Origin of the sequence: Pseudoalteromonas sp. Angola-7 (assembly GCF_028599255.1) — a bacterium.
Lineage (GTDB): Bacteria > Pseudomonadota > Gammaproteobacteria > Enterobacterales > Alteromonadaceae > Pseudoalteromonas > Pseudoalteromonas atlantica.
The window spans coordinates 1-57,671 of record NZ_JAQREL010000004.1 but is presented as its reverse complement, the minus strand read 5'-3'; the positions used below and the strand labels follow the sequence as shown (position 1 = coordinate 57,671).

Annotated in this window: 47 protein-coding genes, 10 tRNA genes and 1 rRNA gene (1 of these 58 running past the window's edge); 7 read left to right on the top strand and 51 right to left on the bottom strand. The window is 40.6% G+C overall.

Annotated features, from left to right (window positions below; translation table 11 throughout):
- The 32 genes from PSH50_RS07375 to PSH50_RS07220 all read right to left on the bottom strand — a co-directional run.
- A protein-coding gene (locus PSH50_RS07375) for an amino acid adenylation (protein WP_273586444.1) crosses the window boundary here: on the bottom strand, positions 1–481 show its 5' portion. The gene continues 215 nt to the left of window position 1, outside the view; only the first 481 of its 696 coding nucleotides appear in the window; its start codon is at positions 479–481; its stop codon lies off the left edge, out of view.
- A complete protein-coding gene (locus PSH50_RS07370; protein WP_248519517.1) occupies positions 444–1,352 on the bottom strand; it encodes a hypothetical protein in 909 nt (302 codons plus the stop codon). Before PSH50_RS07370 ends, PSH50_RS07375 begins: the two co-directional genes overlap by 38 nt.
- On the bottom strand, positions 1,352–3,025 hold the full coding sequence (locus PSH50_RS07365) for an AAA family ATPase (protein ID WP_273586443.1): 1,674 nt from the start codon (positions 3,023–3,025) through the stop codon (positions 1,352–1,354). The genes PSH50_RS07370 and PSH50_RS07365 overlap by 1 nt, the downstream gene beginning before the upstream one ends.
- A 24-nt stretch (positions 3,026–3,049) precedes the next feature.
- The gene (locus PSH50_RS07360) at positions 3,050–4,369 is read right to left on the bottom strand and encodes a hypothetical protein (RefSeq protein WP_273586442.1); all 1,320 of its coding nucleotides are present in this window, start codon (positions 4,367–4,369) and stop codon (positions 3,050–3,052) included.
- Between the two features lie 32 nt (positions 4,370–4,401).
- Positions 4,402–5,613 carry a restriction endonuclease subunit S gene (locus PSH50_RS07355; protein ID WP_273586441.1) on the bottom strand — a complete coding sequence of 404 codons (1,212 nt, stop codon included), beginning with the start codon at positions 5,611–5,613 and terminating at the stop codon, positions 4,402–4,404.
- Positions 5,610–7,190, bottom strand: coding sequence for a class I SAM-dependent DNA methyltransferase (locus tag PSH50_RS07350; RefSeq protein WP_273586440.1), 1,581 nt, complete (start codon positions 7,188–7,190; stop codon positions 5,610–5,612). Before PSH50_RS07350 ends, PSH50_RS07355 begins: the two co-directional genes overlap by 4 nt.
- A 125-nt stretch (positions 7,191–7,315) precedes the next feature.
- A complete protein-coding gene (locus tag PSH50_RS07345) occupies positions 7,316–7,540 on the bottom strand; it encodes a Fic family protein (RefSeq protein ID WP_273586439.1) in 225 nt (74 codons plus the stop codon).
- Positions 7,541–7,552: 12 nt separating this feature from the next.
- Complete coding sequence (gene rhuM / locus PSH50_RS07340; protein WP_273586438.1) at positions 7,553–8,308, bottom strand: RhuM family protein; 756 nt, start codon at positions 8,306–8,308, stop codon at positions 7,553–7,555.
- On the bottom strand, positions 8,309–11,752 hold the full coding sequence (locus tag PSH50_RS07335; RefSeq protein ID WP_273586437.1) for a DEAD/DEAH box helicase family protein: 3,444 nt from the start codon (positions 11,750–11,752) through the stop codon (positions 8,309–8,311). It abuts the gene before it with no gap.
- A gap of 70 nt (positions 11,753–11,822) precedes the next feature.
- Positions 11,823–12,959, bottom strand: a complete 1,137-nt coding sequence (gene csm6 / locus PSH50_RS07330) for a CRISPR-associated ring nuclease Csm6 (RefSeq protein WP_273586436.1) — start codon at positions 12,957–12,959, stop codon at positions 11,823–11,825.
- Positions 12,960–13,087: 128 nt separating this feature from the next.
- Positions 13,088–13,753 (bottom strand): hypothetical protein, encoded by a 666-nt coding sequence (locus PSH50_RS07325; RefSeq protein ID WP_273586435.1) that lies wholly within the window; start codon positions 13,751–13,753, stop codon positions 13,088–13,090.
- Between the two features lie 475 nt (positions 13,754–14,228).
- A tRNA-Ser gene (locus PSH50_RS07320) sits at positions 14,229–14,318 on the bottom strand.
- Positions 14,319–14,484: 166 nt separating this feature from the next.
- Positions 14,485–15,525, bottom strand: a complete 1,041-nt coding sequence (gene nadA, locus PSH50_RS07315; protein WP_004589501.1) for a quinolinate synthase NadA — start codon at positions 15,523–15,525, stop codon at positions 14,485–14,487.
- Positions 15,526–15,675: 150 nt separating this feature from the next.
- Positions 15,676–15,751 (bottom strand) — tRNA-Lys (locus tag PSH50_RS07310).
- Positions 15,752–15,824: 73 nt separating this feature from the next.
- Positions 15,825–15,900 (bottom strand) — tRNA-Lys (locus tag PSH50_RS07305).
- Positions 15,901–15,973: 73 nt separating this feature from the next.
- Positions 15,974–16,049: transfer RNA gene (locus PSH50_RS07300), tRNA-Lys, on the bottom strand.
- Positions 16,050–16,120: 71 nt separating this feature from the next.
- A tRNA-Lys gene (locus PSH50_RS07295) sits at positions 16,121–16,196 on the bottom strand.
- Between the two features lie 71 nt (positions 16,197–16,267).
- A tRNA-Lys gene (locus PSH50_RS07290) sits at positions 16,268–16,343 on the bottom strand.
- 73 nt (positions 16,344–16,416) lie between these two features.
- A tRNA-Lys gene (locus PSH50_RS07285) sits at positions 16,417–16,492 on the bottom strand.
- A 72-nt stretch (positions 16,493–16,564) separates the two neighbouring features.
- Positions 16,565–16,640 (bottom strand) — tRNA-Lys (locus PSH50_RS07280).
- A 71-nt stretch (positions 16,641–16,711) separates the two neighbouring features.
- Positions 16,712–16,787, bottom strand: a tRNA-Lys gene (locus PSH50_RS07275).
- 219 nt (positions 16,788–17,006) lie between these two features.
- Positions 17,007–17,756, bottom strand: coding sequence for a tol-pal system protein YbgF (gene ybgF / locus PSH50_RS07270; RefSeq protein WP_004587278.1), 750 nt, complete (start codon positions 17,754–17,756; stop codon positions 17,007–17,009).
- A gap of 13 nt (positions 17,757–17,769) precedes the next feature.
- The gene (gene pal / locus PSH50_RS07265) at positions 17,770–18,312 is read right to left on the bottom strand and encodes a peptidoglycan-associated lipoprotein Pal (protein WP_004587277.1); all 543 of its coding nucleotides are present in this window, start codon (positions 18,310–18,312) and stop codon (positions 17,770–17,772) included.
- Positions 18,313–18,348: 36 nt separating this feature from the next.
- Complete coding sequence (gene tolB / locus PSH50_RS07260) at positions 18,349–19,707, bottom strand: Tol-Pal system beta propeller repeat protein TolB (RefSeq protein ID WP_248461289.1); 1,359 nt, start codon at positions 19,705–19,707, stop codon at positions 18,349–18,351.
- Positions 19,708–19,716: 9 nt separating this feature from the next.
- A complete protein-coding gene (gene tolA / locus PSH50_RS07255; RefSeq protein WP_024032176.1) occupies positions 19,717–20,643 on the bottom strand; it encodes a cell envelope integrity protein TolA in 927 nt (308 codons plus the stop codon).
- A gap of 4 nt (positions 20,644–20,647) precedes the next feature.
- Positions 20,648–21,079, bottom strand: coding sequence for a protein TolR (tolR, locus tag PSH50_RS07250; RefSeq protein WP_004587274.1), 432 nt, complete (start codon positions 21,077–21,079; stop codon positions 20,648–20,650).
- Positions 21,066–21,770 (bottom strand): protein TolQ, encoded by a 705-nt coding sequence (tolQ, locus tag PSH50_RS07245; protein WP_004587273.1) that lies wholly within the window; start codon positions 21,768–21,770, stop codon positions 21,066–21,068. The genes tolR and tolQ overlap by 14 nt, the downstream gene beginning before the upstream one ends.
- A gap of 1,279 nt (positions 21,771–23,049) precedes the next feature.
- A complete protein-coding gene (gene ruvB / locus PSH50_RS07240) occupies positions 23,050–24,057 on the bottom strand; it encodes a Holliday junction branch migration DNA helicase RuvB (RefSeq protein WP_004587272.1) in 1,008 nt (335 codons plus the stop codon).
- Between the two features lie 7 nt (positions 24,058–24,064).
- Positions 24,065–24,682 carry a Holliday junction branch migration protein RuvA gene (gene ruvA, locus PSH50_RS07235; protein WP_089347320.1) on the bottom strand — a complete coding sequence of 206 codons (618 nt, stop codon included), beginning with the start codon at positions 24,680–24,682 and terminating at the stop codon, positions 24,065–24,067.
- A gap of 2 nt (positions 24,683–24,684) precedes the next feature.
- Positions 24,685–25,209 carry a crossover junction endodeoxyribonuclease RuvC gene (gene ruvC / locus PSH50_RS07230; RefSeq protein ID WP_004587270.1) on the bottom strand — a complete coding sequence of 175 codons (525 nt, stop codon included), beginning with the start codon at positions 25,207–25,209 and terminating at the stop codon, positions 24,685–24,687.
- Between the two features lie 128 nt (positions 25,210–25,337).
- Positions 25,338–27,839 (bottom strand): ABC transporter permease, encoded by a 2,502-nt coding sequence (locus PSH50_RS07225; protein ID WP_096041932.1) that lies wholly within the window; start codon positions 27,837–27,839, stop codon positions 25,338–25,340.
- Positions 27,829–28,542, bottom strand: coding sequence for an ABC transporter ATP-binding protein (locus PSH50_RS07220; RefSeq protein WP_004587268.1), 714 nt, complete (start codon positions 28,540–28,542; stop codon positions 27,829–27,831). Before PSH50_RS07220 ends, PSH50_RS07225 begins: the two co-directional genes overlap by 11 nt.
- On the opposite strand from PSH50_RS07220, the gene PSH50_RS07215 reads away from it, so the two are divergent.
- The 3 genes from PSH50_RS07215 to PSH50_RS07205 all read left to right on the top strand — a co-directional run bounded on the left by PSH50_RS07215 (position 28,543) and on the right by PSH50_RS07205 (position 29,821).
- Positions 28,543–29,166, top strand: a complete 624-nt coding sequence (locus PSH50_RS07215; protein ID WP_273588075.1) for an arylesterase — start codon at positions 28,543–28,545, stop codon at positions 29,164–29,166.
- A gap of 164 nt (positions 29,167–29,330) precedes the next feature.
- Positions 29,331–29,407, top strand: a tRNA-Pro gene (locus tag PSH50_RS07210).
- Between the two features lie 90 nt (positions 29,408–29,497).
- On the top strand, positions 29,498–29,821 hold the full coding sequence (locus PSH50_RS07205) for a hypothetical protein (RefSeq protein ID WP_273588074.1): 324 nt from the start codon (positions 29,498–29,500) through the stop codon (positions 29,819–29,821).
- 58 nt (positions 29,822–29,879) lie between these two features.
- Here the strand turns inward: PSH50_RS07205 and PSH50_RS07200 are convergent, their stop codons facing one another.
- From PSH50_RS07200 to PSH50_RS07190, 3 genes are all read right to left on the bottom strand, one after another.
- Complete coding sequence (locus PSH50_RS07200; protein WP_004587250.1) at positions 29,880–30,128, bottom strand: hypothetical protein; 249 nt, start codon at positions 30,126–30,128, stop codon at positions 29,880–29,882.
- 165 nt (positions 30,129–30,293) lie between these two features.
- Positions 30,294–31,862: a cyanophycinase gene (locus PSH50_RS07195; RefSeq protein ID WP_273588073.1), complete on the bottom strand. Its 1,569-nt coding sequence runs from the start codon at positions 31,860–31,862 to the stop codon at positions 30,294–30,296.
- A 185-nt stretch (positions 31,863–32,047) separates the two neighbouring features.
- Complete coding sequence (locus tag PSH50_RS07190; protein WP_273609448.1) at positions 32,048–34,555, bottom strand: UvrD-helicase domain-containing protein; 2,508 nt, start codon at positions 34,553–34,555, stop codon at positions 32,048–32,050.
- 297 nt (positions 34,556–34,852) lie between these two features.
- Here PSH50_RS07190 and PSH50_RS07185 point away from each other — a divergent pair, with 297 nt between their 5' ends.
- From PSH50_RS07185 to PSH50_RS07175, 3 genes are all read left to right on the top strand, one after another.
- Complete coding sequence (locus tag PSH50_RS07185; RefSeq protein ID WP_096041935.1) at positions 34,853–35,437, top strand: hypothetical protein; 585 nt, start codon at positions 34,853–34,855, stop codon at positions 35,435–35,437.
- Positions 35,438–35,501: 64 nt separating this feature from the next.
- A complete protein-coding gene (locus tag PSH50_RS07180) occupies positions 35,502–36,416 on the top strand; it encodes a M14 family metallocarboxypeptidase (RefSeq protein ID WP_273609447.1) in 915 nt (304 codons plus the stop codon).
- 252 nt (positions 36,417–36,668) lie between these two features.
- Complete coding sequence (locus PSH50_RS07175) at positions 36,669–37,079, top strand: hypothetical protein (RefSeq protein WP_029773379.1); 411 nt, start codon at positions 36,669–36,671, stop codon at positions 37,077–37,079.
- A gap of 18 nt (positions 37,080–37,097) precedes the next feature.
- On the opposite strand, the gene ccoG is transcribed toward PSH50_RS07175, so the two are convergent.
- The 10 genes from ccoG to PSH50_RS07125 form a co-directional block, all read right to left on the bottom strand.
- Positions 37,098–38,480 (bottom strand): cytochrome c oxidase accessory protein CcoG, encoded by a 1,383-nt coding sequence (ccoG, locus tag PSH50_RS07170; protein ID WP_273609446.1) that lies wholly within the window; start codon positions 38,478–38,480, stop codon positions 37,098–37,100.
- 144 nt (positions 38,481–38,624) lie between these two features.
- Complete coding sequence (locus PSH50_RS07165; protein ID WP_024032193.1) at positions 38,625–40,043, bottom strand: sigma-54-dependent Fis family transcriptional regulator; 1,419 nt, start codon at positions 40,041–40,043, stop codon at positions 38,625–38,627.
- A gap of 57 nt (positions 40,044–40,100) precedes the next feature.
- A complete protein-coding gene (locus PSH50_RS07160) occupies positions 40,101–41,420 on the bottom strand; it encodes an AarF/ABC1/UbiB kinase family protein (RefSeq protein WP_273609445.1) in 1,320 nt (439 codons plus the stop codon).
- Between the two features lie 115 nt (positions 41,421–41,535).
- Entirely contained in the window at positions 41,536–42,093 is a 558-nt protein-coding gene (locus tag PSH50_RS07155) for a DUF1439 domain-containing protein (RefSeq protein ID WP_004587241.1), read from the bottom strand.
- Between the two features lie 93 nt (positions 42,094–42,186).
- The gene (locus tag PSH50_RS07150) at positions 42,187–44,868 is read right to left on the bottom strand and encodes a DUF349 domain-containing protein (protein ID WP_273609444.1); all 2,682 of its coding nucleotides are present in this window, start codon (positions 44,866–44,868) and stop codon (positions 42,187–42,189) included.
- The gene (locus PSH50_RS07145) at positions 44,858–45,139 is read right to left on the bottom strand and encodes a YeaC family protein (RefSeq protein ID WP_004587239.1); all 282 of its coding nucleotides are present in this window, start codon (positions 45,137–45,139) and stop codon (positions 44,858–44,860) included. The genes PSH50_RS07150 and PSH50_RS07145 overlap by 11 nt, the downstream gene beginning before the upstream one ends.
- Position 45,140: 1 nt before the next feature.
- Positions 45,141–45,467, bottom strand: a complete 327-nt coding sequence (locus PSH50_RS07140) for a hypothetical protein (protein ID WP_004587238.1) — start codon at positions 45,465–45,467, stop codon at positions 45,141–45,143.
- A 59-nt stretch (positions 45,468–45,526) separates the two neighbouring features.
- A complete protein-coding gene (locus tag PSH50_RS07135) occupies positions 45,527–47,194 on the bottom strand; it encodes a sodium:alanine symporter family protein (RefSeq protein ID WP_004587237.1) in 1,668 nt (555 codons plus the stop codon).
- 158 nt (positions 47,195–47,352) lie between these two features.
- Positions 47,353–48,480, bottom strand: coding sequence for a M14-type cytosolic carboxypeptidase (locus PSH50_RS07130; protein ID WP_273609443.1), 1,128 nt, complete (start codon positions 48,478–48,480; stop codon positions 47,353–47,355).
- 317 nt (positions 48,481–48,797) lie between these two features.
- Positions 48,798–50,240 carry a glyceraldehyde-3-phosphate dehydrogenase gene (locus PSH50_RS07125; RefSeq protein WP_004587235.1) on the bottom strand — a complete coding sequence of 481 codons (1,443 nt, stop codon included), beginning with the start codon at positions 50,238–50,240 and terminating at the stop codon, positions 48,798–48,800.
- Positions 50,241–50,414: 174 nt separating this feature from the next.
- On the opposite strand from PSH50_RS07125, the gene PSH50_RS07120 reads away from it, so the two are divergent.
- A complete protein-coding gene (locus PSH50_RS07120; RefSeq protein ID WP_273588064.1) occupies positions 50,415–51,215 on the top strand; it encodes a DUF2989 domain-containing protein in 801 nt (266 codons plus the stop codon).
- Between the two features lie 89 nt (positions 51,216–51,304).
- Here the strand turns inward: PSH50_RS07120 and ihfA are convergent, their stop codons facing one another.
- From ihfA to rrf, 6 genes are all read right to left on the bottom strand, one after another.
- Positions 51,305–51,604, bottom strand: coding sequence for an integration host factor subunit alpha (gene ihfA, locus PSH50_RS07115; protein WP_002960690.1), 300 nt, complete (start codon positions 51,602–51,604; stop codon positions 51,305–51,307).
- 2 nt (positions 51,605–51,606) lie between these two features.
- Complete coding sequence (gene pheT / locus PSH50_RS07110) at positions 51,607–53,994, bottom strand: phenylalanine--tRNA ligase subunit beta (RefSeq protein WP_273609442.1); 2,388 nt, start codon at positions 53,992–53,994, stop codon at positions 51,607–51,609.
- A gap of 15 nt (positions 53,995–54,009) precedes the next feature.
- Positions 54,010–54,990 (bottom strand): phenylalanine--tRNA ligase subunit alpha, encoded by a 981-nt coding sequence (pheS, locus tag PSH50_RS07105; protein WP_054983635.1) that lies wholly within the window; start codon positions 54,988–54,990, stop codon positions 54,010–54,012.
- 82 nt (positions 54,991–55,072) lie between these two features.
- A complete protein-coding gene (hda, locus tag PSH50_RS07100; RefSeq protein ID WP_273588063.1) occupies positions 55,073–55,783 on the bottom strand; it encodes a DnaA regulatory inactivator Hda in 711 nt (236 codons plus the stop codon).
- Complete coding sequence (locus PSH50_RS07095) at positions 55,783–56,838, bottom strand: DUF2066 domain-containing protein (protein WP_024032198.1); 1,056 nt, start codon at positions 56,836–56,838, stop codon at positions 55,783–55,785. The genes hda and PSH50_RS07095 overlap by 1 nt, the downstream gene beginning before the upstream one ends.
- 713 nt (positions 56,839–57,551) lie before the next feature.
- Positions 57,552–57,666 (bottom strand): 5S ribosomal RNA (gene rrf, locus PSH50_RS07090).
- Positions 57,667–57,671 lie beyond the last annotated feature (5 nt).

Here is a 57,671-nt window from a genome sequence, read left to right as displayed (position 1 = left end):
TAGGTAAATCATAAAGCCCCTCTTCTTGTAGTGTTTGAGTAACCCAAAGTGCGGCATCGCTAATATGGCCGCTTATACTTAAATCGGTATTTTTAACCCAGTGCGGGGGAAACTCTATTTTAGATAGCTCACTTAACAGCACCGCTATATTGCTGCGTGGTATTAGCTGATACACCTCAAGCGTTTGTGCCATCATTAATTGCCACTCATATTCTAAGAGTTGAGTTAACTCCTGTTGCGATAGCTTTAAACTAACCGGTATAAAAAACGTAAAACGGCTATTCGCCTCACAAACAATGATTGTTTTTTCACGAGATTTATAGCTGTTATCAATAATCTGTAATTGCCAGTTAAAATTATCGCCGTCACTGATTAGGGTATTTACCCCCGCTTGTTTACCGAGTTCATGTGGCAAGCGAGGTAAATCAGCTTTTAGGTATTTATTAAGTGCGTTTGAAGCGCAAAGTTGGAGTTTCATCATTTAATATGCAATATTTCGCTTTCCCACTTTTCACAACTTTATCAATCCAATCCAAAACTTCTTTAGCTTCACTCTCACCACATAAACTTATGCTTAATTTATCAGCTTGTGCACCTTGAGTTATAGCTTCAGAAAAACCATGCCCCCCTTTAATAGCCCCAAAAGAAGTAATAATATAACGGTCATGAAAAAACCTTTCAGGCACTATAACTAATTCAAAACAGGGTAAATTTGTGTATTTATCTCGATATTGTGCAGCAAAACTATGCTCGGGATTCGCAGTCTGAATACTCGTAACCAACTTTATAGATGATATGCAAGAGGAACTGTTCGCTTCACCTAAAATTTCATCTAGTACTCTATTCTCTGCGAGACGGAAATACTGATCAACAATTGTTATAATGCCACCTAACTTCATCAGTGGTTTTATTATTGAAGTAATAGCTACTACATTTTTATCAACTGTGATAGTTGGACTTATCAACCAGCTCTCATTACTTTCTAAAATGTCATTATAATTAATAGCACCCTGAAAGTTTTCAGAAATTATATTTTGAAACGGTGCTAAGGCTATTTGTTTCTCACACCAACTATTCCAGCAAGGGTCAATAGAATCTTTGCGGTACTTCGGTAATAAAATAAAGCGATTGATTTTTTCCCTCTGAAGCTTATTCAAGTAATTTGTTATAGATTTCCTTTGTACAGGTTTAAGCTGTACCGAATTTTTTGCAGCTTTAAATGCTTCTTTAGCCCAAGGCTTAACAGGGGCAACTATATAACGACCCTTCTCAAAGCCAAACTCAGTTTTTAATAGTCCGTAATAATGGAACTCCTCTAGACAGCGAGGATCGAAGGCTACTTCTTGATACATCAGAATAACTCCTCATCTCGTTCATCAAAAAAGCCACCAGGCCAATCTTTTTCAAAGTCACCATCAGAGGTTATATCAAGCTTTTTGACTATGGCTCCTTCTTCTGACTTAGACAAAGAAATCACACTAATATCATTGGGTAAAACCGGTACTTGACCAACCGGTAATTTGCCTTCCGAGCTTTCTCTAACTCTTCGTAATAACCTTAATATTAAATGTTCACTGTGTGTTTCTATTAAAAAGCTCGCTTTTGAGCTTTTCTGAATAAGTAAATCGCCTAATTGAACTTGCAATCTAGGATGAATATGAAGTTCAGGCTGCTCTATTGCAATTATGCCTCGCTTAACATAGTGTGCTGCGACTAAAAGTGGAGTCAACTGTGATATACCAACCCCTACTTCGGTAGGCCAAACTGGTATTCGTGAATTTATATCCCATAAAAAAGGGGTAACTGCTTTAGAGTGATATTTTTGCTTAATGCTAGATTGCTCTAAGTCAGCAGTTAATGGATCGGACTCCAACATCAATCCCACACCGGTACTTAATTTATTATTACTTTTTAACCAGTCATCTACCTGCTTGTTTAGCTTTGCATCATTTCTAGCCAATAAATCCCATGCAGCTCTTCCATCATACCAATGCTTTTGCTCTGTATTTGAGTAAATATTAAAGTTTTGATCTGGAACTACCCGCAGTGGTCCGATATTAACACTCTCAGATAACAACCCGCACAACATATCTAAAGGAGCTATAAATAATTCGGTTAAGCATGCCGAGAGCTGTTGATTATGAAAGTAATCACCGTTTATGCCTATTTCAGGCTCAGTAATAGCGAGCTCTAGTTTTTGACCTAAAGGAGGAATACCAAGTTTGCTATGCCCTAAATAAATTGGCTTTATAGCCGCATCATCATTTGAATAAAACTCCATTTCTAAAAGGCCAGGTGTTTTATGCAATAGATAGTGATGCAGAGCCGAGACAAAGCCATCTTCAGAAATTCTCTCCTGCTCTATATCATTGTTATATATATTATTTAATAAATGAGGATGGATCAGGTCAAATTCACTAATTAGATTATCAATATAAAGAGATTGATCTGAGGGCTGTAAAGCTACATGTTTTAAATTAAGCTTTGAGATCGTCGTCTTAAAATCTTTTGATTCTGTACTCATTTCACCTAAAAGCTCACCGTCACCAAAAACTGTATAAGACTTTAGATATGCATTTTGCTTTTGATGAGACCAACTTATAACAAACTCTAATTCCAATTTTTCAACTTGTTCTTGAACCGAAGCTAATACAAATAGCGGATCGGCATCACTTATATTGCCTTTATCAATAAGAGATTCAACCATTTGGGTTGTTTCGGTTAAATACTCAACACCAATAGCACCTTGCTTATCTAATTCAACATTAATTGTGATGTCTTTTTCTAAGTCTTTACCATTTACTAAAGCAAAAAAACCATCAATGTACTTACCTTTAATAGCACTTATCTGATTTGGATTAGTAATTTTTTTAGTTAATAGTTGATGTAAATAAAATAAAGCCATTAAAACAGAGCTTTTACCTACACTATTGGGACCAAATAATAAAGTAACAGGCGCGAACTCTATTGTTTGCTTTTCTTTAAATGAACGAAAGTTAGTTAATGATAATTTACTTATTCTCATGGCTTTTCCTTAACCCAATAATAATTATTTCAGTAATACTGATTTTTCAATATTGCCTTCATTATTAAACTTGATGCTCATTCTCATTTCATCCTGTTTGAATATTTCAAGATGCTGCTCAATTGCTTCTTTTTGTTGAGCCATTAAGTTTAAATCACTAAGTAATGAGTGTGAGATTAAAGTAGCTGTATTATTTATATTTTCAGATCGCGTCTCCAGAGTTTCTGAAGAATTAAATAGCGACCCTTTATCTTGAAAATATTGAATAGATTTATTTCGGCATGCAACTACATACTTTTCAACTAATACTTTCCAATCGGCTTCTTTAATATCCATCCTTGTATATTCAGTATTTTGGGGATCTAAATAACCAAGAATAGCGATAGACATATTGTTAAATTTCATTAATAAATCGTAATCTCTACCAATAGATTCGACTTGTTTTACTCTTTTTTTAAAATCTGCATAAGTCGAACTTGTACCAAAATTATCGGCGTCATCCAGACCTTCAATTTGGCTTATTAAATATTTAAATTTATCAAATACCGATGAAACCCATACATGAGAGTCTTTAATGTTAGCTTCTATGTTAACTTTAATTGAACTGCCTAAACTGTCAGGGTTATTGTTCTTTTCGATAAGTGCTGCAACTTGTTCATAATATGAAATAGCGCCTTTGATTTTACCTGTATCTAATACCTCTAAATGTTTACTAATATCACCCAATGAAGAGTTAATAGCTTTTAAATTTTTGCTAATATCAGCTAAATGAGATTGTGCAACTGCAATGCTCGCTATATGAAAAGCGCCTGCTGCAAATTGTTTTACTCTTCCCCCCTCAACAATACGACCTTTGCCCACTATTTTTTTTGTATTAACATCAATTACATCAGCTAGTCTCTCGTTGGTCTTTGTGGTCATAATTGTATATTTACCAGCATCTAAACCTTTTTGTATATCCGCTTTAAACGCCAATTCAATTGTCCTATTAGGTATAGACATACCTGCTTTTGTTGCATCAGTTAAAAAGTGAGTTGCCCAACCATTCATCGCGCTGTCATTAGTAATATCAACAGAGTTTGTAGGAAGTTTATATATTTCGTGAGCAGTAATTATATTATTTCCTGATGAGTCCATTACTTTAAAATTAGAAGCAATACTTTCATCTTGCCCCTGTTTAAAATTATCTACATCATCCGAAGCTAATTTCAGGGCACTTTCTCTTTTCGCTTCTTCTTTATCGGATTTATAAGACTTAAGTTTTTTATTTTCAGTGATTAAATAAATCATTAAAAACAAAGAAACTATCGAAATAGCCACAATAACAATTACATAAATATTCATAAAAATCCTTTAGTGTATAAATGAATCAAACTCTACAGTTCGCCTGCAAAGGCTTTTTGGCTTAGTGAGTTAAATAATGAATTTCCACTCTCTTTATGTTCTGATAACTCCTTACTCAATCCATTCAATCGCCTAGCCATAGAATCGTATTTAACTTGCAGATTCAAAGGGACTAAGGGAACTGGGATACCTTTTACAATTCCCATATTTAATCCAGCCATAATTGCACCTTTTGTATTAGTTGCTAAATATTTCTGACAGTCTGGATGATATAAAAAATATGAATGTAGGAAACTAGATAAGCATTTATCTTTATCTAAAGTGATACAGCATATGTGTTTAGTATTAATTGAAGTAGGTATATCTTCAGGTACAACTGCACATCGGCCACAAGTGCCCATAATAGTTATAATTACATCATCAGGTTTGACTGTATATCGCTTTAACTGCTGATACTTTTCTTCTGTGATGAACCGCTGTTTTCCCCACTTAAACTTATTTTCAACTGCGTTATCAATACCTAATACTGCAATACCTTTTTCAACAAACTCACTATGCAATAACTGGCTACCGAATGGCCCTGTTCTCATACTCCCTTTTGTACTTTCAGCTACTTTTTCAACAGTAGTAATTTCCCAACCTTTCGTCTCAGGATCGCCGAACATATCAAGGAAGACGCTGCGTAGGAAGTCGTCGGCGAGTTGGATGGCTTGTTGGCGTTTGCGGCGGATGGCGTCCGCTTTATCTAAGATCGCGGCTATGTGCTCTTGCTCATCAAGTGGTGGCAGTGGGATTTCTAGCTCTTTAATTTGTCCCAAACTTAAGTTTGAAATAGTTGCCGTAACTTTCTTACCACTTATTTGCTGAAGTGCATCATTTGTTGTTAACCAATGTAACAAGTACCTCGGAAATAACTTACTCTTGTCAAACCTTAAGATTGCAACGGCTTGGTTGCAGTTTGCTTCTGGAAAGTCATCTGGAACAATGGCTACTCGACCAATAGTACCAGCAATAGTTATTAAAAAATCTCCGGCCATTATCTTTGAGCGATTTAGGGCATTATGAGTGTCCTCGCTGATATACAAAATATCTTTCAAGTGCACACTTGAACCAAATAGGTTCTGTATCCTCAAAAAAGGAACTCCTTCATCTTCAAATGCCATCCCAAGCGAAGTAGGTGTTGTCCCTTTAGTCACAACGCTACATAGTTCCCCCAACTTCCTTCTAGTTAGTAGTTTGCTCACAGCATTTTCTCCAATGCTTTTAAGTCGTCAAGAATTTCATTTTCTAAGCTCACTAATTTACCTAAAATCTCTTTTGGCGGATCGTAGCTTTCTTCCTCGTACACCACTTCTTTATAGCGGTTGATTGACAGGTCGTATTTATTGCTGGCTATGTCATCTTTACTTACCCAAAAGGCTTTCTGGGTTTTATCATTTTTATCACTTGTCGCTATGGCTTTATCGCGAGCTTTAAATTCGCTGATTAAGCTTGGTAAATCGTTTGCTTTTATTGGCGTGCGTTTGTCATCCAAGCTAAAACCGTCGGCTTGCACGTCGTAAAACCATACATGATCAGTGCTGCCGCCTTTGGTGAATATAAGTATGGCGGTTGATACACCAGCGTAGGGCTTAAACACCCCACTTGGTAGCGAAATTACGGCTTCTAGCTGGTTATTATCTACCAGTAATTTACGCAATTGTTGGTGCGCATTAGACGAGCCGAATAATACGCCGTCAGGTACGATAGTCGCTGAGCGACCACCAACACGTAACATACGCTCGATTAACGCAACAAACAGCAACTCGGTCTTTTTGGTTTTTACTTTTCGTAAAATTTCTGGACAAACGTCTTCTTCGTCTAGGCTGCCTTTAAATGGCGGGTTGGCGAGTATTATGTCAAAGCCTTCTTTTGCTTTTTGCGGGTAGTGCTCTTTAAAGTTTTGGCTTAGGGTATCTTGATAATGAATGCCCGGTTGTTTAATGCCGTGCATTACTAGGTTCATGGCGGCTACGCGAAGCATGGTGGCGTCAAAGTCAAAGCCGTTGAACATGTGCGCATCTATGTGGCTGCGCTGCTCTGGGGTTATTAAATCGCCTGAGTAGAGCAAGTTTTCGAGCGGTTTACCGCTGTCATCACATTGCACGTTGCCATTTATGTCAAGCACTGGTTCGCGCTCTATACCCTCGGCTGATGTGTATTTTTGTAATAGGTATTCGTAACTTACCGACAAAAAGCCACCAGTGCCGGTTGATGGGTCACATATTTGGCTGGTTACATCTGGGTCCATCATTTCGACCATGGCGCGTATAATATGGCGCGGCGTTCTAAATTGGCCGTTAATGCCTGCTGTAGTGAGTTTGCTAAGCAAGTATTCGTACAAATCGCCTTTGGTGTCTGAGTTTTCAAGCGGTAAGTCGTTTACCATTTCAACCGCTTTTACCAATAGGCTTTGCTTTTGAATCATTAATTGCGCGTCTTTCATAAACTCGTTAAATATCGCGCCTTCTGGCGATACATCGCCTGAGGTTTTTGAAAAGTACGGAAACAGCTCATCTTTAACCAGTTTGTATAACTCTTCTGCGCCTAAATGGCGCAGGTTTTGCCAACGAATGTGTTGCTCATCGTCGTTAAAGCGGCGGTTAAACGGCTGCTTAGTACGTGCGCTGCGTTTTTCGTCGGCTTGTTCGTTCATGTCGAGCATACGGGCGTACATTAAAAAAGTAATTTGCTCTACTACGGTCAGCGGGTTAGTGATGCCGCCTGTCCAAAATTCTTCCCATAGCTTGTCTATTTTACTTTTTAAAGGTCCGGTGATCATAGTTTTCCTAGTGTGAGCGGTTTATAACGCTCGTTGTATTGATTAAATTTTATATCATGGTGTTGGATGGCGCTCTGGCTTATCCAACATCGTCGGATGGCGCTTTGGCTTATCCGACCTACGTTTTATGCTATTTCAGCTTGGCTTAATAAATTTTCGATTAAGCGAATAATGGTGTCTTTTTCTTTTGGGTTTGACTCTGCCACTAGCAAAGTAATGGCCGCTAACCCTGTATCGTTTATTACTGGTTGATAATACTCGTTTAGCAGGCGTTGATTACGATTTAAAAAATCGACAAACAAAAACGCTGCAGTGCGTTTATTGCCATCACTAAATGGGTGGTTTTTCACAACAAAGTACAATTAATGCGCAGCTTTACTTTCTACGCTTGGGTAAGCAGGTTCACCGAATACGGTTTGATCTAACGCTCCCCAAATAGCTGCTAAACCATCATCACGTTCTTGTGCAAATAGCTTGGTAGCTTCGCCTTTGTTCATAAGGTTTTGCTTAAGCTGATCAATCGCGATTTTTGCATCATTAAGTGGTGTAAGTGCGCCGCCTAACTCCCCTTTTGGTGAATTAAGCAGTCCTTCATCATACTGTTGTAGCCATAAAAAGGTTTGCGTGTAACTGGCAATTATATCTACAAGCCCTGCTCCAAACTCACTGTTTTGTGGCAAAACAGCAATTCGTTTAACGAGTTGTAATGCGTTATTAAGCTCTGTTGCGTTTTGTGCTAATCGCTCTTGATTTAAGGTGTAGCCTTTTAATAAGTGCTGCTTTAACGTTTTAGTCGCCCATTGGCGAAAGCGTGTTGCTTGGGTTGAGTTAACGCGGTAGCCCACAGATATTATTGCATCAAGGTTGTAGTGTTTTAATTTACGTTTTACTTGGCGTTTACCCTCTTGGCGAACTACCGAGTAATCCTCGGTAGTTGCGTTTTCATCAAGTTCACCTGACTGATATATGTTTTTTAGGTGTAAACTAATGTTGTCTGTTGATGTTTTAAACAGTTCAGCAAGCTGAGATTGCGATAACCAGATACTTTCTTGCTGCACTTGCACTGCTAACTGTAGGCTACCATCTTCATTTTGAAACACTTCTACTTGATTAGCCATTTACACTATCACTTCTTTATCTACCGTTTGGTTTTTATCACCCAATTGTACATCAAACTGCTTAATAAATTGCTCAATTACGTCGGCTTGTTGCTGGCTAAATACGCCATCGAGCCCCATGTCGTGTATTTGGGTAAAGGGCGCATCGTAAAGCTGGGCTATTTCAATAGCGCCGTGGCGAATCAGGTGGTTTTTTAACATACCAATAAAGCGTTGTTGCTTGGCATTTACATGGGTGTGTATTTGCTGCACAAAGGTAGTAAAGCTCTGCTCTATGGCGTTTTTATCCATGCCGACTATGGTACGCAATATTTTGTCTAAGCTCGCGGTTGATTCGGGAAAAAACTCTTTTAATGTATTTAAATCTACACTTGGGTTTTGCGTATGCACTAACGAGCTTAATTGCGCTAAGTCGGCTTCGGTTACTTGTTCGCCGTTGCGGATTTTTTTAAGTACGCTGTCGGTTTCAAATAATGGGGTGAGTGTTTTTTCAACCTCTTGGCGATATATTTGATAATCAATAGAGACTATTTTTGTAAGCCTGTCGGCTTCGTGTATTTGATTTTCGTCTTCTTTTATATCAAGCACAAAATCACTTGTTGGCGGCTTCACGCTTTTATTACGCAGGTGAATAATACTGCGTAAATTAATGCGGCTTTGCTCAAGCGCTGCATGGGTTAAATACTGCCAATATTGCTGTGTTTGTATTTCTGCTATCGCAGGTGCTTTGCTACGCACTTCGTTTAGGTGCATTTGAAGCGATTCAACTTTGTTCATTATACTTTGTTTAGCTAAATCAATTTGGTTTGCATCGGTAAATATTAGTGTTTGGATAGTGGTTAGCTCTAAATCAAACTTATAGGCTTCACTTTGCCCCATTATGTTACGCCATTGCATAAGCGGCGCTACTTCTTCGAGTAACTTTTGTACATCATCAGGGATAAACTGATTAAGGCGTTTTAGGTCTTTAAAGGTTTCGACCACTTGCCAGTTGTCGCGCACCGATATTGATTCCATTGGCAGTAAGCAAATATCGTCGTGAATTAATTTTATTGTTTGGTCAAACACATCTATATTGGCTTTTTTGAGGGCAGTTTGTGCAAGGATTACACGTGCCTCAAATAGTTTTTGCAGTAACGATTTTGCTTGTTTTACGTCGTCTTCTTCTGGGTTTTCGTCAAAGTATTCAAAGTTTGCCCAGTGGTCGAATATTAAAAAGTGAGTTTTGTGCTGCCCTGGTCCATAGAGGTTTTCGCATAAGCGTGTGCCACGGCCAATCATTTGCCAAAACTTTACTTTTGATTTTATGGGTTTTGCAAATACCAGGTTTACGCATTCAGGCACGTCTATGCCGGTGTCGAGCATATCGACCGACACTGCTATACGCATGCTGTTTTCGTCGCTTGATTTAAAGTCGTCTATTAGCTCTTCGGCTCGTTCGTACTTTGAGTGAATAACGCGGCAAAAATTAGCACCATGCTGCGGGTAAAGCTCACTAAATAACTGGGCCATTAATTCGGCATGAGCTATGTTACGGGCGAATATAATTGTTTTACCGGGCAGTTGGCCGTCTTTATCGCGCAGACCTTTTTCCATTAGGTTACGCAGTATGAGCCTGTTGGTGTCTTTATTTTTAATAGCTTCGTCTATTTGTTTTGCGTCAAAATCGAGCTCGTTAGGGTCAATGCCTTGCTCTTCTAATTGGGCTATTTGCTCATCAGTTAGGTTGTCTTTTTTAATGCCTTCGCGCAAAAACTGCGTGGTGTAACTTACTATTTTGTAAGGGACTAAGTTGCCTTGTTCTATAGCATCTTCTAATGGGTAGTTAGCTGTGGGTAGTTTGTAATCGCAACCAAACAAATCACACGTTGAGCGCGATACCATTTCTACCGGTGTGGCGGTTAAGCCGACTTCTAGCGCGTCAAAGTATTTAAAAATATCACCATAAATATTGTAAATTGAACGGTGGGATTCATCGGCAACTATTAGGTCAAAATAGCCTACGTCGTACTTGTTCATTATGCGTAGCATACCTGGGTACGTTGCTATAAACACCCGCGCGCTGGCTGCTGTGTTTTTAGCGCTTTTACCTACAATATGCACTGGCTCTTTGGTGAATTCGGTAAAGGCGTTACCCGCTTGTTTACGTAGCTCTTTTCGGTCACATAAAAATAGTACGCGCTTAGCCCAACCTGCATCGAGCAGCCGTTTGGCAAGGGCAATAGATACGCGTGTTTTACCTGTGCCGGTTGCTTGCACAATAAGCGCTTTGCGGTGTTTATCACTAAAACGCTCACACACTCGGGTTATGGTTTCCATTTGATACAAACGCCCTGCCACAGCAGTATCTATCGGCGTTTTATTTAAGTCTTTTTTAAGTGTGCGCTGCTTTATTAAGTACTGTAGGGAACCTTTTGAGTAGTAACCGTATAAACCACGGCTATTATAGCCTTGCGTGTCGTCGAGAATTTTTATATCCCAGCCGTTTGAATAAAAAATAACGGGGCGTTGGCCATATTGCTTTTCGAGCGCATTGGCATAAAGCGTTGCTTGCTGGCGGCCTTTTTCGATATTTTCGCGTGTGCGTTTTGCCTCTATTACCGCAAGTGGTTTACCGTCGTCATCCCATAATACATAATCAACATAACCTACGCCTGTTGTTGTAGGTTGGTCGGTTACTTTTACTTCTTTGCCAACGTCTTCTGTTGATTCGTCGTCAAGTGCAACGTGCCAACCAGCATTACGTAAATCTAAATCGATAATGCGTTTACGGGTTTCGTCTTCGTTAAAGTTAAAACTAGAGTTAACAATTTGCTCATTGCGGGTTTTAACCTGAGCTAGCTTTTCTGCATCAATAGTTTGTTTTAGTTTTGCTGCTTGCTGCTGTGCTTGTTTTTGTGCAAGCTCTGCGGCTTCTAGTTCGTCAAGTGCGCGTTTTAAACGGGCCTGATTTTCGGCTAGTTGCTGAGTGAGTTGCTTGTTTTTTTTAGCAAACTCGGCATCACTTTGGTTAGTCGGCTGTGTTTGCTCAGGCGCTTTAAACTCTGGGCATTCTTGCTGCGTACCATTTGCATACGCCATAAATAAGTACGAGGCTACAAAGTAGCTTTCTTTTAATATCCAAATAGCTTGTTGTTGATCAACTTTGCCTTCGTGGGCTGCTTGGTTACCACTTTTACGAATGGCGTGTAGCTTATCGGTTATTAAACGCGGTACGGCACTGGTAAAGTCGTCGGCGGTAAGTTTATCAAAAATGTTAGACGTTGGTAAAACAGGTAAGCTAAGTTCTTTGTATAAGTAGCCTACTACTTTTTCGGCAAAGCAACGCAGCTTAACCAGTGAGCTTTGTGGATCGGTAATCGCATAGTCTTCTGCAAAAGCGGCTAACTGGTGTAGCTCTGGCCACTTAGATTGAATATGTTCAAAGTTCATTGATTGCTTCATTCCTGATTACTTCCTTATCAACTAATTTACCATGCGTTATTATTTTTATGCGTTTGCAAGCTTGCGAATATTAAGCCGTTATATTTATTTTTATATTGTGTGTTACTGCACTTAACCAGTAGCTTGTTTCAAAGCTTTGGTTATTGGAGTCAATCGCTATTTTTTTAGCAAGCTCGTTGGGTAACACCTTATTTATTTTACTCTTTATGCGGCTACAAGTTTGCTGCACAAAGGTTTTTTCCATTACCTTTAAATTACTGTGCAAACCATCTCTAAAATCTTCGGGCTCTATGCCAAACGTATCACGAAATATACGTAAATCACTGCTATTTTGCTGTAAAAGCATGAGGTATTCTTTGCTGTAACGCAAAGACTCTTCAAAATCACGACCCACAACTAGTTTTTTATGTTCACTTTGGCTGTATTGGTTTAACCATAAATAAAAGGCGGTTTCTTTTGCGGTAAGTTTAATTTCGATACCTGCAAAGGTGAGTGTTTTTGCTTTTGTGTTTACCTCTAGGGTTAAATCTTTTTTATGCGCTGAGTTTAAGCTTGCTACTGTTTGGCTAAACGATGCACTTTGCATATTGGCAATGAGGGTTTCGTCGATAGATTGGCGCATTCGTACAAAGGGAATTTCGGCAAGGGTAACCTTTGCTTTAATACAGTTTACTTGAGTGCCATTTTTGCCGTCAATAATGTGGTCATAAGGTGTTGGGTAGTAAAAGTCTCTAACAAATTCAAATTCGCTATTTACAAATACATGACTGAGTGAATCTTGCTCACGCCCCAATAAAGACATGGCATAACCTAAATAAAATGCCATTGTTTTACGGCCGCCTGCAATAGAGGCATGAATGCTAATATCATTTTTATTGGTGAGTTCAAACACTTTGCGAGTAATAAAATCGGCCATGTAGGTTTGTTCTATTTCAGATTTAGCATCATTAATAGGTTGGCCTTTATCGTCTTCTATTAGGCATATGTTTTCATCGGGAAGTTTAATGCAGGGAAGTTTATAATCTGCTATTAATTTAGCTAAATTACCTTGCTCAAATAATCCATCAGTAAGCATAGCCTTGGTGCTTTTTGTTGTAATAACAAAAATCTCTTCAGGCATAGGCTTACCCTGCTGATAAAGCGCAAAAAGCGTTTCGGTTAATACCTGCGGGCTTGCACCGGTAACTATTAGTAGTACATTCTTCATCAACGATCCTTTTGTATGAGGAATCTGCATAATACATAAATTACATAGTTAATGAAACTTGTTTGAGCTCAGTGGATTAGAGGCCTTATTTCTTGTCTTTAAACTACGGAGTATAAACAACAGTAGCTTTAATTTAATAACTCTTTAATCAGCACAGAACCCAACTGGCGTGTATTAAATGGATTTCCGTTACCATTTAAAATTGAAACACCCAACTCTTTAGCAATATCACGCAGGTAAGGCTTACTGGGTGTTACAAGCTCATTATTTAAAAATACTTCTATGGTGCCGTTTTCAAGCTCTACCAATTTGTAGTTATTCCATGTAGCTTCTTTTACATTTAGTAAAATACGTGGCTTAACAGGGGGGGTTATTAACTTACTCATCGCAATAGCGCTCTTACCTGTTGGCCCGATATTCATGAGTGGTTTTGCTTTTTCAACCGGGGCATCTAATAAAGTCTCAACCTGCATTTCTTCAGTATTTATTTTCAGGATAATAATGCGGTCAACCAACGCTAACGTATTTGTGTTAAAGCTTATATGGCCGCTTGACCCCATTTTAGCTGTTGTTTTTACCGATATCCGCTCACCACTACTTGATACAACATCGTACCCTGCTTGGTTAACCTCTGTTGCCATACGACCATTCGTGATTAGTGCAGCATAAAGCTCGCCTATTCGGCCGGTCAAGTGTCTTAGCTCAGTTGGGGGAACATCCCAGCTTAACTCCCTTTCTAACCAGCTCATAGCTTCACCTAGTGATTGAATAATTTGCATTTGAGTTAAAGCCATTTTATTTCCTTATTTGTATATATCTACTTTAAAACGTTTAGAGGTGTTTATGATTCATGCTAATTAAGCCCCCTGATATGCATACTGTATATGACCAATCTACGTCTCCTTTCACTTGTGCTTATTTTTAGCACTAGCAGAACTACATTTTTAGTATACCTAAGCAGTGCTTTTTTTGTAGGATACTAATACCAATCGACTTAAATATTTAGCCTTTTTAGCGTGTTAAATAAAGCGTTAAAGGCGTTATAAACTTCTTATGTGGAGCAACTACATGTCGAAATTTATGCCTTATTGTCACTCTATTTATCTATCCCTATAAATGTTTAGAAACCTAACACGATTGGTATAGAAGCGAATTAAAACTATCGGTTTTGGTAAAACGAGCTAAGAAAGGATAGAACTGCAACCTACAAGATTTAACGTAGTTTCAGGCACAAAAAAGGACGCTAAAAAGCGTCCTAATATTGAATGATGGTGGAGGAAGAGGGATTCGAACCCTCGTTAGGGATTAACCTAAACACACTTTCCAGGCGTGCGCCTTCAGCCACTCAGCCATTCCTCCACGGTGTTGCTTAGCAACAGCGCGTTATAGTATGAAATAGGTTACACAGGTGCAAGGTCTTTTTAAATTTGTGCTGTTAAGTGTCTAATAATCAATCAGCAATTTACTTTAGGCATAAAAAAACGGCTAAACCTTAAGGTTTAACCGTTTTTATGTATTAGGCTAATTACTTAGCCATGCTAGCTGTAAAGTCTAACATGCGATTAAGTGACTTGAGCGCGCCTTCGCGTAAGTCCATATCTACAAACACTTCTTTACCACGGGGGTCTATCAGAGCTTCTTCTATCGCTTTTAAGCCATTCATTGCCATCCACGGGCAATGTGCACAACTTTTACATGACGCGCCCTCACCCGCTGTTGGGGCTGCAAAAAACTCTTTTTCTGGGCATAGCTGCTGCATTTTGTAAAAAATACCGCGGTCTGTCGCTACAATAAACTTATCGTTATCCATTGTTTGCGCAGCTTTTATTAGTTGACTGGTTGAGCCAACCGCATCTGCCAGTGCCACTATTTCTGCAGGTGACTCTGGGTGCACCAATACACCCGCGTCTGGGTGCAGGGCTTTCATATCTTTAAGCGCTTTTGTTTTAAATTCATCGTGTACGATACATGCGCCGTTCCACATGATCATATCGGCGCCAGTATTTTTTTGAATGTAGCTACCAAGGTGTTTATCTGGGCCCCAAATAATTTTTTCACCTTGCTCATCTAGGTGCTCTACGATTTCAAGCGCGCACGATGAAGTTACAATCCAATCTGCACGGGCTTTAACCGCTGTAGAGGTGTTTGCATACACTACAACTTTACGATCAGGGTGCTGATCGCAAAACGCTGAAAACTCATCAATAGGGCAACCAATATCTAACGAACACGTTGCTTCTAGCGTTGGCATAACAACTGTTTTGTTTGGCGTTAAAATTTTAGCGGTTTCACCCATAAAACGTACGCCTGCAACGATTATCATGTCTGCATCGTGGCGTGCACCAAAACGTGCCATTTCTAATGAGTCGGCAACACAGCCCCCTGTTTCTTCGGCAAGTGCCTGAATTTCAGGATCTGTGTAGTAATGGGCTACCAGCACTGCATTTTTATCTTGCAGTAGTTGTTTAATACGTGCTTTATATTCGCCTTGCTCGTCTTTAGTTAACGGCGCTGGCTTAGGAGGAAAGATATAACCTTCAGGCATAATAGTTTGAGCTAGACTCATGTTCTCGACCACTTCATCTACAGTGCATTAATTACGGCAAATTATACGAGAATACACGGGCAAATAACAGCTATCTGGGCATGCTGTTTATAAATAAAAATAAGAAACTGATTTAAATAAAATAAGGGGAGTGTTGAGATTTTTTAGAAGTGGTGGGTCATGATGGACTTGAACCATCGACCAATGGATTAAAAGTCCACTGCTCTACCAACTGAGCTAATGACCCGCTCTAAATTCTGTGTAGAATTAACATGCTGCGTAAATCCGCCGATTAAACCAATCTTTACCTAAATAAAGAATGGTGGGTCATGATGGACTTGAACCATCGACCAATGGATTAAAAGTCCACTGCTCTACCAACTGAGCTAATGACCCGCTCTAAATTCTGTGTAAAATTAACACGCTGCGTAAATCCGCCGATTAAACCAATCTTTACTTTAATAAAGAATGGTGGGTCATGATGGACTTGAACCATCGACCAATGGATTAAAAGTCCACTGCTCTACCAACTGAGCTAATGACCCGCTCTGTGTGCTACTGTTTAAGTGAGCTGCGTAAATCCGCCGATTGAACCAATCTTTACCTAAATAAAGAATGGTGGGTCATGATGGACTTGAACCATCGACCAATGGATTAAAAGTCCACTGCTCTACCAACTGAGCTAATGACCCGCTCTGTGTGCTTACTATTAAGTGAGCTGCGTAAATCCGCCGATTGAACCAAACTTTACTTAAATAAAGAATGGTGGGTCATGATGGACTTGAACCATCGACCAATGGATTAAAAGTCCACTGCTCTACCAACTGAGCTAATGACCCGCTCTAAATTCTGTGTAAAATTAACACGCTGCGTAAATCCGCCGATTAAACCAATCTTTACTTTAATAAAGAATGGTGGGTCATGATGGACTTGAACCATCGACCAATGGATTAAAAGTCCACTGCTCTACCAACTGAGCTAATGACCCGCTCTGTGTGCTTACTATTTAAGTGAGCTGCGTAAATCCGCCGATTGAACCAATCTTTACCTAAATAAAGAATGGTGGGTCATGATGGACTTGAACCATCGACCAATGGATTAAAAGTCCACTGCTCTACCAACTGAGCTAATGACCCGCTCTGTGTGCTTACTATTAAGTGAGCTGCGTAAATCCGCCGATTGAACCAAACTTTACTTAAATAAAGAATGGTGGGTCATGATGGACTTGAACCATCGACCAATGGATTAAAAGTCCACTGCTCTACCAACTGAGCTAATGACCCGCTCTTTTTGCCGCATTTTGAGTGGGGTAACCATTCGTTTGCTGCGGGCGCTTATAATACTTATTTATAAAATGAGTGCAACCGAAAATGTCTCTTTTTTTCAGTTTTTATGCCTAGGTGAGCAAAATTAAAGCGTTTGTGCTCAAACTACATGCAAATACAAGATTCGCCGAGTATTTCTATGTAGTTTGAGCTTTAAATACACCGCTTAAATGCGTCCTAATTAGCTAGACGCTCGGTTGCAAGTTTTGCAGCAGTTGTACTTGGATATTGGTTAATTAGATCACCCAATATTTTTTGTGCCTCTTGATTCAGGCCTTGCTCTTGTAAAAGCGTGCCTAACTTTAACATGGCATCTGGTCGTTTATTTGAGTTAGGAAACTCATTAACCACAACTTTAAAATGCTCACTTGCTTTTACACCATCATTTTTAATGGTCAGCAACTGCCCAAGCCAATAATGTGCATTAGAGGCATACACAGAATTAGGATAGGTTGTTAAAAATGTTTGAAACTCAGGAATAGCTTGGTCGTAGCGTTTATCTTTCATTATTAGCGCTACTGCACGCTCATACGCTTCGTTTTCAGATAAGTCACTGCTATAGGTTTGTGCGTCGCTCGATTGCGTGTAATCGGTTGCAGGCGCAGCAGCGGGTTGTGTATACGCTTGGCTTACGCGGTTTTCTATTTCTTGATAAAGCTCACGCTGGCGCTGAAGTACTTTTTCAAGTTTATAACTTTGCTCTTCAGTAACACCGCGAATTTGGCTTACTTCATCTTGAAGTAGATTAAGTTGTTGCTGTAATTCAACTTGTAATAAGTTTCGCGACTGCATCATGTTTTCTAGTGACGCTAAACGCTTCTCTATGCTCGACTGTGAACTTGCAGCTTCTGAAACAGGAGCGGGAGCAGCCAAAACTTGGGTGCTCCCGCTCAATATCATGGCTGCCAAAATAATTTTCGGCTTCATAATATCTCTTATCTTAGTAAACTAGTACCGCACGGCGGTTTTTAGCGAAAGCTGATTCAGTGCGAGATTTAACCATTGGTTTCTCTTCACCGTAGCTAACTACTGACATTTGGCTAGCAGAAACACCTAAGCTTTGTAGGTATTTTTCTACAGCTTGGCCACGGTGCTCACCTAGTGCAATGTTGTACTCAGGCGTACCGCGCTCATCAGCGTGACCTTCAATTAATACTTTTACTGAAGGGTTCTGAACTAAAAACTCAGCATGTGCACGAAGTAATTCTGCGTACTTGTTCTCAACAGTTGCTTTGTCGAAGTCAAAGTAAATAATTTGTTCTTGACGAAGCGCTTCATACTTTTGACGAAGTTGCTCTTCTGCTTGTTGTTCAGGTGAAATTGTTGCTACTTCAACTGTATCCGTGTTTGTTGATTGCTCAACTGCACTTTGATTTGATTGGTTAGCTGCGCCTTCATCAATATCTGAAGATGAGCTACAAGCGGCTAATGTCATTACTGGCACAGCGATTAGCAGGCCTTTAAGTACTTTGTTAAGTTGCATTGAGTAGATTCCTATTTTTGAGTAAACCAGCAAATATTACTGTAAATATGGCGACCAAGCTGGCGCCTTTACTTGTCCGTCTAGCACGGGTAAACGTGCTTTAAAGCGACCGTCCATCGATACCAGCGCGAGTACCTGTTTATTATTATGAAGCGTGCTATAAATGATCATCGAACCATTTGGCGCTATGCTCGGTGATTCATCAAGGCGAGTTCGCGTTAATACTTGAAACGCGCCTGTAGCCAGCTCTTTCTTAGCAAGATGGTACTGCCCGTTGGTACGGTTAACCATCACTAATTCTTTACTGTCTGGCGTTATAGAACCCGCTAGGTTCATATCGCCGTCGAAGGTCAATCGTTGTGACCTACCAGTTCTTAAATTTAACTTATAAATCTGGGCATTACCACCCCTTTCAGATGTAAACACAATATCCTGGCCATTTGGATACCAAGATGGTTCAGTATCTATACTACGGTGGCGTGTAAGGCGTGTTTCTTTACGGGTTGCTAAATCTAAAACGTAAACTTCGGTTGCACCTGTTTTATCTTTAGAAAGCACCAATAACATTTTTTTGCCATCTGGTGAAAATTGCGGTGCACCGTTAATACCGCGGTAACTAGTGATCAGCTCACGCTTACCTGAGTATAGGTCTTGAATGTAAATTTGGCTTTGGCGGTTTTCAAACGTTACATACGCAAGCTTAGTTCCATCTGGTGACCAAGCTGGCGACATTAACGGCTCTTTTGAGCGCAATAATACTTGCTCGTTAAAGCCATCGTAATCGGCAACCACTAATTGGTATGGCTTAGCTTGGTCTTCACGTACGATTACATAAGCAATTTTAGTTAAAAACGCGCCTTTTTCACCGGTTAGCTTTTCATATACTACATCGCTTATGCGGTGTGAATAACGGCGAAAGCCACTTTCACCAATTACGCTTTCGCGTGCTTCTAAAATATGATCTTGGCTTTTTACTAGTTTACCGCTGCTCATCATTTGAGTTTGGCCACCGGTAATTTGCCCACGAATAACATCAACTAATTCGTAGCGTACTAAGTAACGCCCATCAGTTTGTTGCTCTACCTCGCCTACTACAACCGCTTCTACACCTTGGTTTACCCATGCTGCGTAGTCAATGTCGCCGTCTTTATTAGGAAGCTGTGGCATTTGTGCTACATCTACCGGTTTAAACTTACCACTGCGCATTAAATCGGCAGCAATTACATCGCTCAATTTTTGTGGAATTGGGCCAACACCGTTGTATTTAAAAGGCACGATGGCAATAGGACGTGCGCCGTCTACACCTTCAGTTATTACAATTTCAAGTGCCGCATTTGCCACACCCTGAAATCCTAATAATATAACTACAAAGGCTACTTTAATTTTGCTGAACATATCATTCCTTTAAAATTCTGGCTTGATTGTTAAATTAATATTCTTAAGTTGCTCGAATACGTCTTTGTCTTTAGATACAGGTAATGTATCGGCCATGCGCACAGCTCTAAGTGCAGCTTCACACACTAGCTTATCACCCCCTAACGATTTAACTTGCGTTACTAAACCATTAAACCCAAGACGAATATTTACTCGACACTGTTGGTTTTTCATTTTTTCATCAATCAGTAAGTTTTGCTGAATGCGCGCCATAATTAAAGCACGGTACTTATCAACTTCGCTTACTACTTGCTGTTGGCGTATTTTACTACGTGCAGCCTGCTCTTTAGCAAGTTGTTCTTGTAACATTTGCTCTTGCAGCGCTTGCTGACGTTTACGCTCTGCTTCTTTTGCACGTTCTTTAGCTTCTGCTTCACGCTTTTTACGCTCTGCTTCGGCTTTTTTCAGTGCCTCTTCTTCTGCTTTGCGTTTATCTGCAGCAGCTTTAGCAGCGTTTTCAGCTTCTTGCTTTTGCTTTTCAGCTTGTTTTGCTTTAGCACGCTCTTTTTGTTCAATTTCGCGCGCTTTTTTAGCTTCAGCCTCAGCTTGTGCTTTTTCTTTCTCTTTTGCTTTGCGCTGTTGCTCTAGCTTTTTAATATTACGCGCTTCGGCTTCACGCTGTTTACGCGCATTGGCGGCTCTGCGTTCTAAGTCGCGAATGCGTTTATCTTCAGCGCGTTTTTTAGCATCTTCTTTTTTTTGTAGCTCAGCAATTTTTTGCTCAACTTGTTTTTGATCAACCGTGACCGCCGAAACCGCATTATCAGGCTCAGGAATAGCCGAATTAAGAGTCACTTCCATTACTTTAGGTGCCGGTGGGTGTATATTTGCAGTTGCCCACAAAAAGCCCCCTAAACCTAAATGTAAAAGTACTGACTTGATTATAGAACTATTCATGTTACTACTGTGTCCCCTCAAAGGATTCTGTCATTAAACCCACAGATGGTACGCCAGCATTCTTTAAAAAGTCCATTAATAACAACACTTCTTGGTAAGAAACCTTACCAGAGCCTTTAATCATTACTGGTACATCAGGGTTTTTCATTAGCTGTAGCTTAATAACCGCGGCCACATCAAGTGCTTCCATCGGCTCCTCTGGATCAGTGCCTATGCTTACATAGTACTTACCTGCCGAGTCAATTGAGGCAATAATAGGCGGCGTGTCTTTAGTATCAACTAAATCCGACTCTTCCATTTTTGGTAAATCAACTTTTACACCGTGAGTAATAAGCGGTGCTGTTGCCATAAATATAATTAGCAATACCAACATTACATCAATGTAAGGTACTACATTAATTTCTGCGACCGGACGGCGCTTCTTACGCTGATACATTCGCTTTAGCCTCTATTTGGGTAGCTGCTTGACGGTGTAAAATATTGGCAAATTCTTCCATAAAGTTGATGTAGTGTGATTCTAGTTTTTCAACTTTATTAGCAAAGCGGTTATACGCAATAACAGCCGGAATAGCCGCAAATAAGCCCATTGCCGTTGCAATAAGTGCCTCAGCAATACCTGGCGCTACCATTTGTAATGTTGCTTGCTTCACTTCACCAAGTGCAATAAAGGCATTCATAATACCCCACACCGTACCGAATAAGCCGATATATGGGCTAATTGAACCCACTGTCGCTAAAAACGATAAGCTCGATTCTAGTTTTTCAATTTCACGTGACAGTGCCACACGCATAGAGCGATGCGTACCTTCCATTACAATGCCAGCACTTTGAAAGGTGTTCTTTTTATGGCGTGCAAACTCTTTAAAGCCTGATGTAAATAACGCTTCAATACCATGAGATTGACCGCTACGTGATGAGATTTCGTTGTATAGTTTGCTTAAGTCGATACCTGACCAAAATTTTTGTTCGAATTTTTTTGCATCAGACAAGGCGTCGCTAATTGCTTTTTTGCGCTGAAAAATAATTGCCCATGACATAACAGACATTGCTACTAGCGCTAGCATTACTAACTGCACAAGCAAACTGGCTTCTAGAATTAGATCTAAAAAATTAAGCCCTGATCCCACGTTAAACTCCTAAATAATTTCAAAAAACGTCAATTTGGTTATTTTGTGTAAATAAGACCATTGTAACGGCCATAAGTTGCATCTAGTGTATCGAGTCAAGGGTTTACTGACAACGATATTGCTATGAATTGGCAACAAAAAACGTTAAACATACGCTTAATCGCTCGTTTGTTTCTAAAACGCGACTACCGCGTTTAGTAAAACACAACTTAATACTACAAAAGTGCGTAAATATACGCAGTAAACTTAATAAAACGCACCGTTTATTCATAAAAAGTGCATAAGCACGCAAAAGTAATTCAAGCCACTTTGCATGTACTAATATAACTAATACTGTAACAATACAGCTCAGACCAGTTATTTATTAATTTTCAGCCACTTATAAAATTAACGAATAATTAACGTACAAGTTTCGAACAACAATAAAATTCATCAGATTAGTTTTTCTTATCTGAAATTTTAAATTTTCTAGTTTGAACAAAAAATGCTTATTCCGTATTATTCTCCCATACCGAGCTTACGCACTGAATGAAACATTTTTCATTAAGCCAAGTTCTTAGTAATAGGATTTTTAATCGTATTACATTGTTTTACTCTTTTTGGATAAAACCTGATTAAGTAAAACGTAGTTCCCTGGATTACTTCCTTCAACTTGTTGTTTGCCCGCATTATATGCGGGCTTTTTTTTGCCTAAATTTTACCACCAACTTGGCATACAATAAGTATAAATTACACAATCTATTTAATTACCAACGGTGTATTTACTGTCTTTTTTTACCCGTTCGTATCTTTGAATTATCTACTTTCAGATAACAAGCATGTTTATTACAAGGTAAAACTTATTAACACAATTAGCGCCACGTCTAATCTCTTATGCTGCTACTGTTTTAAAGCTAACTGGTTTTAATGGTACGCAGCATAGCCACGCCAGTCTTAACGTTAAGTGAATTACAAAACGATTTTAATTTATTGGTTACATTTGCAACAAAGTGGCTGAAAGCTGAGTAAGTTTTAAAAAATTATACTAATTTTCTTAATTAAGTGAGCTATGTTGAGGCTGGAAAAACGTGTTGATAGCTAGGCAAAAAATTCGCTATTTAGTTGTTCTTGGCAATTGCTCCTGCATTGCTATACCTTCTGCATACAGTCGTAAATAAGAGTTTTTAACGCAGGTAGCGACACGTTTACCTCGCAAAATGATTAAGTGTTATTGCAAATTGGTATTACATTTAACAGAGGAAGTAGCCCGCTACATTTACTGTAACAGGCTAAAGAGGGGTTAATCTTGTTTTGGGAGTAAACCAAAGTGATGATACGCATTGTCAGACACAATTCGCCCGCGCGGTGTGCGCTGAATAAAGCCTTGCTGAATTAAAAATGGCTCTATTACATCTTCAATGGTTTCTTTTTCTTCGCCTATGGCGGCGGCTAAATTATCTAGCCCTACAGGCCCACCCATAAATTTTTCGATAATGGCAAGTAAGTATTTACGGTCCATGTAATCAAACCCGCTTTTATCTACGTCAATCATATCAAGGGCAAGTTCGGCAACGGAGGCGTTTACTGTACCATCTGATTTTACTTGCGTGTAATCGCGCACACGGCGCAATAAGCGGTTAGCTATACGCGGTGTGCCTCGTGAGCGTTTTGCAATTTCGGTAGCGCCATCGTCGCACATTTGTAAATCTAGGTAATGTGCAGAGCGCCCCACTATATGTGATAAGTCAGCTACTGAGTAAAACTCTAAGCGCTGCACTATACCAAAACGGTCTCTTAGTGGTGAGGTAAGTGAGCCTGCGCGTGTTGTCGCGCCAATAAGCGTAAACGGCGGTAAGTCTAATTTAATAGAGCGTGCAGCGGGGCCTTCACCAATCATAATATCGAGTTGGTAATCTTCCATTGCGGGGTAAAGTATTTCTTCAACTTGTGGGCTGAGTCTGTGTATTTCATCAATAAACAGCACATCGCCTTCTTCAAGGTTGGTAAGCAATGCAGCAAGATCGCCGGCTTTTTCAAGTACTGGGCCTGAAGTGGTTTTAATACTTACATTAAGCTCATTGGCCACAATATTAGCAAGCGTGGTTTTACCTAAGCCCGGCGGGCCAAATATTAATAGATGATCGAGCGCTTCACCGCGGCTGCGCGCTGCCTCTATAAATATTTCCATTTGCTGCTTAACATGCGGCTGACCTTTGTAGTCGGCTAAAAGCTTGGGCCTTATTGCGCGGTCTATGGTGTCTTCGTTGGTTTTTTCGCTCGCGTCAATTAAACGATCAGCTTCAATCATGGGTTACTCACAACATTGATTTTAAAGATTCTTTAATAAGAACCTCAGTAGACATATCGGGTTTACTTACCGATTTTACTGCTTTTTGCGCCTGTGGCAATTTATAACCAAGCGCAACAAGTGCCGATACGGCATCGTCTGCAGCATTATTGGCAATTGTTGCATCGCTAGGAGGCTCTATAACGGCATTATCGCTAAATGGCGTAAATAAATCGTTACCCCAATCTTTTAAGCGGTCTTTCATTTCAAGCACTAAACGCTCAGCAGTTTTTTTACCCACACCCGGTAATTTAACCAATGTTGTGGCATCTTCGTTGTTTACGCAACTAACAAATTGTTGCGCCGACATGCCCGACAATATTGCTAAGCCTAGTTTAGGGCCCACACCATTTGCTTTTAATAGTTCTCTAAAAAGCGCGCGCTCGGTTTTATTATTAAAGCCAAATAATAGTTGTGCGTCTTCGCGTACTACAAAGTGCGTGTACACTATGGCGTTTTCGCCAATATTGGGTAAGTCGTAAAAACAGGTCATGGGCATTTGTACTTCGTAGCCTACGCCGCTTACTTCTAATAAAATTTCGGGCGGCTGCTTTTCAACTAAAATGCCATTTAAACGGCCAATCATATTTATTTCCTTAAACGTCCTCTAACGGTTTTGCTTGCGCTACCCGCTAGTTTTATTAAATTTTGTTCTGAGTGCGCATGGCAAATTGCAATGGCAAGCGCATCGGCCGCATCGGCTTGCGGTGTGCCAGGTAATTTTAAAATATTTTTTACCATGTGTTGCACTTGCGATTTATCGGCGCCGCCATTACCTACCACGGCTTGTTTAATTTGCCGGGCTGAGTATTCAAATACGGGTAAGTCGGCCATAGAGGCTCCCACTATCGCGGCTCCTCGGGCTTGACCAAGTTTTAGCGCGGCATCCGGGTTATGCGCCATAAATACTTTTTCTATGGCAAAGGTTTCGGGGGAGAACTGCTCTATTATTTGCGTGATCCCTTGGTAGATCATTTTTAATCGTATGGGGAACTCATGCTCGGCTAATTTAATACACCCGCTTCCTAAATAGGTAAATTTAGCGCCTTGATGCGCAACCACACCATAACCGGTTAAACGCGAACCTGGGTCTATCCCTAAAATAATGGCCAAACAGCACACTCATTATTGTTATTTTTCAATAACGGTAATAATGCCAGAGCACTGTATAAATTACCAGTGGCGAGTAAAAACAAAAACGCCCGCAACTTAGTGCGGGCGTTCAGCGTTAAAAGTATAGCTTAGGCTAAAGCACGTACTAAGCCTTGGGTATTTTGTTTAAGTTTACGGGCAATCATAAAGTAGCCAAGCGCGGCTACAAACACCCCGCCCGACACAGGCCCTATTAGCCAAATTGCTGGGTGCAATTTACCGGCTAAGTCAAACATTTGCTGCTGAACAATCAATAAGGCTACATCACTAAATAATGCGGCTACAAACCCAGCTAAGCCACCTAATAGCAAAAACTCATAAAGCGTCGCATTTTTTATTAACCGCCCTTTGGCGCCTAAAGTTCGCAGTATTACTATTTCTTGCATTCGCTCGCCAAGGCTCGCTTGCACCTGAGATATAAGCACTAATGCGCCACACAAAACCACAATAGCAAGCACAAAGCCAATAGCTAACGACACCTGCTCAATGGTTGATTGTATTTGCTTAACAAAGTTATCTACATCGATGGCAGTAATGGTTGGATAAGTGCGCAGTAACTGGCTAAACGCTTTCTTTTGCTCTGGCTCTATACGCACAGATGAAATATACGTTGCCGGAAAATCTTTTAGCACATCGGGGCTTAAAATAATAAAAAAGTTAGGTTTTAGCGTCGCCCAATTTACTTTACGCACACTGGTAATTTTGGCGTCAAATGATTGCGCACCAATTAAAAATGTTAAGGTGTCGCCTATTTCTACGTCTAGGCGCTCTAACATAGACTCCTCAACCGATGCCTCACCCACTGCGCCTTCGCCAAACCACTGCCCTTGCACAATTTCGTTTTGGGCTGGCACATTATCAAGCCAGGTTAGATTAAGCTCACGGCCAATGCCTGAACGCGCTTCTTCATCTTTTTTCTCGTTATCTTGCAACGACACTTTACGCGCAACAAGCTCGCCATTTACCGCATTTACTCGCCCACGAATGGTTGGATAAAAATCCGAAACTAAAATATCGTTCTCTGCTAGGTAATTATTTACAGGCTCAAGTTCGTTTTGCGTAATATTAACTAAAAATGCATTAGGCGCATCGGCGGGTAATTGAGACTGCCAATCTGAGATCATGTCATTTTTAAGCACAATCAAAAACAATAGCAATTTTATCGCCAATGAAAAGCTAATAAGCTGCACCGCATTTACGTTGGCACGCTTTTGTATAGAGGCAATGGCTAACGACCAACTATTGCCTGGTTTTAAACCTAATTTACGGCCACCGCCAAATATTAATTTTGAAATAACAAACAAAACCGCAATCAAAGCAAGCGTGGAGACAAATAAAATAAGCGTTATTTTAATGTTGTTACTAAATAACCACATTAATAAAAACACCGTAAGCGCGCTTAAACCTAAGTGCACACGGCTTACCGCTAGTCTGTCGCCTAAATTACGGCGCAATACTCTAAGCGGTGGAATATCAAATAAATCAAGCAGTGGCTTAATAGAGAACATAACTGCACATATAACGCCTGTGCTAATTGCCACCAGCCAAGGTTTAAACCCGGCGGCAGGTAAGCTCATATCCATGCTTTTTGCTAAATAACCAGTGGCTATTTCTTGCAATCCGTAACCTATGGCTAATCCCACAATAACCGCTAAAGCACACACCATGAGTAAGTGCATAAAATATATTTTACGAATTAATGCACGGCTTCCGCCAAGTGTTTTCATCATTGCTACGGGGTCGTATTGGCGCTCACAATAACGCTTAGCCGACACAGCAATAGCAACCGTAGCCAAAATAATGCCCAGCAAACCGGCCAGTAATAAAAAGCTTTCTGCACGGTTTAAGCTATTTGATATGGGTGATTGCCTATCTTTTACGCCATACCAACGTTGATTTTCCGCCATTTGCGGCTTTAACCATTCATAAAACCGGGTTATATCTGATTCATCGCCTGCGTAGAGTTGGCGATAATTTACTCGGCTGCCAGGTTGAATAACCTCAGTTTTTGCAACATCAGCAATATTTATAAGCACTCTGCGGCTGCTCGAAAATACATTAAACGGCGCATCTGGCTCTTCAACCACCACTTTTTCTACATTAAATACTGCTGCGCCTAGCTCTACTTGGCTGCCAATATCAATATTTAAGCTGTAAAAAACCGATTCGCTTAGCCACACATTGCCAGGCTTTGGGCCGCCCTGCGCTACTTGAGTTTCGCCAAGCAAAGATGATTTAACTTTTAACTCGCCTTTTAACGGGTATTCGTTAGACGCCGCTTTTACCGAGGTAAATTGCATCTCGTCGTTGGCAAATAACATGGTATCAAAGTAGATCATTTGCGCAGTTTGTAAGTTTTCTTGTTTGGCTTTGCTAATAAACGCCGTATCTAGCTCATGGGCGCTTGCCAGTACTCTATCTGCGGCAATAAACGCGCTACTTTTTTGCGCTATGCTTTGTGCTATTCGCTCAGTGACCATAGACAGTGTAAGCACCGTTAACACCGCCAGCGCAATGGCGGCACTAATTACCGTAAGTTCGCCGCGGCGAAATTCACGTGCAAATAATTTAAGTGCTAACTTAGCCCACATTCGCTACGTCCTCTTTTGAGTTTTTAACTAAGCAGCCCGCTTCAATTTGTACAATATGCTGGCACTTTTGCGCGAGTGCTTCATCGTGAGTTACTAAAATTAGCGTTGTGCCGTGCTGCTGGTTTAAATCAAATAATAGTGACTCCACCATTTTGCCGTTTTTACTGTCTAAATTTGCAGAGGGCTCATCGGCAAATAAAATTTTAGGTGTGCCAATAAAAGCGCGGGCAATGGCTACACGTTGCTGCTCACCACCAGAGAGTTGCGATGGGTAATGATCAATACGATGGCTCAGTCCCACTTTTTCTAATAGGGCTAAAGCTTGCTCTTTGGCATCGCTTTCGCCAGCAAGCTCTGCCGGCAGCATCACGTTTTCAAGTGCGGTTAAGCTTTGTACCAACATAAAAGATTGAAATACAAAACCTACTTTTTCTGCACGCAATGCCGCGCGTTGCTCTTCATCTAATTTATGTAGCGGCTCGCCATCAAGGGTAATTTCACCACTGCTGGCGGTATCTAGCCCCGCTAATAAACTTAATAACGTGGATTTTCCTGAGCCAGAGGTGCCAACAATAGCAACTGACTCGCCATGCTTGACATTAAAGCTGATGTCGCTGAGGATGGGCAACTCACCTTCGAAGGTAGAAACTACTTTAGACAAACCATTTACTTGAATAATATTTAATTGAGAAAGCGCTGACATATGACTCATTCAATCCTACGTTTTGTATTCGTTTTATTTTTAGTTATCAAACCACTTAGTGCGGCGGCCGACAACACGATTTTAATACTTGGAGACAGTTTAAGTGCAGCCTATGGGCTTAAACAAGAGCAAGGCTGGGTTAAATTGTTACAAGATAAATACGATGCAGAGCAGCGTAATATAGAGCTAATTAATGCCAGTATTAGTGGCGAAACTACCGGTGGCGCTTTACGCAGGCTAGATGCCTTACTCGAGCAATACCAACCAAGCCATGTACTTATTGAGCTTGGTGCTAATGATGGATTGCGTGGTTTTCCGGTAACAAAAATGCAGGCCAACTTAACGGATTTAATCGAAAAAAGCCAAGCAGCAGGTGCGATGGTTGCATTAATGGAAATTTACATTCCCCCTAATTATGGGCCGCGTTACAGCAAAATGTTCACCGACAGTTTTACACAAGTAAGTGAAAAAACAAATGCTCATTTACTTAACTTTTTTATGCTTAATGTGGCAGATAAGCCAAACTTAATGCAAAGAGATCAATTACATCCAAATAAAGAAGCACAACCGCTGATACGCGATGAAATGTATGACTCGATCAACCAATGGTTAAATAAAGATTAGCCCGCCTTGTTCTTTGGTGGCTTAACATGCGCTGCACGGCATATGCTTACTAAGGGCGATACGTCCTTAGCTTAAAGTTTTTTAGCTCATTTGCACAATAAACACGCAAACAAACAATCACTTATTGATTTTTAATAAAATATACGTACTATTGCAAACAACGTCGGTATGTAGCGCAGCTTGGTAGCGCACTGTCATGGGGTGTCAGGGGTCGCAGGTTCAAATCCTGCCATACCGACCATTTAACCTCCTCTTTATTTCTTTTTCACTGTCATTTTTCTGTATTACCTTGTATACCTAGCATTTAATACTATGTGTTTAAGGATGACTTATGAAAAAACGTATTGTATTTCCTCTGCTTTTATCTCTTTTTATTTCAAGCTTTGCGTTTGCTCAGGGTAGTTTTCGACTTAAAAACGGAAATCTATTAAGTGTGGGTAAAACTAAATCTGACATTATAGCTGTAGTGGGCGCACCACTTTATAAAGATGTACTTAATGAAGCTGTTGATATTGGTAATGCCGACAATTTAGTTAAAACAGAAGAGTTTACTTATAAACTAAAAGGGTCAATTGGTGGGATGTACATTGTATTGATCCGTTTTGAAAATAATATTGTGACCAGTATTAGTTCAAAACAAGTCGACAGGCTTTAAATATTTTAGAGTTAGTTTTAAGCATTTAAAAGCGCCATACGGCGCTTTTAAGTTTTTATTAGTGTGTACGCCCTACGCCGTTACGCACCATGTCTTTACCGTTTTCAAATACCTCGGCTGTTATGCCACGCGCCAGTAATAACTGTTGTTTGTCGTCAAATACTGCAACAAAATGGCTGCCGTCTTTATTGCTTGTAGCCATACCTACACCCGATACACCTTTTAAGCCTAAGCCGCCGTTTTCTACCATTACTAAAAAGTTCTCTAGCTCTGCTAGGTTGTCGATTATGTCGTGCTCGTTATTCATAAATTGCTCTTTGTAAAATCTACTTGGTTAATGCCTATTCGTAAAACGTAACCACTAAATTAAGCGAATAGGTATAAATTACTTGGGCGCTATTTTATAGCCGATTAAAATAAACATAAACCTTTGTATCGGGTTATTAAGTATATTTAGTACTAGCGCTTAAGGTTAAAAGCGCTCTACATTCAGTGACAAATTACTTAATGCGCAACCATACGGCTGGGTATTAATGCGGTAATAATGCGTATTTTTTGTGGCAGTTAAATTTATTAAAAGGTCATCGTGTTGCCCTACCGCACTTTGCTCTTGGCTTAGGCACATAGCTTGCGTAAGCGAGCGTAGTTTTGAATCGCTTAAAATATTGGCAAAACGCTGCACCGGTAAAGGTGGTATTTTAATAGGCGCTAATGCTTGGCTAATGGTGCGCTCGCTAAGTTCAAACCCGGTATTAGTAATATCTATTACACTGCGAGCAGGCCAGTACGAGTAGTTATAGCTGTTTGCTTTTTGCTGCGTACTTAAATGCGCAACCCCACTTTGCCCTATTACGGTCATTAAATTTCCTTTATTGGATTTAATAACAACGAGGGCTGTATTTTCATCAATACCAAAACCGTGCTTAATATCACCGTTTTTTTGCTTTGCGGTATTTAATGTACCCGCTAGGTTTAGCGTTTGATTTTGCTCACTAAAGCGGGTACTGAGTGGCCCATAGGTAAACGTGTTTAACCCGTTAAGCGCAGTAGGCTGTGGGGCAAGCTTTGCTTTTAATATCGCTTCGCTTTGGTGCTGTGAGAGATAGACGTTTTCACTTTGTATTTTGCTTCCTGCACCTAGCCCTACAATAACAGGGCGAGTTTTAAGCGCGTTAGTCCAAGGGTAGGCAGTATTATTTTCATCATACAGTGCTTTTAAAGCATTTTTAGCCGTGCCGTCGCTAAATAAAACACCGGTGCTGGTGTTTATTAAATTAACTAACGCCTCAACCCCATTATTACAAAGTGTTTGCTCAGCCTTTATGAGCTCAGGGTATACATTGCTGCGATTATACAGGTTCATTTGTGAGTGACGCAGCGCCGGTAAATCAGTACAGGTATTGTTAGTAATTGCTTTAGCAAGTGCAGGTGTAAGCGGCAACCATTGGCTGGTTACACCTTTTGGTAAAAGTGTTTTAAGCGCCTCTACCTGTGCGTATGGGTCGCGCTGGGCTGCGCTAATAATTAATAAGGTAGGTGTTGGGTTAGCAACCTTTAAGCTCCCCGCTATAAATTGCAATATGCCGTTGCTTGGTGGCTCAGATTTTGGGGTGGTGTTTACATGAGGTTGTTCGAGCATATCAAACACAAAGTTAAACTCTTGCTTTGTTAGGCTATTAAGTTGCTCGTTGTTTATATCGCGCCATTGCCAAAGCAGCTCACTTTTAGAGACTGCGTTTGCATTTTTGCTACTAAGGGCACGTAAGGTATTTAAAACATTTGCTTGGTTATTTGAATTGTTAGTAGGCCAATTTAACTTTATTTGCTCAAGGTTAGCATTGGTTACCTTAAACACGCTTTGTGACTTTGAGTTATTTTGCGTATTGCAACTTTGCGCCGTATTAGCACTGCAGCTATTAATTGTACTACCGGCTAAAATAAGGGTTTGCTCTTGCTGCTGGGCAGACCCTTTAAATGAAAATAAAGTAAATAAAACGAATATAAAGCTCACTCGCTTTGTAAAAAAAGCACGGGTACGCATAACGCTCTCAAAAATGATCTAAATAGGCGTTAAGTTTAACAGCATGTAATGGCAGGCTAAATAGTAAATGTGGGTCTCAATGATTGCGACACATGGCATTAGTGTATAAAGCTAGTTTGACTGCTAGTTACAAAAGCGCGATGTGCGTTTTACGCAGCCAATACTCTTACATTTAACCATTAATCTTACTTATTATGCTTACTTTGTTTTACAAACAAATTAGAGGCTATATCAATAGGGTAATTATCGTTTATTAGCTCGCTAATAAATTCAGAACACGCAGATGGCGGAGCAATTAAATAGCTTTTATGCTTAGCGCGCGTGATCCCTACGTACAATAAACGTCGCTCCTCTGAATGATTAAAGGTATCTGGTGCGGGCAATAATGCCTCAACAAGTAAATTACCAGAGTTATCGCTTGGAAAACCTAACTTTCCCTGCTCAAAACCTATAATAATACAGTAATCGGCTTCGAGTCCTTTAGAGCCATGCAGTGTCCAAAAGTGCAGTGGGTTAGCAAAGTTGTTACCTGCTAAGTGCTGCTCTACCTCATTAAGCATAAACCGATAACGGCTCAATACGGCAATACTGGCCGTGCTATTATTTTTATTAATTGTGGCTATAGTTTGCTGCACTTTTAGTGCTACTGACTTTTTACCTTGGTGTAAATCGTCAAGTAACACAACTTGAGGGGTGCTTACTTGCGTATGTGTGGTGATGTGCTTTTTATATTGTTCAGGGTTTTGCATTACAAAGCGCCCCGCTACCTCACTAATACTGTTGTTATATCTAAACGTTTTTTGCAATAACGTGAGTGAGTGACTGCCTATTAAATCGTTAAACTGTGTGGTGAGCGCCAAATTACCGCCTGAAAACCGATAAATAGCCTGCCAATCATCGCCAACCGCAGTAAAACAAGGTTGTGGACCACTCTTTATTAACGTATTTAAAAACGCCATGCGTGCGCATGAAATATCTTGAAATTCATCAACTAAAATGTGGCGCCAAGGTACACTTACCTCCCCCGACTTAACCGCCTGAGCTGCGCTTGCAATCATGTCGTCAAAATCAATAGCATCTTGCTCTTTTAATTTTTCGTAGTATGCACGCTGCATTGCCACCAATAATGTTGCATAACTTTTATGATTTATAATGCCACTTTTAGCTATTCGCGCTGCTATTTGAGTGTTAGATAACTGCTCACCCCGTATTGCGCTTAGGCAGTTTAAGTACTTATTTATATTTTGCTTTAACAGCCCTGTTGCAGATAAACGCTCGTACACTGCGTGGTTATCTACGGGGTTAATGTTCACTTTATGTTTTTGTAGTTGTGCTTTTAAACGCTGCTCAAGCTGACCTTCTTGCCAGTTATAATGAAATGTTTGCACCAACGCATGGCCCTGTTTTTTATGGTGCGCGCGTACATATTTAATATGCTCGCTATTGTGAAAGTTAGCCGCGTGCTGCACTGAATTACCTTGCCTATCTGTCACAAAATGCGCCAAGTAAACCTGGTGCTGTGGCAAGTAAAAATCGGCGGTGTCATCATTTTGGTAAGTGTGTTCAATACCATACATATAAAGCCAGTTGGCAACTAATAAGTGCTGATAACTGCTTACTTTTAGCCCCGATAGGGTGTGATAGGTTTGTGCTTTTATTGCGGTTTTAGTTGCGGTTCTAGTTTCGGTATTGAGGCTATCAGTAGGTTCATACAGGGTCTCAACAAAGGTTTTACAAAAACGTGAGTCTGTTTTTAGGGTATTACTAAGCCACTGGGTAAACCATTTATTAAGCGCCATAGCATCGTTTGCAAAAGGCGATAAGCTACGTGTTTTATTAGCGCTTTGCAGTAACTTAAGCCCCAGCGCATGAAAGGTTAAAATAGTAGGCGGCGTAACGTTTAAATTTGCTTGCTGCGCCCTTAAATTAAAGCGTTGATTTAATTCGTTTGCCGCATTTTTATTATAAGCAAGTATCAATATTTGCTCGGGCTTTACACCACCGTGGGCAATTAAATCCAGGGCCTTTGCAACCATTACTGAGGTTTTGCCAGTGCCTGCGGCCGCTAGCACTAAATTTTTGTCGTTATTGCGTATAACAGCAAGGCGTTGATCGTTTGTAAGCGGGTTTGATTCAACCACATTATAGAAGTCGGCTCTTGCCGTTAGTGTTTTTTGCTCATAACTTTTACGTAGCTGCTCTGTGGCATGCGCTACTGTTGGTGAGCTACTTAAAATAGTTAAAAACTTAATATTAATGGCCGATAAATGCTGCTGCCATAGTGCAGGTATTGCGCCGTACTGCTGTGCCAGTGAAAACACCGCCGATTTTAATAACGGCACGTTTGAGTCGCGAAGATACTCGTTTGTTGCATAACGTTTTACAAGCGTTTTTGCTGTATTCACTTTTTCTTCTAGGTGATTGGCAAAAACGCTGTTTAGCTGCTCACTAAGCGTTTGAGCCTGCTGTTTATTTAAAAAGCTAATTACCGTTTTTTTATTATGGTTGAGGGTTATTTTCCCGCTAAACAGGCCTTTTTTAAATTGGGTAAAATTAGTAAAGTCGCTAATTAAATAGGCGCGTGAAGTATTATTTTTAAAATGTATAACGAGTGAACTTTGCTTAATAGTAACGGTGCTAATACGCGTAAAAAAACGTCCTAACCAGCTTGGAGTGGCAATAAACTGCGCCATAAAACCTTGAATAAACTAAAATTAAAAATAAATTTTATCACAGTTTAAACGCCAAGGCGCGCCGCGCCTTAAATGTGGCAGCCTGGTTAACCAAAGCATGTACAAGCAGGCCTCATAAATAGCCCAAAGGCTGTGTACATTGGGTGTTTAAACTGAGGTAAACTCCTCCTAAAACAATCAACTCGTCTTAAGTATTTACTCTAAACAGGTGTTTAAATTTGCTTAAACTTTACGTTTGAATATTGAACAAATTGCACTATTAGTTTAATGTGAAGCTTTTATTAAACGAGAAATAATATGGATTTAACTAAGGAAGAGTTAAGTTTTATTTCGTCTGTTGTAGGCAGTAACAAGGACAATACAAACGATAACTCGCAGCTTAGCTTAAAAACGGCTTTGCCAGATACACTAAAAGGTTTGTTGTCTCACGCTAAATTAACCATGTTAGCTGAGGTGGGCCATTATCAGTTGTGGTTTCCGCTTGAGTTTAAGCTCAACGATGACGGCTACTTAAACCCCGTACTGAGTGCGCCTGAGGTAATAGATACCGAAGGTGTAGACAGAAGCTGGCGTTATTCAGACCTGCATTTACAAAGCGAGCGCTTTTATGTGCTTTCGCTCTCAAGTAGTGGCGTGCTATTAAAGCCGCGCGATCATCGCTATAGCCTTACCCACGCGCAACATATTACGTTTAAACTACCCAATAAGAAAAAAGTCACTCTGCTTATAGATTTAGTCCGTAAAACTAATTTAGGCTATGCCGCAAAAATTATCAGTATCAAAAGTGGTAAAGAGGCATTACGTGAGTATTTATTTGAAAAACATAAACGTGAAAACGCTACCTTGTACGAAAACACGGCAGGTGTAACTGAGCATTTCTAGTTGCAGGCCGTTAATTGCAGCGATAAGCTAACGCCTTTATAAAGCGACAAGTTAAAGGCACACAATGAGCGACACTTTATACCCAATTGGTACCCCTAATAAACCATGGAACGACAGTGATAAAGCAGCATGGTTACAATTTCAACAAAAAAAGCGCGATTATAACCAGCTCGTAGTAAGTAAAATTACCCAGCCTAATGAGTTTTTAGATGTTGAGCAGTACGGCGAATTAAATTATTCGCCACTTAGCTTTGCACTTTATTTATTTAAAAGTAAAAATTGGCAAAGTGATCGCCCTACCGTGTTAATTACTGGGGGTGTGCACGGCTACGAAACAAGTGGCGTTATGGGTGCGCTGGCATTTGCTCAAACCGCTGTTGCACCTTATACAACGCGTTTTAACTTTATTATTGCGCCTTGTATTAGCCCGTGGGGTTTTGAAACCATAAACCGCTGGAACCCAGAAGCTATTGATCCAAATCGCTCTTTTTACGATAACAGCCCTGCCCAAGAATCTGCAGCTATTATGAAATATGTAGCCTCGCTAAACACTGAGTTAGTTGCGCATATTGATCTGCACGAAACCACAGACACAGACAACAGTGAATTTAGACCTGCTTTGGCGGCTCGCGATGGTAAAATTAACACCAACTGGAACATACCAGATGGTTTTTATTTAGTGGCTGATAGCAAAAAACCAGCACCTGAGTTTCAAAAAGCCATTTTAAATAGTGTTGAGAAGGTGACGCACATTGCCCCCAGTGATGAAAACAATCAATTAATTGGTGTACCGCAGGAACAATTTGGCGTTATCAATTACGCAGCACGCGAATTGGGCTTATGCATGGGCTTTACCAATGCCCCTTATGTAACTACAACCGAAGTATACCCAGATAGCCCAACTGCCTCAGATGAGCAGTGTACTCAAGCGCAAGTTGCTGTTATTACCGGCGCGTTAGATTATTTAAAGTCACTTTAGGGGGCTTTTAATACCCATGTGCAATAATACTTAATCATTTTTTGGGGCTAAACGTGTCGCTACCTTCGTTAAAAAACTTTTATTTAAGACTGCATGGATGCAGAAGGGAGAGCAATGCAGGAGCAATTGCCAAGAACAACTAAATAGCGAATTTTTTGACAAGCTATCAACATGTTTTTCTAGCCTCAAAATAGCTAACTTAATTAAGCGAATTGGTATTAGTTATAAACTAATTAAAATTAGGAACCTACAATGAAGTATAAAAATAAGCATGCTGAGGTAACTTTATCCGTTGAGGGCAATATAATTATTGCCCAATTTAGCGGAAATTTAGACCTAGAGCTATTGGCCAACTTTAAAACTGCCCTTTTTGATACAGTGGCTGAATTTGAAGGTAAGCAATGGGGTTACATAAGCGACTCATCGTGTGTACTTGCAGCTACGCCCGATGCAGAGCAAGAAATGGTCGCCATAAGCACACATATGCAGCATACTAACTGCTTGATAAGTGCATTTGTCCTCACCTCCCCTATTGCTATAAGCCAAATGCAGCGAATAATGCAAAACGCTAAACGCGATGTAGATTTTAACCAATGTTTATTTGATAACCTAGATGCTGCAAAACGTTTTATTTCATCGCAATTAAATAATGGCGTGAGCTAATTTTAGCCCAAGCCATTGCTAGTTTTTATAAAACTGACTTGTTTTAGTAATCGCTATGTCAGGGTTTTCTACGGCGGTAATCACAAAGCTAACTGGGGTCACTTTTGTTGCTATGTCGTAGCCATCGGCGGTGACTGTAACCGGAATTTTTTTCATCACTCCTGGCAGTACCAAAATAGAGCTTGGCGCACTAAGTGTGGCCATAGGTAGGCCTTCAATGGCTACGCCGTAGTGCAATGGCTGCTGGGTTTTATTGATAATAGTGAGTGTGTATGGGTTTTCTACCAAACCTTCATAATTTACACGGTATAATGCGTTTCTGTCGCGCAGTACCGATGCCTCTATTGGCGTACGTTGCAATACCCACGCAATCATAGAAATAAGTAATACCCCTGTTAATACACCATACCCCACTAATTTAAGCCTAAATGGATTGGTTTTTTTACCTTCTAGCTGTTTTTCGCTGGCATATTTAATTAACCCTTTTTGATAGCCAAATTTATCCATAGTGTCGTCACAGGCATCAATACATAAGCCACAATTTATACACTCGTATTGCAAACCGTTACGAATATCTATGCCCGCGGGGCATACCTCTACACATAAATTACAATCAACGCAGTCGCCTAAATTAAGGGCTTTAGGATCAGCTTTGCGTTTGCGAGGGCCTCTGTTTTCACCGCGCTTTGCATCGTAGCTCACTACCAATGTATCTTTATCAAACATCACCGATTGAAAGCGAGAATACGGACACGCCACATTACACATTTTTTCGCGTAAAAAGCCGGCATTTCCATAAGTACAAAATGCAAATAAAAACACCCAAAAGCTGGTAATGCACGACCACTGTAAGGTAAACATTTCAAGGTATAAACTTTTAGCGGGAATAAAATACGCCATAAACGACGTTGCAGTAAGCAGCGATATAACAAGCCACGCAGCGTGTTTTGTTATTTTTTTACGCCACTTAAATGTACTCCATGGCGATTTATCTAACTTTATACGCTGATTACGAGTACCTTCTATACGTTGCTCAACCCAACTAAACATTAACATCCAGATTGTTTGGGGGCAGGTATAACCACACCACACGCGGCCAAGCCAATTCGTGACAAAAAACAAAGCAAACGCGCCTACCATAAATAGCAGCGCTAAAATCATAAAGTCTTGCGGCAGTAAGGTTAAACCAAAAATAGTAAACTTTTGCGTGGCTACATCAAGCAGTACGGCTTGCTCACCTTTGTATTGAATCCAAGGAATGGCAATAAACATAAGCATAAGTAACCAACCAAGGTTACGGCGTATTTGTTGGTAAAAGCCTTTTTGCTCACGAATATAAATAGGCCCTAGTGTGTTATAGGGCTTGATGATCATATCTTCTTCTTTAATATCAAACTTCATAGTAGCTACTTAATAGTGACGGTATTAATGCTACTTTTGCAACTTTCAGACCAAGCTGAAAGTTTAACTAACCAATTGATATTAAATACATTTATAAATTACCGGAAAAATTAATCCGCGATATTTAACGAATACCGCGATATATCACGTATTTTTGCTTATTCCAAGTTTACGCATTTTTGAGCGCAAAGTGCTCTCGGGCAGGCCTAATTTGCAAGCAGCGCCTTTATCGCCAGATATTTGCCACTGTGATAATTCAAGCACCGCAATAATGTGCTGTTTTTGCGCCTCTGCAAGCGTAAGTGATGTATTTACAGCTGTGCTTGCATCGCCATGCAATGGCTGACTAAGTTTAAGGACAGTATGTTTAGTTAAAATAGCTTCGCGCTCTAGTACGTTTTGTAACTCGCGAATATTACCAGGCCAATCATAAGCTTGTAGTTGGCTAATCGCTTTTTTACTCACCCCTTTTATTTGCTTTGCTAAGCGTTTATTTAGTTGAGTAATTAAATTGGTGCATAAATAAGGAATGTCTTCTTTGCGCTCTTTAAGCGCAGGCACTTTAATAGGAAACACATTAAGGCGGTAATATAAATCAATTCGAAAGGTGCCTTTTTGCACCATTTGCCATAAGTCGCGGTTGGTTGCTGCCAATACTCTAATATTTACCTTAAGCGTAGTACTGCCGCCAACCCGTTCAAACTCTTGCTCTTGTAATACCCTTAGCAATTTACTTTGCGCTTCTAATGGCAGCTCAGCAACTTCGTCTAAAAACAGTGTGCCTTTGTCGGCCAGTTCAAAGCGGCCTTTACGTCGCTCGTTTGCACCGGTAAACGCACCGCGCTCGTGGCCAAATAATTCAGACTCCAACAAGCTTGGCGTAAACGCTGCGCAGTTCACTTTTATAAATGCTTGATTACTGCGCTTACTTAACCGGTGTAAGTTACGCGCCACCAGCTCTTTGCCCGTTCCATTTTCACCTAAAATTAATACTGTGCTGTCGGTTTCGCTAACAAGTTTAATTTGCGCCAACATAGCTTGAAAAACATGGCTTTGGCCAACTAAACCTGAGTCTTGCCAGTCTTCGTTAAGCTCTGCAATTAGGTAGTTATTTTCATCTTGCAGCTGCTCACTTAAATGCTTAACTTGCTCAAGCGCTTGCTTAAGTTCGTTTTGGGTTTGCTGCTGCGCCGATATATCGCGAAATACCGCGACCGCACCAATTAACTCACCTTGCCTGTAAACGGGGGTTGATGTGTATTCTACTGCAAACGAGGTGCCGTCTTTGCGCCAAAATACTTCGTTTTTAACCTCGCGGCGTTTGCCATCAAACATGGTGCAATATATTTGGCATTCATCGGCTGGATAAGGAGAGCCGTCGGCGTGGCTGTGATGATGATACTGATGTATTTTTTTGCCCAACAATTCTTGGGCTTTCCAGCCAGTCATACGTTCAGCGGCTGGGTTTACAAACACCGCATTGCCCGATAAATCAAAGCCGTAAATGCCCTCTCCTACCGCATTAAGTAAAAGTTTGGGGTCATTTAAAAATTGTTTTATCATTGCATCATCCTCGCGAAATATCACGATTATTATGCCATAAAGTGACGCGCTAAAAAGTTAAATAAAGTGGCCTTTAATATAAGGCTTAAATAAAGCGTTAATATCTATTTTTGCATTTAACTTTGCCGCAATTAAATAAAGCCCAGCTAGCTTACGATGAATAAACAACGCATCAACGGGCGGTGTATGCCATTGCTGCGACTGTGCGCTCAGCTCTAGCCCTGCATTTTTAATATTAGTTGCTAAGGGGCTGTTTTTAAAGTCAAACTCGCCAGTGGTTCTTAGCGGCTCACACGCCATTAAAAACAAATCAATAACATGGCTTTTGTAAGAATCTAGTAGGGTATCTTTAAAATAACCTATTTCGCGCGCTGCGCTTAACACGCCCGCCCTATTGTTTTCAGTGCCTGCAATAAATAGTGACAGGTAAGCCTTGCTCAACTTACTCGAGATCTCTCGGGTTGCCCTAAAGTCAAATAACACAATTTGCTTACTCTGAGTCTGATAATGAAAATTAGCAAAGTTAGGATCGGTTTGAATTAGCTTAAACTCAAACATTTCTTTAAAAAATAAATCTATGAGCCTAGCTGCAATGTTATTTTGCTCACCTTTAGGTAAATTGCTAAGCGCTTCTATAGGCGTTGCTTGCACATACTCCATTGCCAAAATGCGTTTAGTGTTGTGAACACCATATACTTTAGGCACTTTAAAATTAACGTGCTGGCTTAGCAACTCACCGTATCTTTTAAGGTAGTGTGCTTCGCGTTCATAATCAGCCTCGGCAAGTAGCTGCGCTTTAGCCTCATTTATGAGTGGCTGTATATCAAGCTCTTTAGGGATTAACCGCGCAATGTTTAATAGTGCAATAACATTGTCTACATCGCTATGTACACTTTGCGCTATACCTGGGTATTGAATTTTTACCGCCAGCTTTTCACCATTTTCTTGATAAGCTAAGTGCACTTGGCCAATAGACGCCGCTGCAAATGGCCTAAGTTCAATATGCGAAAAACGATTAAGCCAGTCTTCACCCCATTCACTTTTAAGTACCTTAACTAATTGATTATGCGGCATTGGGTTTGCATCAGCGCGAAGCAATGCGAGTAATTGAGTAAGTTCAGGACTTAATAGCTCGCCAGCATCCATAGACAGTAATTGCCCTAGTTTCATGGCAGCACCACGAAGGTGTGCTAGCTGAACAGCTAGTTTTTCTATGTTTTTAGGTTGTAAGAGTAAAGCTTTATTATTCCAACCATTACCCGAGAGCGCACTTTTAGTGCCATCTATAAGCATGTTGGTTGCAACACCACCGGCTAAGGAGCCAAGCTTTGCAAATCGAGAGAGTCTTGAGGTAGGTATGCTGCGCGAAGCTGCCATTATAAAAACCTAATTAGCCTGAGAAACAGGCTAATTAATACGTATATTTTACTGGGCTCGATCTAATTAACCAAACGTTTTGGTAATAAAACTATCGCAAGCAGTGTGCTGTACATTAAAGGCGCGGTACTAATTTAATTGCCCCTTCAACCACTTTCATATCAAGGGGTAATTTGCTTAGCAGCATCATTTTAGGGTCGTCCATATTTAACGTATAAACAGGGTTGAGGGCTAAAAAAGCATTAATTACTTCCATCGCTTCATTATCAAGCGCCGCTAAATTACCTTTAAAGCCACCTGCATCCACACTCGAATCTAGTAGTTTAACATTGCGTAAAAACACAGCTTTTTTTTCACTGTCATAAAACGGGCTGCCTTCAATTTGCAGCTTTAAGCGTACTGGGTATTTTAGTGCAAATGCATTTATTTCTGCACTGGAGTCTGCACCAAGTACTACTACATCACGGTTATCTGGACCAATATTTACACTTAAATCGTTTACATCAAACTGCACTGGCAGCCCCATTAAGCTCACCTTTTCGCTTAACTTAGGCAACTGTTTACCTAGCACACTTTCTACTTCTGAGCTGGTAAATGAGTAAACAGACACGCCTTGTGTAGAATTACATGCGCTTAAAAATAGTGTGGTTAAAAACAGTAATAAAATTCTCATGCTAACCTTTATCCTCGTTGTAATTATAAAAAAGCCGCTTAAACAGCGGCTTTTATTATGCAATACCTGTATTTAATACAAGTTAATTACATATTATGCTGTAAAAATAGTTTTAATTTTAGCTAGTGTGTCAGGCTCAACTGAACCCTTACTGAGCGCTAATAGCTGCTTTAAATAATAGTTTAAATCAGCATGCTCACCACGGTGTTTATCATCAAGCATGGCTACTTGCTCTGCCATTCTAAGCGCTGCATTTTGCGAGCTTACATTGGCAAGAATTTCCATTCTTGTAATAAGTTGTTCACTACTAAGCGACGTCGCTAACGGAGCTTGAAATTGGCTTGGCACTACATCGTTGTTTTCAAGTGCAGTGATCAGCGCTTCAAATTGCGCATGCTGCGCTTGGCTTGTAAGTAAAGCTAGCTTTTCGTCAATAGCACTTAATAATGCTGCCACTTTTGACGCAAGCGATTTATATTGTGCGTAGCCTTTTACTTTGGTTTCTAGGTCATGCAATTGGGCTTTTTGATTAACTTGCTCAAGGGCACTTTCTAGCTCAGCCAGTTCTATTGCAGCTTGTTTATCTGTTTCGTTTTGAGCCTGCTTTTGCTGCTCAAACTCACTGCTACGTTTGCTAAAGGTTTCATCGTTATACTGGCGAAACTTTTGCCACAGCGCATTTTCGGCTTTTAAACCTGCAAAACCTATACTTTGCCATTGCTGTTGTAATTGCTTTAACTCTTGGCATGCTGCAGCTAAATCTTCACTTTGCGAAAGCGCTGAGGCGCGCTCCACTAAGGCATTTTTTTGTGCTGCGTTACCTTTATGGTATGCATTTAATATAGCAAGAACGCTCTGCTGCTGTTTTTTAAAGCTTTCGTTTAGTACGCGGTATGTTTTAGGGTCAACTTTACCCACGCTACGCCACGCTTTATTTAAACGGTTGTATTGGCTTTCAAACTGCTTCCAATCAAAGCTTTCAATAGCGGTATATTGCTCGCTTAGTGCTTGCATATCGTTTATCAGTACTTCACGCTGGGCTTTTGCCGCTTCGCGCGCCACTTCTTGCTCGGCAAAGTAACTACGACACGGTGCAAACAACAGCTCTATGTTGCTATCAAACTGCTCACCTTGTTGCTTTTCTTGCTCTGTATCTAAACGGCCAAGCTCGTTCCAACGCTTACGAAACGCTTTAACTTGCTCAGCACGCTGTTGTGGGTCGTCACACGGTTGGTCGACTAACCCTGCCACTTCTTCAAGTAAGGCTTCGCGTTTTGGCGCGGCTGCGTATTTTTGCCAATCTTTTGCTTCTGCAAGTTGTGCTTCTAAATCGGCTTTTAAATTTACTAGTGGCTGCTGAAATTGCGGTGTTAACTTATCAAACAACTCTTCAAAGCCTTTAAATACACCAAAAGCAACATTAAAGCGGCCTTGCTCAATAAGGCGTTTTACATCGCGTGCTTTACGTTTGGCTGTGCTTTGGTTTTTTTCAAGCGGTTTTGTCAGCTCACTCATTTGCGCTAAAAAATGCTTTTTATGCGTATTTAATTGCGATTTAAAGTTTTGCTGCAATGCTCCATCAACCACATTTAAATGGCTACGAGTTTGTTTAAATGCGTTATTAAAACGAGTTAAAACATCATCGTAATCAGCTAGCTGCTGCGCAGGCTCAATTGCTTTAAGCTGTTCAAAAGCAATTTTATACTGTGCAATTGCGCTACTAAGCTCTGGTAGTTTAGCCACCTGATTGAATAGTTTTTCAAGCTTTGTAATAACTTGCTTAGTTTGTGCGTTATCGCCGTGTTGGGCATCGGTTAACGTTTGCTTAGCTTGCGCTACTTTAGCCTCTAACCAATCTTGCTGAATTTGCTCTGGGGTTTCTAAGCCTAATTGCAACGCGTTTTCTATTTCTTCGCTCAATGCCTCAAGTGTTGCCAGGGCTAATAATTGGCGTTGTTGCTCGGCTAAACGCTGCTGTTGTTGCTCGTGCTGAGCTTTTAACGTAGCAATATGCGCATCGAGTTTATCAGTAATGCTGATGTATTTTTTATCCAGCTCTTTAACATGCTCTTCGCTTAACCATTTAAGCTCAAGTGCTTGCCACTGCGCCATTAATTCGCCGGCTTGTGGGTTTACTATGGCGTAATCGTTTTTATCTCGCAGGGCATTTAGCTTTGCTAAAATAACGCGTGTTGCGCTCTCTACCTGAGCGGGCATTTCAATCGCTAAGCGTTCGTTTTCAACGTGTTGCTCAAGCTGCTGCTTAGCATCGCCTTTAGCGTGCTTTACTAATGGTTTAATAAGTTGATGCGTTATAACGAGCTCTACAAGTTGGCTTTGAAGCTCTTCGCTGCCCTCTTTAAACGCTTTTTCAATTAATTTAGGATTAGCTAAGCGCTTTAAAAGTTTAACGCGTACTTGCAGTTCTTTCTCTGCAAAGGCGAGTTTTTCTAGTGTTTTAACCGGTGCAAAACGGTCTATATACTCACTTTTAATTTGCGTGCTCAGTGCGCTTTCGTTGTTTAACACTGCGTTTGAAATTTGTATTTCGGCTACATCTTTTAGCGCGTGATCTTGTTTATAGGCTTTCCACCACAGTGGTAAGTTATTTACTTTTTGTAATGCTTTGCGGCGTATTTCGGCTGAGTTATCTTCCAGCGCTAATGTGCTTAAAATTGATGCGTCGCGCTCTACATCAAGTTTTTCAATTGCGTCTAGACGAACTTGCTGCTTTGGGTGTTTCCACTTAGGTGTAAAAAGGTGTTTAAAGATCATGTTCACTAAACCTAGCTATTTCGTTTTCTGATTTAAATTCTTTTTGTAGTTGTGCTTTTGTCTTTTGGATCATTTCGCCATTAGCGCCAATGGTAAATTGCTCGTTTGATTGCGCTATTTTAGCTTGGTAAAGCATAACAAGTTGCACCGTTTGTTGCTTTTGCTCATCAGAGAGCGGCGTGCCATCGGGCCATTTACCGGTTGAAGCACCGTACTGTAAACGCTCAAATAATTCTGGGGTTATATTTTGTACAAGGTTGTCAATATTCATGTCATCTTTTCTTTTTTAGAGTCACTAAAATAACGCGGTTTACTAAGTACCAAATACAGCCAACACCAATCGCTACTGTATACGCGTACCATTGCAGGGTTTCTTTTGCGGGTTGTAAAAAGTATAAGCAAAAAAAGCCACCTAAAAATAGTATGAGCGCCAAGAAAGAATGGTTCATAAACATTTGCTGTTTTTTAATTCGCTGTTCGCGCTGAAGCTGTTGTACCTGCTCAGAGTTAAGCGCGCCAATGTTACTATTGCAATGCGGACACTGCTGATGTTTATCTGAAATTGATTTTGCACATTTGGGGCAATGAATAATCGCCATACTACTCTCCATACTCCGCATAAAAAAAGCGCCTTGCGGCGCCTTTTATTGTACTTGTTTTATTGCTCGTTGTCTTTTTTGAATTTAACCCAGTAGTCATCTACGGATTGTTTCATTTCTTTGCGCAATAACATAATGCCAAATAAGTTAGGCAAGGTCATAACGACAATTGCAACGGCTGCTAATTTCCATACTAAAGTGGTATCGGCAAACGAAGCCCAAAAGAACGCTGCAACATAAAATACGCGATACGGCATAACTGAGCGATTACCAAGTAAGTAAATCATGGCACGGTCACCGTAGTACGACCACGCAATGGCAGTAGAAAACGCGAATAACAATAAGCCTATCGATACGATGTATTGGCCGCTATCGCCAAAAAAGCCTCGGGTAAACGCTTTGGTTGTCAGCTCTGCTGAGTGCACTAACGATTTACCAATTAAACTAATGCTGTCGTCGGTTGGCATGCCGTTTTTAACTTCAACAATACCTGTGTACTTATGTTTGTCGGTAATACCAAAACGTATGTCTTCACCAATTGAGCGTGAATGTAATACGGTAAAGCCATTACTTGTTGGCTCGCCATTAACTACATCAATGTTGCCGTTGAATAGCTCTACCTTGCTATCGTTACCGTTTAGGTAATTGTATAGCTCTTGGCGCTGCGCTTCGTTGGTTTCTGAGTAGTCACCTTTAATAATGCTCATTGACGATCGTTCAAAATGTGTTTCGAATTTTTCATTCCACACACCCGACGATAAAATAACTAAGCCTGTTAATGTACAAATAATAATGGTATCGATAAACGGCTCTAAAATTGACACCATGCCTTCAGACACAGGTTCATCAGCTTTTGCCGATGCGTGGGCAATGGGTGCAGAACCTTGACCGGCCTCATTTGAGAACAAGCCACGGTTTACACCTCTGTTAAATGCATACGCAAAAGAGGCACCTAAAAAGCCACCGGCTGCAGCAGAGCCTGTAAATGCATCAACAAATATTGACGCAAACGAAGGGCCGATGTTTTCAATGTTATAAAAAATAACACCTAACGCACCTATGATATAAATCACGGCCATAATGGGCACAACGCGTGATGTAATAGCAGCAATACGACGAATACCACCTAAAATAACCAACGCAAGTAAAATAGATAACACAGCGCCGGTTGCCATAGGTGCAAAACCAAATGTGGCTTCCATACCCTGCGCTATGTTATTAATTTGTGGCAAACTGCCCGTACCAAAAGAGCTAATTACAGTGGCAACGGCAAATAAAATAGCAAGCCACTTCATGTTTAGGCGTTTATCCATGTAATACATAGGGCCACCGGCCATGGTGCCATCTTGGGTTTTTTCGCGGTATTTATGTGAAAGCGTAACTTCTACAAATTTGGTGGTCATACCAAAAAATGCCGTCATCCACATCCAAAATAATGCCGCGGGGCCACCAATAGAAATAGCCAAGGCTACCCCACCAATGTTACCTGTACCTACCGTACCAGAGAGCGCAGTAGCCAGTGCTTGAAAATGGGTTGTGTCACCCTCGGTGCCTTTTTTATCAAATTTGCCTGTAACTACTTTACACGCATGTTTGAAATAACGAATTTGTGGGAACTTTAAATAAATAGTAAAAAATAGACCGACTCCTAGCAGCACATAGGGAAACCAAACTGCGCCCCCTAACATGCCATCTAGGCTATCTAAAAGTTGTCCGAATGCATCCACGCTAAATACCTCTTATTATTTTATTTGAGACTGTTGATTGTTTATTACTTACTCAGAGCTAGGTAATACGATAACTAAGCTATTGCGCACTTTTATTATTTGTTAATTTTGTAATAAAAAAGGGCAACATTTTAATGTTGCCCTTACCTTATACTAATTTATCTTAATTTATCAATGACATTTACGATTGCCGCTAAAGTATCTTGACCAAATTGATACGAGCGGCGGTCTGACCAGCCGTAATCTGGGTCTGGTAAGTCGTTATTGTCTTTAAAAGGCATCTCAATTGTGTAAGTAAGTGCTTTAAATTCTTCTGCCGTTGCAGATGAGCCAACTGTTAAATTAGCTTTGCCCGGCTCGTCTTTATCGTAACCGTGCTCATCTTGAAACTCTGGCGTTATAGTAAGTAGCGCTGCTTTAAAGCTATCTTCTAAGTCTTTTAAGCGGTCATCGTAGCTTGGAATACCTTCACTGCCTGCCACAAAGTTATAAGGAATAGCTTCATCACCGTGTATATCTAAATGCATATCGAGGCCAGTTTCGCGCATTTTATTCAGTACTAAATACACTTCTGGGCTATTTTCCATGCTAGGCGTTTGCCATTCACGGTTTAAGTTAACGCCTTTTGCGTTAGTACGAAGGTGACCACGTACGCTGCCATCTGGGTTCATGTTTGGTACTACATAAAATACAGCTTTTGATAAAAGAGCAGCGGCATGCGGGTCTTCATCATCTAGTAGTTTGTGTAATAGCCCTTCTACAAACCATTCTGCCATAGTTTCGCCTGGGTGTTGGCGCGCTGTAATCCAGATTGTTTTTTTATCTTCACTAGGCTGACCAATTTTAAGCACGCTCATATCACGGCCATCAAGTGTTTCACCTAATGTTTGTAATTGGCAAAGCTCTTCGCTTTGCGCCCAGGCTAATAAATCTAAATGACGGTCGTAGCTATATGGCGCAAAGTAAGCAAAATATACACTGGGGCATTCAGGCTCTAGTTCAAAGGTAAGCGTGCCGTTTTCGTAATTTGAAGGCACACGGAACCATGTTTGACGGTCGTATGAGGCAACAGCTTGGTAGCCTTCCCATCCATCTGGGTAGGCAGAGTTTTCTAAATTATTAATGTTTAACTTATGCAGTTGATAAGGCGTTGTTTCTAGACGAAAGTGAAACCACTGGTAAAATTCAGACTGGTGATCGTTGTTTATCTCTAATTGAATATTTAACGGATCGTTGGCTTCGATAACCTTTATGTTACCACTATCAAAATTGCTGCTGATTTTCATGAAAAAACCTTAAGGTAGAATAAGTTTATCTGCTTTGTTAGGCACGTTGATATTTTGGATTAAATTGACTCTATTTTTGGTCACTAAATTACAAAAAAGAGCGGCCTAAAAGTGCAGAACTGACACTATTTAAAAACCTGTACTGTGGATAATTAAGTTATCTCAAGCAGATTGCAGGTTAAATAGTAAAATGCATTATTGAATGAAATCAAATAAGCATTTCAATAATTAAAGCCTACCACACAGGGTGCACTTTAAAAATATAACGCGACTAAAAAAGCCAGCAAAAAAGCTGGCTTAGTATAATTGCGTTTAAATTAGCGAGGTAAGCTTGGGAAAGCAACTTCAGCCATATCACGCATACAACGAACTACTTGGCAGCTGTAGCCAAATTCATTGTCGTACCATACGTATAAAACAACGCGGTTACCTTCAACAATTGTTGCTTGCGAGTCTACAACACCTGCGTAGCGGCTACCGACTAAATCGGTAGATACGATTTCGGTTGATGCGGTGTAATCAATTTGGTCACGCAGCTCTGAATGCAGTGCTGTTTCGCGTAAAAATGCATTTAGCTCTTCAACAGATGTGCTGCTATTAAGGTTTAAGTTTAATATAGCAAGCGACACATTAGGTGTAGGCACACGAATCGCATTACCTGTTAGCTTACCTTCAAGCTCAGGAAGCGCTTTAGATACCGCTTTAGCTGCGCCTGTCTCGGTAATTACCATATTAAGTGCAGCAGCACGTCCACGACGCTCTGCTTTGTGGTAGTTATCAATAAGGTTTTGATCGTTTGTGTAAGAGTGTACGGTTTCTACGTGGCCGTTATTAATACCAAACTTATCGTTTAATGCTTTAAGGGTTGGCGTAATCGCATTGGTGGTACAGCTTGCTGCACACACGATTTTATCTTCAGGCTTAATGTCTTGGTTATTTACACCATAAACAATGTTTTTAATGTTGCCTTTAGCCGGTGCTGTTAATAGTACTTTTGCAGCCCCTTTAGACTCTAAGTGCTGACCAAGGCCTGCTTCGTCTTTCCAAATACCAGTGTTATCGACTACGAGTGCATTTTCGATACCGTAAGCGGTGTAATCAACTTCACTAGGCGAGTTAGCATAAATCACTTGGATGTAGCTGCCATTCGCTTTAATTGCATTACGCTGCGTGTCAATTGTGATTGAGCCATTAAATGGACCATGAATTGAATCGCGACGCAGTAAGCTTGCACGTTTCTCAAGGTCGCCTTCTTTACCGCCACGCACCACAATTGCGCGTAAACGTAAGTCGGCATAAGGGCCTGATTTTTCGATTAGTAAACGTGCTAACAAACGCCCTATACGACCAAAGCCATACAATACAACATCACGCGGCTCTTTGGCTGGTGAGTCTGCAATTTCGGCTAATTCGTCTTTAACAAATTCATCAACTGTGCGGCCATTAGCAGCATCGCTGTACAAATAGCTATAAGCAAGTTTACCAATATCAATACGTGCTGAGTTTAGCTCCATTTTACTAATGGCTTCTAAAAACGGAAAGCTTTCGCGTAAACGTAATTTAGTGCCTTCAAATTGCGCTACAGTTTTGTGTGATTTGATAATATCGATAGTACTGGCATTAACGAGAGGACGGCCATATACAGCGATTTCTATGCCACGGTTACGATAAAGCTTACCAATGATAGGTTGCATGCTTTCAGCGTAATCTTGGCGTTCTTGCCAACTATTTGTATATTCTAATTCGTGAGATGAGGTCATTTTATTTACCTAATTTAATCATTTTGAACGGATAGCCTTTAAAAATGCATTAGATTTTGAGAGTAATGCACTTCAGGCAGGGCTATTCTAAGTTAATCTAAAGTTATTCTCTACTGTTAGCGCACAAATGATTGCGCTAGAATAGTAATGTATATATTCATTTGAGGTTAAGGGATGGTTTTAAGAGCAAGCGCAATACTAACAATGCTAGCGTTAACAGGATGCGAAGAACCACTGACTCTCGCTCAGGTTTGTAAAGAAACACCTGGCTTTTGTAGTGATTTAAATAAAGATAGCCATTGTAAAAATGAGCGCTCTGAGGTTATTTTAAAACGCTATATAGAATATAAAAAACCCACAGATGAAAACAAATACCAATTGCTTAAGGGGTTTGAGTCGTATAATCAATGTATTACTTTAGCCGCAAAAATAGAACATATTAAACTAAAGTCTAAAACAACATCGCGTATTGAAGGTCAGCTTACTAGCATTAAAGAGATGACCCGACTTTATCAAGACACAAAAAACACTAACCACCCAGGTTTGCTTTACTATCATTGGTCACGTAACAGTGAGCAAAGTGCGCTGACTCGTTTACTTGCAATGGAAAATGATGAAAGCGTAACCAACAGTGCAGAAATGCAGTTTTATCTAGCCTCTTATTACATTAAGTTTGACGATGAAAAAACAATTGATTTGCTATATAAAACCCTTGAGCTAAATAAACAAGGCCAACAGCCAAATCCTGAAGTGTATACCTCGTTAATCAGCTTATTTTATAAACATGATAAATATAAGCACGCTTACATTTTTTCGAAAGTGGCGCAAAGCGCTGGCATTGAGAATATAGATTTACTACCCATTGAGCACCAACTGATGAGCGATGGTAAAAATTTAGATGCGCTCGATGCCCTTGCTCAACAAACGTATGAACAAATACAAAACGGTGAGTTTGTATCGCCGCGAGAATTTTAGGTAAGCAAAACCCCCTGGCAATAAATGTGTTTTAAAACATGATGCCAGATGGTTTTTTAAATAAAAAAGGCAGCTTACGCTGCCCTTTTTTATTTTGCTTTGCTTGTGCCCACTTCTACACGGGTTTTAAGCTTTTGACCTGGTCTAAAGGTCACCACGCGGCGCGCCGAAATAGGAATGTCTTCTCCTGTTTTCGGGTTACGGCCTGGTCTTTCTTTTTTATCACGAAGATCAAAGTTACCAAATCCAGAGAGCTTAACCTGCTCGCCTTTTTCAAGCGCTGAGCGGATTTCTTCAAAAAACGCTTCAACTAAATCTTTGGCATCTTTTTTATTGATCCCGAGCTTTTCAAATAGGTGTTCAGCTATGTCGGCTTTAGTAAGCGCCATATCTAGTCCCTCAACGATGCATTAAACTTTTCGGCCAATGTGGCCACCACGTTATCAACTACCAGATTGATATCTTTCTCTTCGAGTGTTCTATCAACCGCCTGCAGTGTTAGAGCAATCGCCAAACTCTTATAATTTGGCTCAATACCTTTGCCCTTATACACATCGAATAAGTTTAGGTCAACCAATTGATTTCCGCCAACTTTTTCTATTGTGCTTAAAATATCACCTGAATTAACGCTGTCAGCCACTAAAATCGCGATGTCGCGGCGATTTGAAGGGAATTTTGAAACCCCTACAGCTTGCGGTAAATTTCTTTTTTCTATTGCAGACATTTCTATTTCAAATACAAAAGTTGCGTTATTGATATCTAACGATTTTTGCACTTGAGGATGAAGAGCACCAAAAAATCCTACCTTTTTACCTTCAACATAAATAACTGCTGATTGGCCTGGGTGTAAACCGTCTGACTGTTCTGCTTTAATTTCAAAACGGCTTGTATCGTTGGTGATTGCTAATAAAGCTTCAACATCACCTTTTAAGTCGTAAAAATCAACGTTGCGTTTTTGCTCAACCCAATGCTCGCCGTGTGCAAGGCCAGTGATCACACCGCCAATGACAGGGACTTGCTGCAGGCCATTTTCTGCGCTGTCGTCGCTGATAAATTTAAGACCATGCTCAAATAAACGAATACGTGGTTGTTGACGGTTTTGATTATACGCAACCGATGCTAAAAGCCCTGGCATTAAGCTTACACGCATAGCCGACATTTCAATTGAAATTGGGTGCGGCAGTATAAGCGGATTACTTTGTGGGTGTATAATAGCTTGTGCTTTAGGGTCTACAAAGCTGTACGTAATTGCTTCTTGGTAGCCACGTGTCACTAACGTATTGCGAAACTTACTTAGCGCAATTGTTGACTCGTCATGTGTAGTCATTTTTAACTTTGCGGTTGGCGCAACATTTGGAATACTGTTGTAACCATAAACACGAGCAACTTCTTCAATTAAGTCTTCTTCAATACGAATATCGAAGCGGTAGCTTGGAATATCAGCGCTCCAGCTGTCGTTTTCAAACTTAACGTCTAACCCTAAACGAGTCAGAATATCAGTCACTTTCGCATCGTCAATATGATGACCAATTACACGGTCTAAACGCGCACGACGTAGGCGTACTTCTGTCACTTTTGGCAGTTTATCAGCAGCCACAGCTTCTACAACAGGCCCTGCTTCACCGCCAACAATATCAAGTAATAAAGCGGTTGCGCGTTCCATTGCATCGTGTTGCAGGGTAAAATCTACGCCACGCTCATAGCGGTGTGATGCATCGGTATGTAAGCCGTAACTACGGGCTTGACCTGCAATTGCGACTGGGTTAAAAAACGCGCTTTCTAATAAAATATCTGACGTTTTTTCTGTTACACCTGATTGCTCACCGCCAAAAATACCGGCAATCGCAAGGGCTTTATTATGATCGGCTATCACAAGTGTTGATTCGTTCAGTTTTGCAGTATTGCCATCAAGCAATACTAACTCTTCGCCTGCATTGGCGCTGCGAACCTTAATGCCGCCTTCAATTGCATTTAAATCAAATGCATGCATTGGGTGGCCAAGTTCTAGTAATACATAGTTAGTAACATCAACAACAGGGTCAATTGAGCGAATACCACTACGGCGAAGCTTTTCAACCATCCAAAGCGGTGTTTCTGCATCAAGGCTAATGCCTTTGATTACACGCCCTAAGTAACGCGGACACGCGTCAGCATTAACAAGCTCGATAGATACTTCATCGTCAATAGTGCCGCTAACAGCTGGAATTTGTAGCTCGTTTACATCAACGCTGTTTAATACACCAACTTCGCGTGCAAGACCTTTTATACCTAAGCAATCACCACGGTTTGGCGTTAAGTCCACATCAATTATGTTGTCATCAAGGCCTAAGTATTCGCGCAGGTCTGTACCAATTGGCGCATCGCTTGGCAATTCCATGATGCCGTCGCCTTCTTCGCTAATACCTAGCTCAACAAAGGCACACAGCATACCGTGTGATGGCTGACCGCGTAATTTGGCTTTTTTAATTTTAAAGTCGCCCGGTAAAACAGCGCCCACTGTTGCAACAGCTACTTTAATGCCTTGGCGACAGTTAGGCGCGCCACACACAATATCAAGCAGCTCATCGCCACCTACATTGATTTTAGTAACGCGAAGTTTATCTGCATCTGGGTGCTGTGCGCACTCAACCACTTCACCAACCACTACGCCGTTAAAATCCGCTGCCGCGTTCTCAACTGCGTCAACCTCAAGGCCAGCCATAGAAAGCTGTTCCGAAAGAGCTTGCGTATCAATAGCAGGATTTACCCACTCTCTTAACCACTTTTCACTAAATTTCATTTTATATTTTCACTCTTAACGGAACTGGTTTAGGAATTTTAAGTCATTTTCAAAAAATGCACGTAAGTCATTTACGCCATAGCGCAGCATGGTTAAGCGCTCTACGCCCATACCAAAAGCAAAACCGGTGTATTTTTCTGGGTCAATACCTACTGACTTAAGTACGTTAGGGTGAACCATGCCACAACCTAATACTTCAAGCCATTTACCGTCTTTACCCATAACATCTACTTCAGCTGAAGGCTCTGTAAATGGGAAGAATGAAGGACGGAAACGAATTTCCATGTCTTCTTCAAAAAAGTTACGTAAGAAGTCGTGTAAAATACCCTTAAGCTCTGTGAAGCTTACATCAGTATCAACCATTAAACCTTCTACCTGATGAAACATCGGAGTATGCGTTTGGTCGTAGTCGTTACGATATACTCGACCTGGCGAAATAATTCGCAGTGGCGGTTGCTCTGTTTCCATAGTACGAATTTGCACACCACTTGTTTGGGTACGCAGTACTAACTTAGGATTAAAATAAAAGGTATCGTGATCAGCACGCGCTGGGTGATGCTCAGGAATATTTAGCGCATCAAAGTTATGAAAATCATCTTCTACTTCTGGGCCTGATTTAACAGCAAAACCTAGCTCGCCAAAAAAGCTTTCTATACGCTCGATTGTGCGTGTTACCGGATGAAGGCCACCCGTAGGCATTACGCGCCCTGGTAAAGTTACATCAATTGTTTCAGCTGCTAGCTTTTCTTCAAGCGCTTTACTTGCTAATAGCTCACGCTTTTCGTTAATGGCAGCTTGTACATCTTGCTTAGCTTGGTTAATTACTTGGCCTGCTTCTTTGCGTTCTTCAGGAGCAATTTTACCCAGTGTTTTAAGTAAGCTTGTGATTTCGCCTTTTTTACCAAGGTAATTAACCCTGATCTCTTCTAGTTGCGCGATTTCACTGGCACTGGCAACTGCCTCAAGTGCTTGCGCTAAAATATTTTCTAAGTTCATTCGATACCTGATCTTTCACAGAAGGTGATTACAATTTTGTTGACTAATGATAACTGAAAGCAGGGTCTAGATTCTAGACCTACTACAGCTTTAACGTTGATTTTATGAAGGGAATTGTTAATTTTCGTTGTGCGGCCATTGATGCGTGATCTAATTTGTCTAATACGTCTAATAAAGCACGCATATCACGACTCAAGCGAGTCAATAAAAAGCGCGCGCATTCATCGCTTAGTTCAAGCCCACGCATATGCGCTCGCTTAACCAGTGCTTGTGCTTTATCATCATCACTCATTGAACGAATTTGAAAGGTGGTTCCCCACTTTAGCCGAGATTCTAAGTCGGGCAAGGTGATATTAAGCATGTCAGGGAGCAAATCGGCCGTAACCACTAACATTTTTCCGGGCTCGTTAAAGCGATTGAAAAAGTTAAAAAGAGCTTTTTCCCATGCGTCATTGCCAGCGACTAAGTGCACATCATCAATACATAATACATCAAGTGCTTCTAAACCATCTAAAACCATAGGCCCAAAGTCGATAACTTCACGCATAGACAACAGCATGTTTGACAAGCCACGCTCTTGGGCTTGTATGCAGGTTGCGTACAATAAGTGGGATTTACCAGAATCGCCTAAGCCGCACAAATAAGTGTACTGAAATTTTTTAGCAAGCTTTGAAAAGCTCGCTTTAAGATGGTTTACCTCTAAAGAGTCTTCCCCACCAAAATAAGAAGCAAATGTTTCATCATCAGGCAAGGTAACAGGTAATGCCATTTGCATAGGCTCAGCACTTAGCATTACTCACCGACCCACTGATACTCAAGACTGTTTTTGTCTACAACATGGTAAAATGCGCGAGGGTCAACATAATCTCTAAAGGCACTATCAAGGCCAAGGCCTTTTTTAAGATCGCCCACACTGCCGGTGTGGTTAAGCTTAAACTCAACAAATTCTGGGGTTTTGCGCATTATTGTTGCTTGCGTCACTACACTCAAACTTTGTAGACGACGCTTTGCAAGTTCAATATCGACAAAGCTTTGAGTGCCTTTTAAGGTAAGCGTAGCCGCTGCCTGTTCATAATACGCGTTAGGGTCGATAGCGTATTCATTGGCTAATCCCAACGCTAAGCTGTCTATCATCTGGCCTACTATTTGCTGTTTATCACCTTCAAGACGGTTTGAATCAAATAAATCGTCATTAGTAAAACGCCAGTCTAAAATCCAGGTTTCGCTGTCGGGCTCTTGATACATTCTTGCTGTAATGCTTCGCTCTGCACTATAACGGCGCGACGCCTCTTCCACAGGCTCTGAAAAATTCCCCCATACTTCGGGGATGCCAACTAAACGTCTGTCTTGTAAATCTAATAGCGGCACTACAACGGGTAAACCACGTCGACCGGCTTTGTCATATATAAGCTGCTCTAACTGAGGATAGCTTTCTTGCGTAACAAGCTCTCTACGCCAGTTATCTTCAATACCTAACCAAATAGCAACTAATGGGCGCTGGACGCCCCAAAGAGGTAAATTTAATTCTTTAATTAATTCATTTATTTTACGCGCTTCAAATTTAACAACTAGATTAAGCTGTCCATTTGCTTTTTCGTCGTATTCAAACTTGAGCATGTAATCAGAAATGTTTTTGGTGCGTTGTTGAGCAAGCTTATTTTGATCAGCAGATTCATCCCCGCTTACCTTTACTAACACATTGAGTAATGCTTTGCGGCTAGCGGCTAAACGCGTGTCTCGACTTTTATCATCGACTTTTAATATATCTTGATACAGATCAGTTACTTCAACTGCCGACACAGAGAAACAAAATATAAATGATATGGCACTAATTAATAATCTATACACTGGCTATTAGTTCTTGGTTTTAAACTATTTTGATCCTAAATCAAAGCCAGTAACAAAGCAAAATTATATTTGTAATCTAGCCATGTTGAATAAATATTGTTCATCTTAAAGCTTAAATACAGAAACAAACTGCTACTTAGCTATATGTAAAATGGGTTGTGATTGGTGAGGCGAGCCTTATCCGCGGGTTTCGTGATACTCAACCCACGCTACGGTGGTGGTGGAGACTGTGCGAATAATATCTGGAATGTATTTTCACTTTTCTACGGACGTAAAAAAGCCCGGCTCTTTCGAGTCGGGCTTTCTTGTATTTGGAGCCTGGCGATGTCATGGTGCCCACAGCGGTAGAGAGTCACATAGCAAATGGGACATTATCATTGCGTCGGGTGTCGCTTCGCTCGCCCGACCTACATTCTAGAAGTAGATGAGTGTGCATTAATTGTCCGCATTTTACTTTTCTACGGACGTAAAAAAGCCCGACTCTTTCGAGTCGAGCTTTCTTGTATTTGGAGCCTGGCAATGTCGTAGTGCCCACAGCGGTAGAGAGTCACATAGCAGATGCTACATTATCATTGCGGGGAGTCGCTACGCTCGCCCGACCTACGTGATAAGTTTAGATGTGAGTATTAATTGCGGCATGAGTCTTGGCTATTTATTAAATCCCAGACAGCAAAAACCCGTTACATCGCTGTAACGGGTTTCTCTTATTTGGAGCCTGGCAATGTCCTACTTTCACATAGCAAATGCTACACTATCATCGGCGCTGTTTCGTTTCACTACTGAGTTCGGCATGGGGTCAGGTGGGTCCAAAACGCTATGGTTACCAAGCAAAT

Excerpts from the sequence above, each read along its gene's own strand:
- tolA (WP_024032176.1), bottom strand. The coding sequence starts at position 20,643 with ATGAATAGTTCTATAATCAAGTCAGTACTTTTACATTTAGGTTTAGGG.
- ruvB (WP_004587272.1), bottom strand. The coding sequence starts at position 24,057 with ATGATTGAAGCTGATCGTTTAATTGACGCGAGCGAAAAAACCAACGAA.
- PSH50_RS07155 (WP_004587241.1), bottom strand. The coding sequence starts at position 42,093 with ATGAGAATTTTATTACTGTTTTTAACCACACTATTTTTAAGCGCATGT.
- PSH50_RS07365 (WP_273586443.1), bottom strand. The coding sequence starts at position 3,025 with ATGAGAATAAGTAAATTATCATTAACTAACTTTCGTTCATTTAAAGAA.
- PSH50_RS07360 (WP_273586442.1), bottom strand. The coding sequence starts at position 4,369 with ATGAATATTTATGTAATTGTTATTGTGGCTATTTCGATAGTTTCTTTG.
- nadA (WP_004589501.1), bottom strand. The coding sequence starts at position 15,525 with ATGAGTCTAGCTCAAACTATTATGCCTGAAGGTTATATCTTTCCTCCT.
- csm6 (WP_273586436.1), bottom strand. The coding sequence starts at position 12,959 with ATGAAGAATGTACTACTAATAGTTACCGGTGCAAGCCCGCAGGTATTA.
- PSH50_RS07130 (WP_273609443.1), bottom strand. The coding sequence starts at position 48,480 with ATGAAAATCAGCAGCAATTTTGATAGTGGTAACATAAAGGTTATCGAA.
- PSH50_RS07350 (WP_273586440.1), bottom strand. The coding sequence starts at position 7,190 with ATGATCACCGGACCTTTAAAAAGTAAAATAGACAAGCTATGGGAAGAA.
- PSH50_RS07150 (WP_273609444.1), bottom strand. The coding sequence starts at position 44,868 with ATGATCTTTAAACACCTTTTTACACCTAAGTGGAAACACCCAAAGCAG.
- PSH50_RS07185 (WP_096041935.1), top strand. The coding sequence starts at position 34,853 with ATGGATTTAACTAAGGAAGAGTTAAGTTTTATTTCGTCTGTTGTAGGC.
- PSH50_RS07180 (WP_273609447.1), top strand. The coding sequence starts at position 35,502 with ATGAGCGACACTTTATACCCAATTGGTACCCCTAATAAACCATGGAAC.
- PSH50_RS07215 (WP_273588075.1), top strand. The coding sequence starts at position 28,543 with ATGACTCATTCAATCCTACGTTTTGTATTCGTTTTATTTTTAGTTATC.
- PSH50_RS07145 (WP_004587239.1), bottom strand. The coding sequence starts at position 45,139 with ATGAATATTGACAACCTTGTACAAAATATAACCCCAGAATTATTTGAG.
- PSH50_RS07220 (WP_004587268.1), bottom strand. The coding sequence starts at position 28,542 with ATGTCAGCGCTTTCTCAATTAAATATTATTCAAGTAAATGGTTTGTCT.
- hda (WP_273588063.1), bottom strand. The coding sequence starts at position 55,783 with ATGCTAAGTGCTGAGCCTATGCAAATGGCATTACCTGTTACCTTGCCT.
- PSH50_RS07175 (WP_029773379.1), top strand. The coding sequence starts at position 36,669 with ATGAAGTATAAAAATAAGCATGCTGAGGTAACTTTATCCGTTGAGGGC.
- ybgF (WP_004587278.1), bottom strand. The coding sequence starts at position 17,756 with ATGAAGCCGAAAATTATTTTGGCAGCCATGATATTGAGCGGGAGCACC.
- rhuM (WP_273586438.1), bottom strand. The coding sequence starts at position 8,308 with ATGGCTAATCAAGTAGAAGTGTTTCAAAATGAAGATGGTAGCCTACAG.
- PSH50_RS07140 (WP_004587238.1), bottom strand. The coding sequence starts at position 45,467 with ATGGCGATTATTCATTGCCCCAAATGTGCAAAATCAATTTCAGATAAA.
- ruvA (WP_089347320.1), bottom strand. The coding sequence starts at position 24,682 with ATGATTGGCCGTTTAAATGGCATTTTAGTTGAAAAGCAGCCGCCCGAA.
- PSH50_RS07165 (WP_024032193.1), bottom strand. The coding sequence starts at position 40,043 with ATGATAAAACAATTTTTAAATGACCCCAAACTTTTACTTAATGCGGTA.
- tolR (WP_004587274.1), bottom strand. The coding sequence starts at position 21,079 with ATGTATCAGCGTAAGAAGCGCCGTCCGGTCGCAGAAATTAATGTAGTA.
- ccoG (WP_273609446.1), bottom strand. The coding sequence starts at position 38,480 with ATGAAGTTTGATATTAAAGAAGAAGATATGATCATCAAGCCCTATAAC.
- ihfA (WP_002960690.1), bottom strand. The coding sequence starts at position 51,604 with ATGGCGCTTACTAAAGCCGACATAGCTGAACACCTATTTGAAAAGCTC.
- PSH50_RS07205 (WP_273588074.1), top strand. The coding sequence starts at position 29,498 with ATGAAAAAACGTATTGTATTTCCTCTGCTTTTATCTCTTTTTATTTCA.
- PSH50_RS07325 (WP_273586435.1), bottom strand. The coding sequence starts at position 13,753 with ATGGCTTTAACTCAAATGCAAATTATTCAATCACTAGGTGAAGCTATG.
- PSH50_RS07120 (WP_273588064.1), top strand. The coding sequence starts at position 50,415 with ATGGTTTTAAGAGCAAGCGCAATACTAACAATGCTAGCGTTAACAGGA.
- pheS (WP_054983635.1), bottom strand. The coding sequence starts at position 54,990 with ATGAACTTAGAAAATATTTTAGCGCAAGCACTTGAGGCAGTTGCCAGT.
- PSH50_RS07225 (WP_096041932.1), bottom strand. The coding sequence starts at position 27,839 with ATGTGGGCTAAGTTAGCACTTAAATTATTTGCACGTGAATTTCGCCGC.
- PSH50_RS07160 (WP_273609445.1), bottom strand. The coding sequence starts at position 41,420 with ATGGCAGCTTCGCGCAGCATACCTACCTCAAGACTCTCTCGATTTGCA.
- PSH50_RS07370 (WP_248519517.1), bottom strand. The coding sequence starts at position 1,352 with ATGTATCAAGAAGTAGCCTTCGATCCTCGCTGTCTAGAGGAGTTCCAT.
- PSH50_RS07190 (WP_273609448.1), bottom strand. The coding sequence starts at position 34,555 with ATGGCGCAGTTTATTGCCACTCCAAGCTGGTTAGGACGTTTTTTTACG.
- pal (WP_004587277.1), bottom strand. The coding sequence starts at position 18,312 with ATGCAACTTAACAAAGTACTTAAAGGCCTGCTAATCGCTGTGCCAGTA.
- PSH50_RS07200 (WP_004587250.1), bottom strand. The coding sequence starts at position 30,128 with ATGAATAACGAGCACGACATAATCGACAACCTAGCAGAGCTAGAGAAC.
- tolB (WP_248461289.1), bottom strand. The coding sequence starts at position 19,707 with ATGTTCAGCAAAATTAAAGTAGCCTTTGTAGTTATATTATTAGGATTT.
- PSH50_RS07195 (WP_273588073.1), bottom strand. The coding sequence starts at position 31,862 with ATGCGTACCCGTGCTTTTTTTACAAAGCGAGTGAGCTTTATATTCGTT.
- pheT (WP_273609442.1), bottom strand. The coding sequence starts at position 53,994 with ATGAAATTTAGTGAAAAGTGGTTAAGAGAGTGGGTAAATCCTGCTATT.
- PSH50_RS07335 (WP_273586437.1), bottom strand. The coding sequence starts at position 11,752 with ATGAAGCAATCAATGAACTTTGAACATATTCAATCTAAGTGGCCAGAG.
- PSH50_RS07125 (WP_004587235.1), bottom strand. The coding sequence starts at position 50,240 with ATGACCTCATCTCACGAATTAGAATATACAAATAGTTGGCAAGAACGC.